41 protein-coding genes and 5 tRNA genes are annotated in these 57,671 nt (G+C 48.8%); 32 read left to right on the top strand and 14 right to left on the bottom strand.

From position 1 onward, the window contains the following. Positions 1-41: 41 nt before the first annotated feature. The 14 genes from rpoB to ACN0YR_RS02495 all read right to left on the bottom strand — a co-directional run bounded on the left by rpoB (position 42) and on the right by ACN0YR_RS02495 (position 11,090). Positions 42-3,749 (bottom strand): DNA-directed RNA polymerase subunit beta, encoded by a 3,708-nt coding sequence (gene rpoB / locus ACN0YR_RS02560; RefSeq protein WP_417847636.1) that lies wholly within the window; start codon positions 3,747-3,749, stop codon positions 42-44. Between the two features lie 1,213 nt (positions 3,750-4,962). After that, positions 4,963-5,388 carry a 50S ribosomal protein L7/L12 gene (gene rplL / locus ACN0YR_RS02555; RefSeq protein ID WP_417847635.1) on the bottom strand — a complete coding sequence of 142 codons (426 nt, stop codon included), beginning with the start codon at positions 5,386-5,388 and terminating at the stop codon, positions 4,963-4,965. A gap of 96 nt (positions 5,389-5,484) precedes the next feature. After that, the gene (rplJ, locus tag ACN0YR_RS02550; protein ID WP_417847634.1) at positions 5,485-6,021 is read right to left on the bottom strand and encodes a 50S ribosomal protein L10; all 537 of its coding nucleotides are present in this window, start codon (positions 6,019-6,021) and stop codon (positions 5,485-5,487) included. Between the two features lie 124 nt (positions 6,022-6,145). Beyond that, complete coding sequence (gene rplA / locus ACN0YR_RS02545) at positions 6,146-6,853, bottom strand: 50S ribosomal protein L1 (RefSeq protein ID WP_417847633.1); 708 nt, start codon at positions 6,851-6,853, stop codon at positions 6,146-6,148. A gap of 79 nt (positions 6,854-6,932) precedes the next feature. Beyond that, positions 6,933-7,358, bottom strand: coding sequence for a 50S ribosomal protein L11 (gene rplK, locus ACN0YR_RS02540; protein ID WP_417847632.1), 426 nt, complete (start codon positions 7,356-7,358; stop codon positions 6,933-6,935). Between the two features lie 131 nt (positions 7,359-7,489). Continuing rightward, on the bottom strand, positions 7,490-8,164 hold the full coding sequence (gene nusG / locus ACN0YR_RS02535) for a transcription termination/antitermination protein NusG (protein ID WP_417847631.1): 675 nt from the start codon (positions 8,162-8,164) through the stop codon (positions 7,490-7,492). 36 nt (positions 8,165-8,200) lie between these two features. Further along, positions 8,201-8,644 carry a preprotein translocase subunit SecE gene (gene secE, locus ACN0YR_RS02530; RefSeq protein ID WP_417847630.1) on the bottom strand — a complete coding sequence of 148 codons (444 nt, stop codon included), beginning with the start codon at positions 8,642-8,644 and terminating at the stop codon, positions 8,201-8,203. Between the two features lie 197 nt (positions 8,645-8,841). Continuing rightward, positions 8,842-8,914, bottom strand: a tRNA-Trp gene (locus tag ACN0YR_RS02525). 24 nt (positions 8,915-8,938) lie between these two features. Continuing rightward, positions 8,939-9,094: a 50S ribosomal protein L33 gene (gene rpmG / locus ACN0YR_RS02520; protein WP_145202861.1), complete on the bottom strand. Its 156-nt coding sequence runs from the start codon at positions 9,092-9,094 to the stop codon at positions 8,939-8,941. Between the two features lie 79 nt (positions 9,095-9,173). Next, positions 9,174-10,370, bottom strand: coding sequence for an elongation factor Tu (gene tuf, locus ACN0YR_RS02515; protein ID WP_417847629.1), 1,197 nt, complete (start codon positions 10,368-10,370; stop codon positions 9,174-9,176). A 125-nt stretch (positions 10,371-10,495) separates the two neighbouring features. Further along, positions 10,496-10,568: transfer RNA gene (locus ACN0YR_RS02510), tRNA-Thr, on the bottom strand. Positions 10,569-10,745: 177 nt separating this feature from the next. Next, positions 10,746-10,816, bottom strand: a tRNA-Gly gene (locus tag ACN0YR_RS02505). Between the two features lie 76 nt (positions 10,817-10,892). Then, positions 10,893-10,974: transfer RNA gene (locus ACN0YR_RS02500), tRNA-Tyr, on the bottom strand. A gap of 44 nt (positions 10,975-11,018) precedes the next feature. Beyond that, a tRNA-Thr gene (locus tag ACN0YR_RS02495) sits at positions 11,019-11,090 on the bottom strand. A gap of 910 nt (positions 11,091-12,000) precedes the next feature. Here ACN0YR_RS02495 and ACN0YR_RS02490 point away from each other — a divergent pair. From ACN0YR_RS02490 to ACN0YR_RS02335, 32 genes are all read left to right on the top strand, one after another. Further along, on the top strand, positions 12,001-12,906 hold the full coding sequence (locus tag ACN0YR_RS02490; protein WP_417847628.1) for an exosortase/archaeosortase family protein: 906 nt from the start codon (positions 12,001-12,003) through the stop codon (positions 12,904-12,906). A 247-nt stretch (positions 12,907-13,153) separates the two neighbouring features. Then, entirely contained in the window at positions 13,154-15,409 is a 2,256-nt protein-coding gene (locus tag ACN0YR_RS02485; protein WP_417847627.1) for a polysaccharide biosynthesis tyrosine autokinase, read from the top strand. 74 nt (positions 15,410-15,483) lie between these two features. Beyond that, on the top strand, positions 15,484-16,152 hold the full coding sequence (locus ACN0YR_RS02480; protein ID WP_417847626.1) for an exosortase-associated EpsI family protein: 669 nt from the start codon (positions 15,484-15,486) through the stop codon (positions 16,150-16,152). Between the two features lie 114 nt (positions 16,153-16,266). After that, positions 16,267-17,076, top strand: coding sequence for a sugar transferase (locus ACN0YR_RS02475; protein WP_417847625.1), 810 nt, complete (start codon positions 16,267-16,269; stop codon positions 17,074-17,076). 328 nt (positions 17,077-17,404) lie between these two features. Then, on the top strand, positions 17,405-18,295 hold the full coding sequence (locus ACN0YR_RS02470) for an XrtA system polysaccharide deacetylase (RefSeq protein WP_417847624.1): 891 nt from the start codon (positions 17,405-17,407) through the stop codon (positions 18,293-18,295). 120 nt (positions 18,296-18,415) lie between these two features. Continuing rightward, positions 18,416-19,615, top strand: coding sequence for a TIGR03087 family PEP-CTERM/XrtA system glycosyltransferase (locus ACN0YR_RS02465; protein ID WP_417847623.1), 1,200 nt, complete (start codon positions 18,416-18,418; stop codon positions 19,613-19,615). Between the two features lie 69 nt (positions 19,616-19,684). After that, positions 19,685-20,569: an ABC transporter permease gene (locus tag ACN0YR_RS02460; protein ID WP_417847622.1), complete on the top strand. Its 885-nt coding sequence runs from the start codon at positions 19,685-19,687 to the stop codon at positions 20,567-20,569. A 66-nt stretch (positions 20,570-20,635) separates the two neighbouring features. Further along, positions 20,636-21,940: an O-antigen ligase family protein gene (locus ACN0YR_RS02455; protein WP_417847621.1), complete on the top strand. Its 1,305-nt coding sequence runs from the start codon at positions 20,636-20,638 to the stop codon at positions 21,938-21,940. A 9-nt stretch (positions 21,941-21,949) separates the two neighbouring features. Further along, positions 21,950-23,374 carry a hypothetical protein gene (locus ACN0YR_RS02450; RefSeq protein WP_417847620.1) on the top strand — a complete coding sequence of 475 codons (1,425 nt, stop codon included), beginning with the start codon at positions 21,950-21,952 and terminating at the stop codon, positions 23,372-23,374. A 320-nt stretch (positions 23,375-23,694) separates the two neighbouring features. Further along, on the top strand, positions 23,695-24,252 hold the full coding sequence (locus tag ACN0YR_RS02445; RefSeq protein ID WP_417847619.1) for an FkbM family methyltransferase: 558 nt from the start codon (positions 23,695-23,697) through the stop codon (positions 24,250-24,252). Between the two features lie 48 nt (positions 24,253-24,300). Beyond that, entirely contained in the window at positions 24,301-25,404 is a 1,104-nt protein-coding gene (locus tag ACN0YR_RS02440) for a glycosyltransferase family 4 protein (RefSeq protein ID WP_417847618.1), read from the top strand. A gap of 49 nt (positions 25,405-25,453) precedes the next feature. After that, on the top strand, positions 25,454-26,755 hold the full coding sequence (locus tag ACN0YR_RS02435) for a polysaccharide ABC transporter ATP-binding protein (RefSeq protein ID WP_417847617.1): 1,302 nt from the start codon (positions 25,454-25,456) through the stop codon (positions 26,753-26,755). A 1,194-nt stretch (positions 26,756-27,949) separates the two neighbouring features. Then, complete coding sequence (locus tag ACN0YR_RS02430; protein ID WP_417847616.1) at positions 27,950-29,080, top strand: glycosyltransferase; 1,131 nt, start codon at positions 27,950-27,952, stop codon at positions 29,078-29,080. 41 nt (positions 29,081-29,121) lie between these two features. Continuing rightward, complete coding sequence (locus ACN0YR_RS02425; protein WP_417847615.1) at positions 29,122-30,219, top strand: glycosyltransferase family 4 protein; 1,098 nt, start codon at positions 29,122-29,124, stop codon at positions 30,217-30,219. A 34-nt stretch (positions 30,220-30,253) separates the two neighbouring features. Then, complete coding sequence (locus ACN0YR_RS02420; RefSeq protein ID WP_417847614.1) at positions 30,254-31,471, top strand: glycosyltransferase family 4 protein; 1,218 nt, start codon at positions 30,254-30,256, stop codon at positions 31,469-31,471. Positions 31,472-31,509: 38 nt separating this feature from the next. Further along, the gene (locus ACN0YR_RS02415) at positions 31,510-34,149 is read left to right on the top strand and encodes a hypothetical protein (protein ID WP_417847613.1); all 2,640 of its coding nucleotides are present in this window, start codon (positions 31,510-31,512) and stop codon (positions 34,147-34,149) included. Then, positions 34,146-34,754 carry an acyltransferase gene (locus tag ACN0YR_RS02410; RefSeq protein ID WP_417847612.1) on the top strand — a complete coding sequence of 203 codons (609 nt, stop codon included), beginning with the start codon at positions 34,146-34,148 and terminating at the stop codon, positions 34,752-34,754. The genes ACN0YR_RS02415 and ACN0YR_RS02410 overlap by 4 nt, the downstream gene beginning before the upstream one ends. 123 nt (positions 34,755-34,877) lie before the next feature. Continuing rightward, positions 34,878-36,767, top strand: coding sequence for an asparagine synthase (glutamine-hydrolyzing) (gene asnB, locus ACN0YR_RS02405; RefSeq protein WP_417847611.1), 1,890 nt, complete (start codon positions 34,878-34,880; stop codon positions 36,765-36,767). 41 nt (positions 36,768-36,808) lie between these two features. Beyond that, entirely contained in the window at positions 36,809-37,942 is a 1,134-nt protein-coding gene (pelF, locus tag ACN0YR_RS02400; RefSeq protein WP_417847610.1) for a GT4 family glycosyltransferase PelF, read from the top strand. A 14-nt stretch (positions 37,943-37,956) separates the two neighbouring features. Further along, positions 37,957-39,042 (top strand): FemAB family XrtA/PEP-CTERM system-associated protein, encoded by a 1,086-nt coding sequence (locus tag ACN0YR_RS02395; protein WP_417847609.1) that lies wholly within the window; start codon positions 37,957-37,959, stop codon positions 39,040-39,042. Between the two features lie 58 nt (positions 39,043-39,100). After that, the gene (locus tag ACN0YR_RS02390) at positions 39,101-40,318 is read left to right on the top strand and encodes a glycosyltransferase family 4 protein (RefSeq protein ID WP_417847608.1); all 1,218 of its coding nucleotides are present in this window, start codon (positions 39,101-39,103) and stop codon (positions 40,316-40,318) included. Then, on the top strand, positions 40,315-41,922 hold the full coding sequence (locus tag ACN0YR_RS02385; RefSeq protein ID WP_417847607.1) for a glycosyltransferase family 39 protein: 1,608 nt from the start codon (positions 40,315-40,317) through the stop codon (positions 41,920-41,922). The genes ACN0YR_RS02390 and ACN0YR_RS02385 overlap by 4 nt, the downstream gene beginning before the upstream one ends. Then, a complete protein-coding gene (locus tag ACN0YR_RS02380) occupies positions 41,919-43,076 on the top strand; it encodes a glycosyltransferase (protein ID WP_417847606.1) in 1,158 nt (385 codons plus the stop codon). Before ACN0YR_RS02385 ends, ACN0YR_RS02380 begins: the two co-directional genes overlap by 4 nt. Positions 43,077-43,608: 532 nt before the next feature. Continuing rightward, on the top strand, positions 43,609-44,100 hold the full coding sequence (locus ACN0YR_RS02375) for a VanZ family protein (protein ID WP_417847605.1): 492 nt from the start codon (positions 43,609-43,611) through the stop codon (positions 44,098-44,100). Between the two features lie 217 nt (positions 44,101-44,317). After that, positions 44,318-48,406 carry a VanZ family protein gene (locus tag ACN0YR_RS02370; protein WP_417847604.1) on the top strand — a complete coding sequence of 1,363 codons (4,089 nt, stop codon included), beginning with the start codon at positions 44,318-44,320 and terminating at the stop codon, positions 48,404-48,406. Positions 48,407-48,808: 402 nt separating this feature from the next. Then, on the top strand, positions 48,809-48,937 hold the full coding sequence (locus ACN0YR_RS02365; protein WP_417847603.1) for a hypothetical protein: 129 nt from the start codon (positions 48,809-48,811) through the stop codon (positions 48,935-48,937). 99 nt (positions 48,938-49,036) lie between these two features. Continuing rightward, a complete protein-coding gene (locus ACN0YR_RS02360; protein ID WP_417847602.1) occupies positions 49,037-53,827 on the top strand; it encodes a tetratricopeptide repeat protein in 4,791 nt (1,596 codons plus the stop codon). Positions 53,828-53,974: 147 nt separating this feature from the next. Next, positions 53,975-54,394, top strand: coding sequence for a hypothetical protein (locus tag ACN0YR_RS02355; protein ID WP_417847601.1), 420 nt, complete (start codon positions 53,975-53,977; stop codon positions 54,392-54,394). A 77-nt stretch (positions 54,395-54,471) separates the two neighbouring features. Continuing rightward, positions 54,472-55,146 carry a PEP-CTERM sorting domain-containing protein gene (locus ACN0YR_RS02350; protein ID WP_417847600.1) on the top strand — a complete coding sequence of 225 codons (675 nt, stop codon included), beginning with the start codon at positions 54,472-54,474 and terminating at the stop codon, positions 55,144-55,146. 456 nt (positions 55,147-55,602) lie between these two features. Further along, entirely contained in the window at positions 55,603-56,310 is a 708-nt protein-coding gene (locus tag ACN0YR_RS02345; protein ID WP_417847599.1) for a CvpA family protein, read from the top strand. Between the two features lie 159 nt (positions 56,311-56,469). Beyond that, positions 56,470-56,772: a Dabb family protein gene (locus ACN0YR_RS02340; RefSeq protein WP_417847598.1), complete on the top strand. Its 303-nt coding sequence runs from the start codon at positions 56,470-56,472 to the stop codon at positions 56,770-56,772. A gap of 445 nt (positions 56,773-57,217) precedes the next feature. Then, complete coding sequence (locus tag ACN0YR_RS02335) at positions 57,218-57,598, top strand: hypothetical protein (protein ID WP_417847597.1); 381 nt, start codon at positions 57,218-57,220, stop codon at positions 57,596-57,598. Positions 57,599-57,671 lie beyond the last annotated feature (73 nt).

The raw sequence follows: 57,671 nt of genomic DNA, 5'->3' as shown, positions 1-57,671 counted from the left end.
GAATTCAAAATCGTCTCAAGCAACAGGAATTATTCAAACGCTTACGCGTGAGCTTTTTCCAACTGCATGTTCAGACACAGGCCACGAATTTCGTTGTTCAGCACATCGAAACTTGCGGGTGTTCCGGCCTCAAGGGTGTTCTCCCCTTTGACCATCGACTCGTAAATCTTCGTACGACCTTCAACGTCGTCACTCTTCACTGTGAGCAATTCCTGAAGGATGTAAGCGGCTCCGTAGGCTTCCAATGCCCAAACTTCCATCTCTCCGAATCGCTGACCACCGAAGCGGGCTTTTCCACCCAACGGTTGTTGAGTAATGAGCGAGTAAGGTCCCGTTGCACGGGCATGTACTTTATCATCAACAAGGTGATGCAGCTTCAACATGTAGATGTAACCGACAGTTGTTTTCTGCTCCATCTGCTCGCCGGTTCGTCCATCGTAAAGACGAACTTTTCCTTCTTCCGGCAAGCCAGCTTCCTTGAGACATTCGTTGATTTCAGCTTCTGGGGCACCATCGAAAACTGGACAAATCGCACGGAAGCCAAGCTTTGAAGCAGCCCACCCAAGGTGAGTTTCCAAAATCTGACCGACGTTCATACGACTCGGAACCCCCAGCGGGTTCAAGATGATGTCGATCGGGGTTCCGTCGTCCAGATAAGGCATATCCTCAACTGGCAAGACTTTTGAAATCACACCCTTGTTACCGTGGCGACCAGCCATTTTATCCCCGACAGAAATCTGTCGTTTGGATGCCACATAAACCTTCACCATCTGCAGCACACCATTCGGGAGTTCATCTCCTCGCTTCATGCTGTTCAGGTTTTGCTCAGCCTCATCGATGACTTCCATCACGAAGGGCCATTGTTCATTCATCAGCTTGCGAAGATCCGCTTGCTTTTGTGGACTGCGGATGTCCAGCTTGTCGAAATGACTTTCGAAACTTTTCGCGTATTGAGCGACAAACTTCACATCTTCAATACTGCGAATTTCCCGTCCATCATCATCTGCCAGATGACGCCCCAAAGCGGCATCGAATTCGACGACAAACTCCTGGAACTTCTCTGCAATCTTCTCTTGACCAACTTGTTGAATCTTTGCGACTTCAGCGTCGAAAACTTTTCGATCAGCCTCAGAAAGACTCATCCGACGAGAAAACTTCTCAGTCTGGATAACGATTCCCTCAACGCCACTATTGACTTCAAGAGATTCGTTTTTCACATCTTCCCCGGCTTTACCGAAGATCGCATGCAACAGTTTTTCTTCTGGAGTCAACTCGGCCTTGGCTTTAGGCACGACTTTACCAACCAGAATATCTCCCTGTTTAACTCGAGTTCCCACGTGAACAATTCCGTCATCATCAAGATGACGCAAAGCCTTCTCACTCACGTTTGGAATATCACGCGTAAATTCTTCACGACCAAGCTTGGTCTCGCGAATCTCAACATCGAACTCGTCGATATGGATCGATGTATAGACGTCATCTTTAACGAGTCGTTCGGAAAGAATGATCGCATCTTCAAAGTTGAAGCCTTCCCACGACATGAATCCGACAAGAACATTTCGTCCTAGTGCCAAAATTCCATCTCGCGTTGCAGCACTGTCAGCAAGAATTTCGTCTTTCTTGACTTTCTGCCCAACAGAGACCAACGGTTTCTGATTCAAACAGGTTCGTTCATTCAGTCCCATGTACTTACGTAGAGGGAACTTCTTGCCTTCGACTTCAATGACGTTTGCATCGACATACGTCACTTTTCCTGATCGATCCGATCGAACAACCATTCCGGAGTAACGAGGAATCTCTTCCTCCATCCCGGTTCCTACCAGTGGTGCTTCTGCAATCAAGAGTGGAACCGCCTGTCGCTGCATGTTTGATCCCATCAACGCACGGTTCGCATCATCGTGCTCAAGGAACGGAATCAATCCAGCAGAAACACCGACCATTTGACATGGTGCGACATCGATAAATTCCACATCCATCGCGGGAATCCAGTGGACGTCGCTCCGATAACGTGACAACACACGCTCGTCAATAATCACGCCATTTTCGACACGTGTATCAGCAGGAGCAACATGAACACTTGCTTCTTCATCTGCACGCAACCACATGATTTCATCAATCACTTTTCCATTCGAAACTTTACGATATGGAGTGATCAAGAAACCGTAATCATCGACTTTAGAGAAGATACTCAAACTGGAAATCAAACCAATGTTCGTACCTTCAGGAGTCTCAATCGGACAAATACGACCATAGTGCGAAATGTGGACGTCGCGGACTTCAAAGCCTGCACGCTTACGATTCAAACCACCTGGCCCAAGAGCACTTAATCGACGCTCGTGTGTGAGCATAGAAAGTGGATTTGTCTGGTCGACCACCTGTGAAAGTTCGCTTCGCCCAAAGAAATAATCAATGGCTGCTGAAACCGATTTCGGATTGACCAAAGTTCGGGGACTCATTTCCTCGACATCTTTGAGGCTCATCCGCTCTTGAACAGTTCGTCGAAGCTTCAAAAATCCTTTACGGATTTCATCCATCCCTAATTCATCAATGGTCCGTAAACGTCGATTACCGAGGTTATCAATATCGTCCACGTAAGCGGCATCATCATCCGTACGCAGCAGGACGAGATAACGAACAGCGTTGACCATATCTTCGGAACGCAATGTCATTTCATCATCAGGAATATCCTGATTGAATTTACGATTGATACGAAAGCGTCCAACGCGACCAAGCCGATATCGATTGACATCGTAAAACTTCTCAGCGAAGAGATCCTTGGCTTTTTCAAGCGAAGGTGGGTTACCAGGCCGCAGGCGTTGATAAATCTTCAGCAATGCTTCTTCATGGCTGACCGTGTTATCTTCAATCACGCTATTGAGAATCAGCGTGTCTCGCACATCTTCCAAGGTCTGTACGACCTTGATACCCGCTTCCGCGATCTCAGCAGCTTGAGTCGCAGAAATTGTGTGGCAACACTCAACAATGATTTCACCGGCTCGTTCGCCAGTTTCGTACGCAACATCTTCAGCAGCATAAAGACCTGCGAGAGCCGTTCCGTCCTTGCCAACTTTTGTCTTGGTGACCTTGTAAAAAATTTCCAGCAAAGAGGTATCTGTGCTGTACTCTTCATTCATGGCTCGCAACAAAGTCATCGCAGAGAAGCGACCACTCTGATCGATGCGAACTCCCAAGGTTTCCTTTTTGGAAACCATGAATTCAATCCAACTGCCACGTTCAGGAATAACCCGACAGGAATACTCTTTACGTTCGCCTGGCTCAGAGGCAACAACGAAGTCAACACCGGGTGAACGATGCAACTGGCTGACGATAACCCGCTCTGATCCATTGATGATGAATTCACCACCACCAATCATGATCGGCATGTCACCCAGGTACACCTCTTCTTCGATCGGCTCTTCTTTGACAAGACGAAGAGTCACACGAAAAGGACGACCATAGGTCAAGCGAAGCTGACGACACTCTGTCGGGCTGTAACGCGGCTTCCCCAGTTCGTACTTGACGTACTCCAGGCGATACTGGCCGTCGTAACTCTCAACCGGGAAGACTTCTCTCAGAATCTCTTCGAGACCTTCATCCCGACGCTCTTCAGGTTTCCGCTCTAATTGCAGAAACTTCGCGTATGACTCAGTTTGAATTCGTGTCAAATCCGAGAGTTCATACTTAGCCTCGATCTTACCAAAGTTGCGGACTGAGTCAGTCGGAATGATTCGTTGATGTGGAATTGGCATTCGTCGGGTTCTTTACGCGGGGAGAAAACTGAGTAAGGTTCTCGATATTCGGTGACTCACTGAAACGTGACTCTCAAACAAATCCTGTTTAAGACCTGTATAAGAAATGTTACGAAGATTTCTGAAGCCGGAACGAGTCCATCGGATCGCAATCTGGCTTCTGGTTTAGTTCAAACAAATCTTTGAGTTCAGTAGGAGACACAAAAGGGTGAGAATCACGAATCAGTGGGGCTCTCACGAAATTGGCTGGACATCTGTAAGTTCTTAAATCAACACACTAAATAAAGGGGTTTTTGATAACAGGTTCCAATTTGGCCGATAGTCTTAGACTTCGGCAAGCAATGTCTGGATCGAGAATTTCTAAGTTGATTTTGACACGGACTTGCTGAACCGGGCATCAATTGATCTGGATTTTTTTGCCCTTGAGCTGAATGACTTTCCGAGCGACAGGGATCACCATAACTGCCCGAAGCATGTCGAACACTCAGCAACACAGGCCGAGCGGGTTGAATCAAAGATAAGGCCAGAGAGGAGAAGCGGCGTTGGCAGTCAACGACAATAAAACAGAAGAAACCCTGCGCAGCACTTAAGTGCGCACTCCAAGAGCAACCTAATGTTCCTAAGCTCAAACTCGCCAACCCGGCCCCCTTCCGGAATTTGTCGACCCTGAAATTGTAGGCACGCACTGCGAGTGCCTGAAATCGCTGCTGAACAAGAAAAGACTGACAAGTAATACCGGCATTCCACTTTCGTGAAATATTCGCAAGACTCATCATCGCGAGCGATTCACTAACATTCGCGATGAATAGCTCATCTCGAATAAAGGAACGCACCTGCTTTGCAGAAGTTATACCTACCTCACAAAAAGCGAGACATTGAAGTACTTGCAATCGATCAGTGACTCTCAAGAAACTCTTTTGCCGAAGCTCACACTTGCATTTTTTTGCTCTGCGAGATCGACCAAAACTGCTGCATTTCCATACCGAAGGTATAGAGAAGACATCAACTCTTGACGCCTCCAACAGAAGAAACTGATGCAAAACAACACGACCGGCAGTCAATATTACATCCTTGGGTGATCCGCCAACAACTTCTTGCTGACAAGATATCAACCGTTGGGAAAATTGCAACTGTATGGCATGATGAATGCTAGCTGACCGAAAAAAATAGGCAATATGGAGACCTGCCCCATACTGCCTATAAATTCACAAGTCTACTTCAACTCAGCAGTTCCACCAGCTTCTTCGATATCTTTGACGAGCTTCTCGGCTTCGTCTTTTTCGACACCTTCTTTAAGTGGTGAAGGAGCACTTTCGACCATGGTCTTAGCTTCTTTCAGACCAAGTCCAGTGATACTTCGAACAGCTTTAATGACATTGATCTTCGCATCACCGAATCCGGTGAGGATCACGTCAAACGAAGTCTGCTCTGCAGCAGCGCCACCTTCGTCACCGCCACCTGCAGCAGGACCGGCAGCCATCATCACACCGCCACCTGCAGGCTCGATGCCATGGACATCTTTCAGGTAGTCAGCAAGAGCTTTTGCCTGAAGCAGCGTAAGACCAACGAGCTGGTCTCCGAGGGTTTTTGTGTTGTCGTCGAATTCTTTTGCTGGTGCTTCTGGGGCTTCAGCTGACATTTCCGTTTCTCCAAGGTTAATTGCCGGCATGCGATTGGATACCGCACCGGCTCGGTAGAGTGAAAAATCTCGGCCTCACTCGGCCGAACCGGGACACTACGCAGCGTCGCCGCTTTCTTCGTTATCTTTCTCCGCAAGAGCTTTCATTTGACCAGAAAGAGTTCCTCCTGGACCAAGCAAAGCACCTGCAAGCTGTGCTCCTGGACTCAACACGAGTCCAACAAGTTGCCCAATCAGTTCCAGTCGACTTGGACCTTTACTGATGTCGGTCACACCCGCTGAGTCAACACCTTGACCATCAACGGCAGCACCTTTAATTTCAACTTCTGTAATCTTCTTAGCCCAGGTAGCCATCTCCCTAGAGAGACCAACAATATCTTCACCACCCCAAGCCAAAGTCGAAGGGCCTGACAAAGGACCATCCAACTCATCAACTCCAGCATCACGAAGAATCACTTGTAGTAAGCGATTTTTGATACCGAGCAGAGTAATCCCCTTTTGTGCCAACTCGAGCCGCATCTCGTTGTTCGCAACTGCATCCATTTTGGACAGATCGAGAACGAGAAAGTCACGCCGACCATCCAGCTTTTTGCGGAGGTCGTCGAGCATCATTTTCTTGACTGCTTTACTCATTATTTCACGCCTGGTTAATCGCGTCTGGCACAGTTACGCTGATTGTCGAATATCTTATCTGTAAACTAAAATGATCGAAAACGCTGACTCAGTCCGTGAGGTCAACTTCTCAAGAAAACCAAAACTAAGCTGCAACGATAGGAACGCCTGGTGTTTGTGTTCCTGAGACAGTCACTGAACGGACATAGACACCTTTAGCAGCCTGTGGACGCAATTGCTGAATCAACTTCAACAGCGCCTCAATATTTTCTGTAAGCTGGGTTTCGCCAAATGACATTTTCCCAACCAGACAGTGAACAATCCCGGCATCATCAACCCGGAACTCCACTTTACCCGCTTTGTACTCTGTAACGGCTGTTGTGACATCCTGAGTCACCGTCCCCGCCTTCGGTGAGGGCATCAGACCGCGAGGACCCAGAACTCGACCCAATGGACCTACAACACCCATCATGTCAGGTGTCGCAATTGCGACATCGAATTCGAGCCAGCCATCCTTAACTTTATCAGCGAGCTCCTTACCTCCGGCAAAGTCTGCTCCCGCTTCAAGAGCCTTGTCAACGTTCTGCTCTTTACAGAAGACAAGAACTCTTTGAGACTTTCCAATTCCGTGTGGCAAGACGATTGAACCACGAACAATCTGATCGGCATGCTTCGGATCGACACCAAGCCGAACAGCGATCTCAACTGACTGATCCCCTTTCGGAGGCTCAATCCCCTTAGGGAGTTTTTCATCCAAGCCTTTCAGAATCGAAACAGCCTCTGTCACCGAACCCGGCTCCAGATCTGCAACGACTTTACGATAGGCTTGTTGTCGCTTGGATGGCTTACCCATTACTACTGCCTGACTCTCAATAACTACGATGTTTCAATAAACAGATACACTTAAGTTGCACCGAAATCAGCTTGCAACTTTAGTCAACCACTTGAATCCCCATACTGCGGGCCGTCCCAGCGACAGTTTTCGCAGCCTGTTCAATACTCCCAGCATTCAGGTCAGCCATCTTTGTTTTTGCGATATCTCTCAATTGCTGAGACGTCACAGTTCCAACCTTCTCTTTCAAAGGATTGCCAGACCCCTTGGCCACCTTAGCAGCCTGCTTAAGCAGAACTGCAGCTGGAGGACTCTTGATAATAAAATCGAAGGAGCGATCGTTATAGACGGAGATCACAACAGGAAGTGTCGTCCCCATCATTTCGCGAGTCTGATCATTAAACTGTTGTACAAACTGACCAATATTCACACCGTGTGGACCCAACGCTGTCCCCACAGGAGGAGCTGGTGTCGCCTGTCCCCCAGTCACTTGCACTTTAATTTGTGTCACTAACTGCTTGGCCATTTGCCTGCCTCATCCAATTTCAACGACCGCCAGGGGAAACCCGAGCGCAGTCAACTTGATTTATCAATCACCTTCGCAGCCGACGAAGGACTTCAACCGGACCACCTAAACCTGCCCGGAATACATAGCAGTTAAACTTTCTCGACCTGCCAATGCTCCAACTCCACTTCAGTACCGCGACCGAAAATCTCGATCATCACTTTGAGCTTGCCAGTCACTTCATCCATTGAGTCAATGACGCCTTCAAAATTCTCAAAAGCACCTTCTTTGACTTTCACGTGCTCGCCAACTGCAACCACAAACTTAACAACAGGACGAGCTTCTTTTTCGTCTTCTTGCTTCTTGTCTTCGTCAGCAGAGTCAAGTCCGAGCCAACGCCGAACCTCTTCCTCTTCCATTGGAATCGGCTTGCCAGCAGCACCGGTGAAATCACCGACACCACCTGTCGACCGCACGAGATGCCATGTCTCATCATTCAAGGCCATCTCGATCATCATGTAACCGGGGAGCAATTTCTGCTCCCGAACACGACGACCTCCCCCTTTTGTTTCAACAACCTTCTCTGTGGGGATAAAGACCTGCCCAAAATAATCTTCCATTCCCTCCATCTTAATCCGACGGATAATGGAATCACGAATGGAACGCTCGCGATTACTCTGAACTTTCAGAACATACCACAACTTTTCCTGCCCAGAAGCACCTCCTGCTTCTGAGTTGTCGATGTCTGAAGTAATTTCATCACTATTCATGGCAAGCCACGCATCATTATGAATCGCCCGAATAATTTCAAGCGATTGCATTGACATTTCTGGAACGTTCGCAGCACTCTGCGAACTCGCTGTCTATTCTACGGTGTCAAGATCGAGAAAACCGATTGCACCAAACAACTGTTGCCAGAAAATATCCGCAACATACAAGTACGCCCCCATCGCGAACATAACGATAAGGACAACAACAGTAGCTCGCTTCAAATACGCCCAGTCCGCCCAGGAAACTTTATCAAGCTCCGCTTCCACAGAAATCAGGAAGTTGGCGAACGTTGGCCAGTTAATCAATCGATACGCAAACCAAAGTCCCGCAGCAGAGATCAACAGAGGAACCCCAATGGAAATGGCAGCAGTCTTTTCAATAAGCAGAGTCGCCCGCAAGCGCCACGCTGCAGTAACCATAACAATTGCAACCGTACCGGCAGTCACTTGCCTGACTACACGTCCCTGATTCGGCTTGAACAACCCCGGAACGAGGAAATTACCCCAGAACGAAGTTTCTGTTTTTGCTTTTGCCATCCTGGGCGTTCCCTTTTACAATTGATCCGAAAACCTGAACCTTGATGCTCAAATCCCAAGAGAACTTACAATGACAAGATCTCTTAAAAAACCACAACCGCCAGCTTCAAACAGAGAGACAAGACTTTCCACTCAAACTGCTATCCAGCCAGCAAAAAATCGACAAGGTTACTCCGAACATTTCACTGCTCTGGAAACACGGGCGGAGAGACTTGAACTCCCAACCTGCGGATTTGGAATCCGCTGCTCTGCCAATTGAGCTACGCCCGTAACTTACACACGAGGCGAAACTCACTACTTCTTTCGCGATTCCTTATGCGTTGTGTGCCGCCGCAATCGCGGACAATACTTCTTAATTTCGAGGCGCTCTGTACCGCGCATCTCCTTGGTGACACGGTAGTTCCGATCACCGCACTCAGTACACTCGAGCCAAACATATTCACGAGCCATCACTCACCTCTTATAATGGCAGCAATCCGGTGCTTTCCGAGAAAACACCGGACGCTGACCGCAAAACCAATTTGGCGTACTACTCAAGAACTTTTGTAATCACACCAGATCCAACTGTTCGTCCACCTTCACGAATCGCAAAACGGCTTCCATCAACCAAAGCGACAGGCTTGATAAGCTCAACTTCCAGCTTAACGTTATCGCCAGGCATACACATCTCTGCATCACCCAGCAATTTAACTGCTCCAGTCACATCCGTTGTTCGGAAGTAGAACTGAGGGCGATATCCGCTGAAGAATGGAGTCTTTCGACCACCTTCCTCTTTGCTCAAGACGTAAATCTCAGCCTCAAACTTTGTGTGAGGGTTGATTGAGCCCGGCTTAGCCAAAACTTGACCACGCTCAACATCTTCCTTGCGAGTACCACGCAAAAGAATTCCGACATTGTCGCCCGCTTCACCCTGATCGAGCATCTTGCGGAACATTTCGACGCCAGTCACAGTCGTTTCCTGAGTATCTCGCAACCCAAGAATCTGCACTTTTTCGCCGACTTTAACAACACCCTGCTCAATACGACCGGTCACAACAGTACCGCGACCTTCGATTGAGAAGACATCCTCGATAGCCATCAAGAACGGCTTGTCAGTCACACGAGCTGGCTCAGGAATGTCAGCATCGAGCGCATCCATCAATGCGCCAATACAAGCATTCTTCTCTTCATTACCTGGATCATCCAGTGCTGGCTTCGCCGATCCACGAACAATCGTAATGTCATCGCCAGGGAAATCGTACATACTCAGAAGATCACGAGCTTCCATTTCGACAAGCTCAAGCAATTCTTCATCGTCGACGAGATCGCACTTATTCAAGAAAACAACAAGAGCAGGCACACCAACCTGGCGAGCCAAAAGAATGTGCTCTCGAGTCTGCGGCATCGGCCCATCAGCTGCCGAAACCACAAGAATCGCACCATCCATCTGAGCTGCACCGGTAATCATGTTTTTCACATAATCGGCGTGCCCTGGACAGTCAATATGAGCATAGTGACGACTATTTGACTCATATTCGACGTGACTGACAGCAATAGTCACAGTTTTCGTTTCATCACGAACCGTACCACCTTTTGCGACGTCAGAGTAATCGATCGCTTGGGCCAGCCCCTTCGTTGCCTGAACCGCCAGAATTGATGCAGTAAGAGTAGTTTTACCATGATCGATGTGACCAATAGTACCGACGTTCACGTGCGGCTTTGTCCGTTGAAATGTTTCCTTCGCCATGACTAGCGCTCCAAAACTCCTTGAATCTTAATTGTACCAAGCGACCAACACAGCCGCAAAAGTTAGCTTCGACGCCGTAGTACGCCTACGGGCGCCGACACGGCAAAACCGGACAAAAGCCGGTAAGCTGCTGGCGGGACTTGAACCCGCGACCTCGTCCTTACCAAGGACGCGCTCTACCAACTGAGCCACAGCAGCATCTTTAAACACTCAACAAAACGCTCCACCACGCTGGCCATCCTATGACCAAACGGGAGTCACCGCCAATGAGCAACAGAACGACTACTGGACTGCAAACCCCGCCGCAGCGAGAAACAATCCACCCCGTCCCGCAAACGGCCTTTTCCCCTCAACGCCACTACCTAGCGAAGAGAGAGCGGGTGAAGGGAATCGAACCCTCACCACCAGCTTGGAAGGCTGGAGCTCTACCATTGAGCTACACCCGCTAAAGGAGAACAAGAAAAACCTTGTCCAACACAAATCCGCCAAACGCGACGAACAAAAATAATCAAACACCACAAATGGGGGTGGTAGGATTCGAACCTACGAAGGCTGAGCCATCAGATTTACAGTCTGACCCCTTTGGCCACTCGGGTACACCCCCTCATCAATGCTACCCATGAGGTTTTCACCACAATGGCCAACAAGAGCTAGTGGAGGGATTCGAACCCACAACCGCCGGTTTACAAAACCGGTGCTCTGCCGTTGAGCTACACTAGCCAAGTTCCGGAAACTGAGCCGCGAAGTATAGCGGTGTCCATTCTCCATGCAAGCACAAACCGGTAGTGTGATTACGGAGTTCCGTCAATCCGCGTCTTATACCGAGACACAGAAACTGCATCAAGTGGTTTCAATCCAATTTTGAAATTTCTTCCCGATAGGACAAAAACAAACCGGTCACAACCCCACCGCCACCAGACAACTCTCTCACCACCCAAGCTCACTTCACATCCATAAAAAACAGCCAATCAACACCTTACACCCTACTTAAACAACCCTTCGAATCCACCCCACTGTTCAACACACACCTCTCAAATCAAAAAAAATCCAAACTCACCATCCACCCAACGCAAGAGCCAAGCAGCGCCCCGAAACTAGCATTCCCATTACACCGATCGCAAAGATTACCCCGCCGGAACCCCCGCATGTATCAGCTTATTTCCGCCGAAGACAAACATTGATTGTTGACATTCGTCAACTTTCCATGATATAGAGAATGCTCTCATTAGGTTGAGTGCAAACTTCACGGAATGAAGTGTTCCAAACGATTTGGAAATTGCGGGTCGGGACGGAGTCCAAAATGAAGAGTCAACACGTAGCTGAAGGAATGGCAGCGTTTTCCCCAATGAAAAAACGCGCCAGACTATTGAGATCGTAATCGGTGTGTAGTCACCGAGGGGGACGGAGTCCAGACTCTCAGCAACAAAAAAACTGTCACTAGAAGTGGCCTTCTGCGGGCAATACCTGGCACGTCAATTCAAATTCCGTGCTGCGTTCTCTACTTATTCTCTCCATCCACGTCTTCAAGATGATGAGATAAACAGCTCGATGTCATCGAGCTGGGGACTGCCTGCCGACAGCCGAGGCTCCCAGAGTGACCTGCGAATCCACCTTCCTGTCTGATCAATAAATGACCGCATTCATAGAATTTTTCGCGCCCCCTGCAATGAAAAGCCTGCTAATCCGACTGCTCGTCCTCGGCTTCGCAGGATTATGGGCCTTCTGGTCCACGATTGAGGTCATCGCAACAAAGTGGAACACGAACCCTGAGTACTCCCACGGCTATCTCGTCCCGCTCTTTTCCATCGCACTGCTCTGGATGAGACGAGACAAGCTCGAAATCGACAAAATTCAACCAAATTCCTGGGGCTTGGTGATTCTCGCAGGGGCGATCCTGCTTAGACTGGCTTCAGCCCGCTATTACATGGAATGGTTTGACTTTGTAGCGATTATCCCATTTGTTCTGGGGGTCTTCGTACTCGCTGGCGGATGGCAGGCAGTAAAGTGGGCCTGGCCAGCAATCCTGTTTCTCGCATTCATGCTCCCACTTCCGTACAGCCTTGAGGTTGCCCTCAGAGACCCACTACGCCGAATCGGTACCATTTCGAGCACTTACGTCATGCAGACAGTTGGCCTCCCGGCGATTGCTGAGGGGAACGTCATCGTCGTCAACGATGCTCGAATCGGCGTGACGGAAGCTTGCAGCGGAATGAGCATGTTGATGGTCTTTTTCGCGTTCTCGACAGCTGCGGCCCTATTTATTCACGATCGCCCCATGTGGGAGAGACTGCTCGTTGTCGCCAGCGCGATTCCAATTGCAATCATCGCGAATGTAACTCGCATCACCACGACGGGACTCCTTTACGCGACTGGACATGCAAAACTTGCAGACATGCTGTTTCACGATTTTGCGGGATGGATGATGATTCCAATGGCTTTGGGGATATTGTGGCTTGAACTTCTTGTCGCTTCTCGTATCGTAATTATTGAAGATGACGCTCCCATGTCAGTCGGATTGGCGCCTGGAAAATCATAAACAAAGCCGACGACCTACCAGTACTATTTCGACCTGATGAAACAGTTTTCAGTGGCCGATTGCTAACACAATCCACTTTCAAATTCTTACGAAACCGAACTGGGCCAACATTTCGATTTCGTGTCGTTATTGCTCCAACGAAGTCCTGACCACAGTGATGGCATCGCTGCCAGACATTCGACTCCCAACCTGCACTCAGGTTACGCTCGAGCAAACAAGCGTTTGAATCACCTACGGAATAAATCGCATGGAAACGCAACTCACTCCTGACTCCTCGTCGAGCTTGACTCCAGTCAACCCCGTACATGAGGTTGCCCACCACCGTGCCACACCGGTCGGTCCCCAGCAGAATCAGGGAACCGAGACCATCGACACCAGAGCGTTACTGAACTCAGTGCGTCGAAACTGGTTCATAGCAACTCTGCTCGGCCTGATTTTCGGAGCAGCTGCTGCTGTCGCAACCTGGGTATATGTCCCGGCTCCGTACCAAGCCTTCTTCGAGTTCCACATCAACTCCGTGGAATCCAAAATCCTATTCAACACCTCTGAAGAGCGATCCAACTTCAACACATACAAACAGACTCAAATGAGAAAGGTGACCGGAGAGTACGTCCTCAACGCTGCCCTCCGCGACCCAGAAATCTCCAGCCTGCCAACACTTAAAGAGCAGGAGCACCCAACAGACTGGCTTGAAGAAAACTTAAAAGTCTCGAGTCCTGCTTCAGAATTCTTTCGACTTGAGCTTGAAGGAGACCGCCCTCAAGATCTCGCCATGATCGTCAACGCAGTAGCGGACGCCTTCCTCACCGAAGTTGTCAACAAAGAACGCACCAGCCGACAGGACAGGCTGAGACAATTGCAAGGCTTTTATCGTGATATCAATGAAGAGCTCGGCTTGAAGCGAACCCAACTCGAGGGCATCGCACAATCACTGAAAACGACCGACCCCGAAATTCTTTCATCGAAACGACAGCTTGAGTACGAATACTACGGGCAACTTCGTGAAGAGTTCACCCGACTGAGATTTGAACTCATGCAAGCCAACATCCAACTCGCAGCCCGCCAGCCAAGCCCCGCGCCTGATGGAGACCTTACTAGCGTTAGCCTGCCGGCTGAACCACTACCAGTTCCGCAGGACCTTCTCAACGAACGAATCAACAGCAGCCCTGAATACCAACGAATCAGCAATAGCATCCGTGAGCTCGAATGGTCAATGACCGACAAGTCCCAAGACCTGGGAGAGAAGCACCCCGACCGCCTCCGACTGAACAAGCATATTGAACGCCAAAGACTGCTTGCCGAAGAACTCAAAAAACAGATCGAGAAACGAATTCTTGCGGAAATTTCAGCCAACGAAGACAAATCCATCGTTGAATTGCAAAGCCGGGTCAAGATCCTTGAAGCAGAGAAAAACCACCTCGAGCAGGAACTCTCCGCCCTGAAAATCAAAGAAGCAGGCGAAGGAACAGCCGCCTTCAACCTCGAAGAGCTGAAACGCGAAATCACCCACATGGAAACGACCGAAAGTCGCTTTCGGACAGAGATCGAAGCACTTCTCATCGAAATTCAAGCAAAGCAACGAATCACGGAAAACCGCCGTGCCTCAACGCCTCACACTCCTCAAATGAGCAAGAAATACAAGATGGCTGGAATGGCGGGTTTGGCTGCACTTGGACTCATTGCAGGGGGAATCATCTTCCTCGACTACAGGCGTCGCCGAGTCAGCACAGCCGAAGAAATCACTGAAAACCTAAGAATTAGAATCTTAGGTATCATCCCAATTCTACCTCGAGCAATCATCAAAGCTGTTGACGACGGAAAGCGAAAACTGAGTTCGCAGCAAGTCGCACTCAGGAGCGTATTAAAAGAAGCCATCGACTCCACCCGAGCAGTCCTGCTTCGCGACCCTCGGCTGAAGGTCATGAATACAATTCTGATCACCAGCGCCAGCGATGGTGAAGGAAAAACAAGTAACGCATGCCACCTGGCTGCAAGCCTCGCCCGATCAGGAAGAAAGGTTGTCCTCGTTGACTGTGACATGCGGCGGCCAACCGTTCACCGAGTCTTCAGAATGAGCTCAGCGCACGGCTTCTGTGAAATCCTTCGCGGAGACCAACCACTAGAAGGTGCAGCTCAGCCGACTCCTACCCCAGGTCTCTCAGTAATTCCCGCTGGCCGTGTTGACTCCGCAGCCTTGCAGGCATTAGCTGAAGGTGGAGCAGGCCAGATCTTCAAGCACCTCATCGAGGATTACGATTTTGTCATCGTCGACTCTGCCCCAATCCTCCCTGTTGCAGACACTCTCCTCCTGGCCCAAGATGTCGACGGTGTCATCTTGACCATCCGGCGTGACATAAGTCGACTTGGAAACGTTGCCGCTGCACAGCAGCGACTTGAAATGATTGGAGTCCCACCGATGGGTTCAATCCTGATTGGGCTCGACGAGTTCGCTGACAAGTATGGCTACTACTCACGGCACTACAACACTCTCGATGTGAGTTAAGCCCAACACCCCACTGAAGTCCCGATCTATTAAACTGCTCACAAGTTCACACCCTGTAAAAAACTGCTGAACTGATGCCAACTCAAGCTCAACGAATCCTTCCAATTGGAATCGGACTACTGCTCATCGTAGCGACTGGAGTCATCCATGGAATCCAAACAGATCGCTGGGGCGAGTCCACAAAAGTCTTAGAAGCAGCTCGTCGACTCGATCAACTTCCCACAGAGTTTGGAGACTGGTCGGGGACAGCAAGCGAGATCCCGGAGAAGCAGCTAAAGGTCGCTGAAGCTGTTGGCCACTACTCACAGAAATTCACTAACACAAAAGATGGCCGCGAGTTGAGCGTCATGATTTTATGCGGACGACCGGGGCCAATTTCCGTCCACCCTCCGACAGTCTGTTTTGTCGGAGCAGGTTGGGGACTTCAGACAACACCTGCACCAGTTGAGTTCGAGTCTCCAGACGCCGGCTCAATGTGGAAGGGGCGATTTGCACGCGTTGCCGATGGCGTTCCAATTGCAATCGAAACCCACTGGGGATGGAGCGCTGATGGAAAGTGGATGGCCTTAGACCGTCCCCGACTGGAAACTGCTCAATACCCTTATTTATATAAAATGTATGTCACCGTCCCCTTCTCAAACGCATCCGAGGGCGACGTCAAAACAACAACGGATGAGTTTATGGAAAGCTTCCTCCCACTTTTAAACGAGGCATTGTTTCAAAATTCCCCACCTGATTCCTGAAAATCCAGTTACATCCCCCATAATTGATGGTATCCTCTCCAACATTGAAGTTCCCTGAACTTCAGCATCTTTAGAACTCACACCACAAAAGAGTTAACGGGCAAAGGAAAACACATGAAAGTGGTCGACGAGTGTCTGGACCTAGAACAGTCCAAACTTATTCAACATGTGGCACCCCATGTCATGGAAGACGACACAGCAGATCTCGACAAACTCTTCGTCGAGCCATGCCAGAAATGGTACATGACAGTCAAGACTTGTTGCGACTTTATCCTGGCTGCACTTTTCTTGACTCTGCTATTTCCAGTGATTCTTCTAGCGGCACTGCTGGTTAAAATCACGTCTCCGGGACCAGCCTTCTACTTCCAGGAGAGGCTCGGCTTGAATGGCTCTTCCTTCATACTGATCAAGCTTCGAACAATGAAGCAAGATGCAGAATCGAAAACAGGTGCGGTCTGGGCGAAGGCCGAAGATGATCGCATCACCCCTTTTGGCCACTTCTTGCGATGCACACAAATTGATGAATTTCCTCAACTAATTAACGTGCTGCTGGGACAGATGAGCCTTATTGGCCCACGCCCAGAACGTCCAGAACTCGCCAACAAACTTGAACTTGATATTCCAAACTACAAACAACGATTGCATGTCAAGCCAGGCATTACCGGATTAGCACAACTCCGTTTACCTGCCGACACGGATGTTGAAAGCGTCCGAAGAAAATTGATCCCGGATCTTTACTACGTGATTAACATGAGCCCTTGGCTTGATCTCAGGATCCTCGTGTTTACGGCGACTTACTTTTGCACCTCTTTAGCGAAAGTTGCATGGTCTTTCGTAGCACTACCAACCGTTCCAGTTGCCCAGCAAGCGCTGCTCTCAGAAGCCACTCCTGAACAACCAGCAACCGTTTCCAAAGCATCGTGACCTGAACGAAACGACCACTGCAAGTCAGGCTTCTTTAACTCGAGACCTGCGAACGGTCCCTTTCAGCTGAATTGATAACCAGCGACACTGAGCACGCAGGCCAACGAGCTTGAGAAAGCTTCGAGGCAGTTGTCAATCCAGAACTCACAGGACACATACCGTCCGCCTCTCACAACGTGCCTGTTGAGGCATTGATTTCAACGCGACGAGACATCTTACAGTGTCACACTGACAACGCGTTTGAGCATGGGCCAGCTATCACCTCTCTGGCCTTAGTCTCGATCCGCCAACTCATCTCGATTCTTCCCCTAACCCATCGGCTAAATTCGTGAGCCAAAAAGTTGTGAACGCTTTCACAGTTGATGTTGAAGACTATTACCATGTCTCAGCGTTTTCAAAGCACGTTCGCACCAGCGATTGGGAAAACATGGAATCCCGTGTCAGCGGGAACACATATCGAATTCTCGACCTGTTAAATCACTATCAGGTCCGGGCAACATTTTACATTTTGGGCTGGGTCGCTGAACGTCGACCACATCTGGTACGTGACATTCAACGAGCTGGCCATGAAATCGGAAGCCATAGCTACCGCCACGATCTTGTCTATAACATGACACCGGAAGATTTTCATGACGACCTCGTCCTCAGCTGCAAAATCTTGGAAGACATCACTGGCGAGCCAATCAAGACATACCGTGCCCCCAGTTTTTCTATTACTGAACAGTCGCTGTGGGCCTTAGATATTTTAATCGAGGAAGGGATCGAACTCGACTCCAGCATCTATCCAATTCGACACGACATCTACGGAATCCCCGGCTCACCAACTCAGCCACATCAGATTGAACGACCAGCTGGAAGCCTGTGGGAATGTCCCGGTACAGTATGCAATGTTTTGGGACGCAATTTTCCAGTCGGAGGTGGCGGATATTTTCGCATCTTCCCTGCACGTTGGACATTTTCTCAGCTTGAGAAGCTCAACTCTCGCCACGATCGCCCGTTTGTCTTCTACATTCATCCGTGGGAAGTTGACCCTGACCAACCGAGGATCGCCTCTTCCTGGAAATCCAAATTGAGGCACTACACAAACTTAAGCCGAACGGAATCGAGAATGCGAACTCTACTAGAGCGATTTCAATTCGATGCGATTTCATCCATCGTCCCTTCAGGAACACCAATGGAACCCAGCGGCTTCGCAACTTCTGATAAAGTCACAATTTGAGAAACATCCAGAATCCAGCAGAAATTTCTATTCCTCACCGGGATAGCAATGAAAAACTCAGCGTCAGTGATCTTCAGTCATTTTAGTCCACAAACGAATGACAGTGATAACTCCCTTCTCATGAAGAAAGACTCAAAGCCAAACCTGCTGTTCGTCGTACATCGAGTCCCCTTCCCTCCGGATCGAGGAGATCGGATTCGTTCCTACCACGTTTTAAAATTTCTGGCATCTCGCGCAAACGTTTGGCTCGCCTGCCTGGCAGATGAACCACTTCACCCCGATTGCAAGACAGAGCTTCAATCGCACTGCCAAGGCGTACAAATCGAGCACCTGAACACGTCGCGATACATCCATGGTGCGTGGTCTCTCGCTTCCGGGCGGACAGCCACAGAAGGACTTTTTTACTCACATCGGTTGATGTCAGGCATCTCGAAATGGTGCCGTGAAGTCAAGTTTGACGCTGCCATTGGTTTTTGCTCAAGCGTTGCTCCGTACCTCAAAATTCCACAATTACAAAACGTTCCCAAACTCATTGATCTCGTCGATGTCGATAGCGAAAAATTCGCCGATTACTCTACGAATTCAAGCGGAATCAAAAGCGTTCTTTACAACCTCGAAGCGAAACGCTTGCGGTCTTTGGAAATATCCCTCGGTGAACAATGCCAAGGCGTCACTCTGGTCACAGAACCGGAAGCCGATATCTATCGGTCATTCGCGCCGGGTGCTCAGGTTCGCGCAGCGACAAACGGAATCGACTTAGACTTTTTTGACGTCGAAGGTTCTTACGCGGAAAGCAAAGACCCATCGACATGCCTGTTCGTCGGAGCCCTCAACTACCCCCCCAACATTGATGGGATTAAATGGTTCTGCAATCAGGTCTGGCCGACCGTCATCAAAGAACACTCAGCCAGTCAACTGCTGATCGTAGGCAGAAATCCGACTCCAGACGTCCAGGCACTCGGAAAACTTCCGGGCGTGAAAGTTTTTGCCAATGTCCCTGACGTCCGACCTTACTACCATCAAGCGAGCGTTTCTATCGCTCCACTGCATCTTGCACGTGGCTTACAGAACAAAGTTCTGGAAGCACTCGCGATGAAAACGGCAGTCTTGTCGACCCCCCATGCTGTCGAGGGGATCGGACTTGAGACTCACCAAGTGATGATTGCGTCAGATCCTTCAGATTGGAGCCGCGCCTTGATCAACTTTTTCCGCAACCACGAACAACGTAACTCATTTGCGGAAGCCGGTTATCAATTCGTCAGAGACCGCCACTGCTGGTCGAGCTGTCTGGAGCCTGTCGCTGAATTATTAGGCATCTAAACCAGGACAAGCCTGCCCTTCCCGATACTTTTCTCAATCCTACTTGAAGATAACACACCGGACAAACTTGTGACGTCGACTTTGGACACCATTGAACCTGCAAACGTTTCTCCAACAGAAACCGAAGAAGTTCACCTCTACGAAACGATCATTGAAGCTCGCTCGAACTGGCGGTTGCTCGACTGGAAAGAACTCTACAACTATCGAGACTTACTCCGGTTCCTGGTCTGGAGAGAGGTCAAAGTTCGCTACGCACAAAGCGCCATCGGTATTGGATGGGCAATCATCCAGCCGGTCTTCTCAATGATCGTCTTTACGGTCATCTTCGGAAAACTGGCAAAGGTCGGATCAGATGGTTCCCCATACGCACTGTTCAGCTTGAGCGCCCTTGTCCCCTGGACCTACTTTTCAAACTCACTCGTTGATGGGACAAACAGCCTCGTCACAGAGGCAAACATGCTGAAGAAAGTTTACTTTCCCCGCATCCTGATGCCCCTTTCAGCAGTCTTCGCGAAACTGGTTGACTTCTCAATTGCGATGACCCTTCTCCTGGTCTTAATGATCTTCTTCCAAACTCCCCCGACATGGGGAGTTCTGATGATCCCAATTTTAATACTCCTGATGATGTTTACAGCATTCGGGCTCGCATGCTGGCTGACAGCCTTTGCAATTCAATATCGCGACGTCAAACACGCGATGAACTTCGTCGTTCAACTACTGATGTACGCTGCACCGGTTGTCTACCCAGCCAGCCTGATCCCAGCGAAGTACCAAATGTATTACGCGCTCAATCCAATGGTCGCAGTCATCGAAGGCTTCCGCTCCGCACTGCTAGGAACACGCCCCATGCCATGGCAATTCATCGCCATCGGCATCCTCTCCTCAACCTGCATCACCCTCACCGGAATCCTCTACTTCAACCGCAAAGAAAGAATCTTCGCCGACGTCGCGTAAGAAGATTGCCTCTTAATCGCCACCTTACTTTTGCCGCTAGGCACATAACACTTCAGGATTGCTGCCTTGAAAGGACTCATCTTTGTATACGGCTCACTGGCCTTCATTTGCCTGGGAGCAATCGTCCGACCATGGATCGGAGTCGTCGGATACTTCGGATTTGCAATTCTGAATCCGGTCTACCTATGGGGGCACAGCCTGCCACCCAACTCGAACTTCCAGAAATATATCGTCGGAGCAACTTTCATCGGGCTCCTGCTCTCCGGCTTCAAAGGAAACAAAATCCAAGGCGCCCCAGCCTGGGCAATCATCAGCTTAGTCCTCTACCTGGTATGGGCTTGGGTGACAGCTCAGTCCACCATTCACGAGGGTGACACAGTCGCCTATATGACGAACATCTGGAAGATTGTCTTCATGTCCTGCATTGGTGCACTCCTTATAGACGCCCCCAAAAAAGTACTCACACTGATGTGGGTCTTGGTCATTGCCCAAGGCTGGAACGCTTGGGAAATCAACCTCCAATATTTCCAAAATGGTTGGTCATATGCAGCTAGAAGTGGATGGGGAGGCTTTGACAACAACGGCTACTCGATCGCGACTGCACCAGCCATGGGAATTAGCCTTAGCTTGGCATTCTATTCAGTCAAGCTCTGGGCACGATTATTAGCCGGGTTCATTTTCGTGCTTCAAATGCATGAAATCATGCTACTAGAATCCCGAGGAACGATGATTGGTGCACTCGTCCTGGCTGCTGTAGGCGTTCTATATGTCCACAAAAACTCCTGGACTACATCAACAATCATCACAGCAACCGTTCTCGGAATCGCCCTTGCTGGCCCTTCAGTCGTCGATGAATTCAAATCTTCTTTCAAAGAAGGAGAAGAACTCGACTCCTCAGCTGACAGTCGCTTCAAACTCTGGAAAGCAGGCGTTGACATTATGAAAGACTACCCGATCTTAGGGGTCGGTCCAAATGCAAGTCGGCGACTCGTCCCTCAATACTATGAAGGGGGACTTAGGTCAAATAACAAAGCGCTACACAATCTTTTTTTTGACATTTCATGCGGTTCAGGCATCCCGGGATTATTATTGTACGCTGGATACTTTTCGGTGATTTGGCTAGCTGTCAGGAAATATTGGAAGTTCAACAAATCGTCCATGGAGCCATGGGCGAAAGCATCGATCTTCTCTGTTCTCTGCGGACTGCCTGGATACATGGTCGCTTCGATGTTTTCAAGTGCTGCCCTAATTGAAGGCTCGTATATCCTGGTGATCGTGGGCGCTTCTGCTCTGCTCATCAATAAAAACAAAATGCCCATCGACCACCTTGCGACACAGAGACCTCTCCTGCATGCACAAGCACCCAGCTAAGTAAATCGAATGGGACTAACCAACCTTAAGCTTATTTTGAACAAACACACGAAACACCGCCGAATCCTGATCGGAATAGCTTTCGCACTTGCTGTAACGCCGGTGTTGATTTTCCTTTTCAAGGACCATCCAGTTATACGATGGGGAATCGCCCGGTCACTTGACTCTTTCTATTCAAATTTCGATGCCTTCACAGACAAACACCCTGTCAACTTCGGCCCCGTGTCACATCACCGGAAAGACATTTACAGCCCAGATTCGCTCCAGGTTGAAACCAACAACACACTAACTTCAACGCAAATGGGAATCGAGTTTGGACACGAATGGTCGCAAAGCCCAAAGGTGCAAGAGTTCAAAGATTTATTGCCGTTTCAAGTTGACCACACAACGACAGTGTTCGAAATTTCGGAACAAGTCCGACGACTTACGGAACACGGCAGAGAACCGCTTCCAGATGATAACTCATCCCCAATCCAATACCTGAGATTCGCAAAAGCGAATCGAAAACTCTCCTGTCGACACTTCTCCATCATCTACGGCGCAGCTGCCAGAACAGCTGGCTACACCACAAGATTACTGGCTCTTAGCAATAACGGTACTGGTAGAGATCACGCAGTATGTGAAGTTTACGTCCCTGAATTCCACAAGTGGATTTTAATTGATCCAGACTTCAACATTGCATACAAAAAAAATGGAACATGGCTCAACGCCCAAGAACTGAACCACGAATGGCTAAAAATTCGCTCTTTAACCAAAGCAGCGAAGCCAAGACTGAACCGAGAGCAGCTCATCAACAAAGTCAAAGAACTCACCGAAATTGAAGTCGTCGAACTCGGAGAAGCAAGCACCGAACTCCGAAAGACCAACATGTACGGCGGTAGCCTCACTGGTATGAACATTGAGTTTTTTGAGTACGTACTGTACTCCAATCGAAACGACTACCTGTCCGCCGAATACCCTATAGGACACCCAATTCGCACACGCGAATACCTACTACAATCTACCCCAGAACTGCCTATTCCTAAAATTTGCCCAGAGGCGATTTCCGTAGACGACTTCACCCAACTCTACTGGCCTGTTGGGCGAACGCGGATTGACCTCGTCGAGTTCAAAGAAGGCATAAGTCCAACCGCGAAATTGCAATTTTCAACATGGACTCCCAATTTCAATTTCTTTGAATACCGGACCAACTCCCATGAATGGGTTCGCGTAAAAGACCATCAACTCGAATGGAAGCCGTCACCCGGACAAAGCCAGATCGAAGTGAGATCAACAAACACTGCAGGCCTTCCAGGAGAAGCCACCACAATGAAAATCAGAATTAAAGACAACAAGCTTCGGCAGACTCAAAAAAACAAGCCTGTAAAGGTTCTTCAACACTCAAATCGCGTAACAACGCCCACTTCCTCAGAACGCCACCTCCAAGCCAACTAATCTCGATTCAAATGTCTAAACCTGTGATCTCTGTAGAAAATTTTTCCAATGCGTACCGGATTAGCGTCAAGAATGTAATGCCGGAGACCTCCTTGGGCGTGTTGTGCGCGCCGCATGATGAATTTCAACCAATAACGAAACGGCGCGAGGCTACCTTTTTGTTCAATTAACTGAATTGAGCATCAGGCACTAACGCAGCAAAGGAGACCACAGTGAAACTTCCTTATTGGAAATTAAGAACCCTACGGAGGAAATTTTGCGAAAAGCTAGGAATCGAAACATATTCAAAGCCAAATTCCAAACAGATTCACGACTTCCTAATGTCTCGCTTTAAATCCCCCGGTTTCTTTATTGAGGCTGGTGCTCTTGACGGATTTTTCGAGAGCAATACCTACAACCTTGAACGCTTTCACGGATGGAATGGAATCCTCATAGAGCCAATCCCAGATTTCTTTAAACGCATCAAGACCAATCGACCACACACAACTGCGTTTCACTGCGCCCTTGTGTCAGCCAACAATTCCAATGACTCAGTCTTCATTCAGGAAAATCATGCATTCTCTTCAGTTGTGGACGGAACTGAACCCGACGAGAACGACAAACTAAATCCGGCCATCGCAGTTGAACCAAGAACACTGACATCCATTCTCGATGAAATACAGCCAAATCAAATCGACCTATTGAGCTTGGACGTCGAGGGGTACGAAGCGGAAGTTCTTCGTGGGCTCAATTTAAATCGATACCAACCAAGAGTACTTATTATTGAATGCCTGGATAATCTAAAGAAAGAAGAAGTTGAAGACTGCCTGAAGGGCCGGTACAAGCTGGTCAAACAAATTACCTATCGTGATTTTGCCTATGAGCTCACGAGCTCGTAGCCACTAGCGTTAAATTTTTCACCATGTCAGGATTACTTGGAATTCAGAATGATTCGAGTAGGACTCACAGAACGACACGGGATGGCGGACGAGCAGGCGAGTTCCCCGCCTGACGGAGTAGAGTTCTCATTCCCCAAAGCAGTGCCAAAAAAATTCCCAATCGTGCAGAGCACGATCAAGAACTTCTTGATGCGATTCGACTCAAATGACCACGATTTGATCGAAGCAATCCTGAGTCCGATCCAAACGCGAAATCGCTGGATTTACTCTGCGGATTGTTTTCAAGCCACACTCAATTTCAATATTCTCGGAACGCCTTTACCAAAGCCGATCCGCTTGGCATACATGAAGCACCTGTTTGCCCAGGAGAATTTCAAGAAGCTCATCTTTTGGAGCAATGCAGCGAAGAAATCAATGACTGACTATGGGCATGTCCGAGAAAAATGGCTTCTGGAAAAAACATCAGTCGTTTACCCCGCTATCAGAAAAATACCAGACGAACTCATCTACTCTGGAAACTCTAATCAACTAAATTTCCTGTTTAGCGGTGACTTCTTCAGAAAGGGTGGAGCGAATGTCATCGACTCATTTGAAAAAGCGCACAAACAATACCCAGAAATACGTATCAGGATTTGCTGCGATGAAAAGACCGATTTCAACACATCAAATCAAAAGTTAAAAAGAGAATACCTGAAAAAAATCCACAACTGCCCTGCGATAACTCTCGGTCGCGTTTCTCGATCAGAGATGCTCAACGAAGTCCTTCCTTCAACCGACGTCTACCTCTTGCCGACTTACACAGAGGCTTTCGGATTTGCAATCTTAGAAGCGATGGCGTTTGGAATCACTGTGATTGCAACAAATGTGTTCGCAATTCCTGAAATTGTGGAAGAGAATAAAACGGGGTTTCTTATCGACATCTCTCAATATAACACCGATAAAATTTTCCGAGCATATATCGTGAATGAGATTCCTGCGAATTTCCACGAGGATGTTAACGACCAACTTTACAAATACATGATCCGTTCAATCGAGTCGCCGTTGCTTCGCAAGCAAATGGGGCAGGCAGGACTGGAAGTCGCACGTTCGAAATTTTCATTTAAAAATCGTAATTCTAAAATATTAAAGATTTATCAAGACGCTATTGCTTAACGTCCAATCAAGTTCAATTGATTCAGAATTATGATGCAAAGCTACCACCATGCCTAAACCCGTCATCTCAGTTGAAAATCTTTCCAAAGCGTACCGGATTGGCGTTAAAGATGAAATTCCGGACACCCTTGTTGGAGCAATGACTTCAGTCATTCGTTCTCCTTTCAAAAACTTACAGCGACTCCGCCGTCTTGACACGTTCACCGGAGGACCAAACGGTAACGAGTCGGACGACACTCTATGGGCTCTCAAGGATGTCTCTTTTGATGTGCAAGAAGGAGAGGTCGTCGGGATTATTGGTCGCAACGGAGCAGGAAAAAGCACGCTGCTCAAAGTCCTCAGCCGAATTACCGATCCGACCTCCGGACGAGTTGTCATCCGCGGACGTGTCTCCAGCTTACTGGAAGTCGGAACCGGGTTTCATCCGGAACTGACCGGGCGAGACAACATCTACTTGAACGGTACAATCCTCGGGATGACCAAACGAGAAATCGACCGAAAATTTGACGAAATCGTCGACTTCAGCGGAGTCGAGAAATTCCTCGACACTCCCGTAAAACGCTACTCATCCGGCATGCAAGTCCGCTTAGCATTTGCAGTCGCTGCCCACCTGGAACCTGAGATCCTGATTATCGACGAGGTCTTAGCTGTCGGGGATGTTGGCTTTCAAACGAAATGCCTTGGGAAGATGCAGGATGTCGCGAGAGATGGCCGTACAGTCTTGTTCGTAAGTCATAACATGGCCGCTGTCGAATCGCTCTGCATGCGTGCGGTGCTGGTGGCATCCGGAAAAATAGAAGATGACAACGATTCAAAAGGTGTTATAAATTCGTACAACAACAGCTTTCAGCATCAATCTTTCGACTCACACACTGGAGACCACATTGCTGGAGACCCAGGAAGAGGAGATGACTACTTCCTTCGATTTTCGGAAACCCCTCGAATCTTCAAAATCGCGTGCGGCGAACCTCTCGAAGTAAAATTCAACGTAGAGGCCCCCAAACAGTTAAAAGAACTATTTGTAGGAGTAACATTCTCCGCGCCTTCGGGAGAGCCAATCCTAAGCACAAGCAGTAAAGTCCAAAACGTGAAGTCTGAAGTTGGATTCAACAACAACTGGACAGTCTCCATTGATTTCGGATGCCTTCCTCTTAACGCTGCATCCTATCACGCAAAAGTGTACATCTCGGATGGGGTAATGGACGTAGCTCTTTTCTCCGATGCATTCCAACTTGAAATCCTCCCTAGAGATGTTTACGGATGGGGAAATGCACTCCCACCTGTCAAGTCGTGGGGGTACTGTTTCTGGGCGTCAGATTGGTCAATTTCCCCCCAGCCTCGAGGAAAATAATTTCCATTGTGCGACTGACTTCCCCGTGCTTTGAGGAACTTCAGAGCCACAACTGCTCAGATAATAAATCTAATCAAAGCTTACGACTTCAGTTTTTCAAGACCTTCAAAGACATGGAACTTTCCATAAATGCCCTCCACGAACTCACCCTTAACCACACAACCTTCTCACGGACGAGGTGAGCGACTTTTCCCCAGTCGAACAAACCGTCTTCATTGGCACCTAACATGCCTGCGAACGCAGATAGAACAATTTGTAGAAAAACACGTACAGGAAAGCGGAATTGAAAGGATCGTAGACTTTGGTTGCGGGAATATGCCATACCGCAAACTTATTGAACACCACGTGAAAGAATACATTGGGTGCGACTTAAGTGGAAACGAACTTGCAGACCTGACAATGGTCTCTCCAAATCGTATTCCACTCGAAGATTCCTTCGCCGATGCTCTACTTTCTAGAACCAGTCCGAAAACCTCTGGAATAGCCACTTTCCTCAACGTTTGAGAGAGCAATTTCAAGTTTCAGGATCAGTTCTAGCTAGGTCTTGGAGCATGTTTCCTCCCCTCAAGAATATTTGCAAGAGGCTCATCGTGTTCTTTCAGACAAGGGAATATTAGCACTCTCAACGCATGGTGTTTGGAAATACCATCCCGACCCGTGCGATTTCTGGAGATGGACCTGCGATGGTTTACAAAGTGAAATTAAAAAAGCAGGTTTCGAAACAATAAGCTTTTCCGGAATCATGGGACCTGAGGCAACAGCTCTTCAACTCTACCAAGACTCCGTACTAGCACGCATTTCACGCTGGAGGCGAAAGCTATTTATTTTTCACATGCAAAATAGAATTCAAAAAGCTGACTTACGATGCCCTGCTGAAGTTCGCGATAGAGATGCTTGCGTTTACTTCGTCGTCGCCCGGAAAAACAAGAAACCATTGCTTTGAGAATCGGTGCTGTTCAAACCAACCTACAATGCTCTTTCAGAATCCTTCATTGCTCCGAACTCTGCACACTTGCCTGGGAAAATTTCAGTCGTTCACCAACTTGGCGCCCCGTTTGGACTGACCAAGGAAACTTCAGTAACCCTAAAGCTGTTGAGATTCTAAACAGCAAAATTTATCGCCGCCCCATGGTTGTACAAAACCAAAGAGTTCTGTCCTCCATATAAAAAGATAAATTAGACAACCACCTTTCTATGCGAATTTTCATCGTCCAGCCAGCATTGCACGCAGTGTCAGAAACATTCTTAGCTGCTCATGCGACTCACTTGCCTGGCCAAATTTCAGTCTTGCATCATTCTGAAAATTTACTCCCAGTTCACAATGAAAGATACATTCTACCTCAAGGGCTAGGTGCGCGGGCGATACGCAAGATGACTCGAAGCCTGACCGGAAAACCGTGGGAATGGGAGCGGACGAAAGCTTACATTTCCGCCTTCCGCAAATTTCAGCCTGATGTCGTTTTGGCTGAATATGGGCCAACTGGCGTTTGGGTTTCAGACGCTTGCAAGAGACTCAACCTCCCGCTTGTCGTTCACTTTCATGGATGCGATGCAAGCCAGAAGGACATTTTAAGCCAGCATGTTGAAAGCTACAAAGACATGTTCCAACAGGCCGCGGGAGTTGTAGCGGTTTCACATGCAATGAGAGATCGTCTACTAACTCTGGGGGCGGTTGAAAATCGCTTGCATTTGAATCACTACGGTGTAGATGTCAGTAAATTTAATGAAAGCACTGTTCCCACCGAAAACCCAACGTTTCTCGCTGTTGGCCGGTTTGTAGAGAAAAAAGCTCCTTACTTAACAATTTTGGCATTCTCTAATGTCGTCAAAAAAATCCCAAACGCTCAGTTAAAATTCATTGGCGACGGGCCACTACTCGGTGTTTGCCAAGATTTGACGAAAGTTTTTGCGATCGAAAGATCAGTCAACTTTCTTGGGTCTCAACCGCACGATGTCGTGGCTCGTGAAATGAAGAGTTCACTTGCCTTTGTCCAACATTCAATTGAGGCTTCGAACGGCGATTGTGAGGGAACCCCCAACTGCATCCTTGAGGCCGGAGCATGCGGACTTCCCGTAGTGTCCACCTGGCACGCTGGAATCCCAGACGTAGTCATTGACTCAGAGACTGGATTTCTTGTTAAAGAAAAGGATGTCGAGCAGATGTCAGAGCGAATGGTTCAACTCGCATCCGATCCAAGACTTGCTCGCCGCTTTGGGATGGCGGCTAGAAAAAGAGTTTTAGAAAAGTTCTCAATGCAAAATAGCATCCACACATTAGCAAACATCTTATCGGCAGCTAGCAATAAAGAATCCAGACTCAAATAGCTCGCATCCCCCTCTCCTCTCTCAAGCAGATCTTTAATTTTGTGAATATACTACACGTCTCTAATTCTTCTGAAATCGGTGGAGCGGAGCGGAGCCAGCTATTAATTGCACGTGGATTGGCAGTTCAAGGAATTCAATCTTTGATTGCAATCCCCGGCCAAGGTCGCATGACGCGCGTTTGCGAATCGGAGCAAATGAAATATGAAGTTTTCAACTTTGAGCAACCGTCATTCAGTCGTCCGAGTCGATCTCTAGTCCATTTATACAACACAACCAAACTGCTCCGTCGCTCTCAAGCAAACCTTATTCATGTGAATGACATCTTCTCAGTTCGATCAGTCTCCCTGGCTGCCAAGATAGCTAATATTCCGGTCGTGTGTCATATACGCTTCCCTCCTTCACTTGAATCCATCGACTGGGCCTTCAAGCGATTTCCAAAGCCGGCAGCATTTATTTTCAATAGCCAGGCAATAAAAAATGATATCGGCAATACGTTTTCTCAGCTGTGTCCCAGAGCACAACAGTTCATTGTCTACAATGCTGTAGACACGCATGAATTCAAGCCTTTAAGAACAATCAATAAAAGGCATCGTATCGGCGTTCTCGCAAATTTCACTCGAGTTAAGGGACACATAGATTTCCTGAACGCAGCACGCATCATCCTAAATCACGGTGAAAATTGTGAGTTCTGGCTTATTGGCGAAGATATTGACAATACTGGATGTGAGTCTGAAATGAGGCAACTTTGCGAAGACTTAAAAATACAAGAGGAAGTTCACTTCTTAGGATTCCGCAGCGATGTTCCGGAGTTGCTTAACCAACTTGACGTTTTAGTTTGTCCATCGCACATGGAAACTTTCGGAAGGTGCCTGATTGAAGCGATGGCGTGCGAGAAGCCCGTTGTCGCTACTCGAGTCGGGGGAATTCCGGAAGTTGTTAATGAGGGAGTGACCGGTTTTCTAGTTCCTCCACGATCACCGGAAAGCCTAGCCAAAGAGATTATCAAACTCTTACACAACCCAGAGCTTGCGGAGTCCATGGGCAAAGCTGGCAGAGAAAGAGTAGAAAAACTATTTACTCCAAAGGCACATACTGATGCGATTCTGAGTGTCTACGCAAGCGTACTGGGTAATCAGTAACACTAATTCCGGGCAAAAGTAATTCTCTGAATCCATGAAAAAAATCTTACTACTCTCTGAAGTTTTTCCGCCTCAGAATGGGGGGTCGGGGCGGTGGTTTTGGGAGATTTATTCTCGGCTGAATCGGGAGCAGGTCTGTATTGCTGCCGGGGAGCATGAGGGGGCTGAGGAATTTGATCGTCAACATGATTTGAACATCGAGCGATTACCACTGACGCTTTCGACTTGGGGAGTTGCTAGCTGGTCGGGATTTAATGGGTATTGGAGGATCTTCAAACGAGTGCTGAAAATCGTGCGTCGCGAGAAGATCACGATGATTCATGCTGGTCGGTGTTTGCCGGAAGCGGTTGTGGCAATGGCTGTCAAAAAACTCAAGGGGACGCCATACGTCTTTTATGTTCATGGCGAAGACGTCAATACTGCCTGGTCGAGTCGCGAGTTAACGTTTCTTGTTCGCCGCGCTTTAAACAGTGCTACCTACTGCATTGCGAACAGCCAAAATACTGCACGGCTTCTCAAAGAAGATTGGGGATTGCCTGCAGAGAAGATTAAGGTGCTCCACCCCGGAGTCGACACTCAGCGTTTCATGCCGGAGGAGCGATCTCTGAGCATTCGGGAACCTCTTGGATGGGGAGACCGGACAGTGATTTTAACGGTCGGTCGGCTACAAAAACGGAAGGGGCAAGACATGCTCATCCGCGCATTGCCTGCGATTCGTGAACAGTTTCCGGACGTACTCTATTCGATTGTTGGTGATGGAGCGCAGCGTGAATCTCTCGAACAACTTGCCGAAGAACTGGGCGTCAAAAAGTCGCTTCAATTTCAGGGTGAGACGACCGACGAGGAACTTGCAGCCTGTTACCGACAATGCGACCTCTTCGCGTTGCCGAATCGAGAAATCGACGGTGACATCGAGGGCTTTGGAATGGTCTTGCTTGAAGCTCAAGCCAGTGGCCGTCCTGTGCTTGCAGGCGATTCAGGTGGAACGGCAGAGACGATGGATATCAACAAGACCGGCGTTATTGCAGACTGCACTTCTCCGGAACCATTGGCTAAAGCCATTCTCGAATTACTGAATGATGAGACTCGGCGGGATCAAATGGGACGCGAGGCAAGAGACTGGGTTGTCAGCCAGTTCGACTGGTCAGCGCTGGCTCGGCAAGCGGGGGAGTTGTTTGGGGTTGAGGTTGTTGCGGGGTTGGAGGGCTGTTCTGTGGCGGAGGTGTCGGAAGTGGCGTCGGAAGCGAACTGAATCTCATCGATACACAATTCTCACCAATGGCCTCCTTCGTGAACGATCAGTCTTTTGAGGAAGAAGAGATTCAAATTCCAGTGAATGTTGATTTCGGCGAGGGTCCCGAGGTACGAACTCAGCCGGTCTGTTTTGGTGTCCCTTTACCGCAAGGTACGCGGCTCTCGGCAGGACGTTTGCGTGACGGAAATGGTGGCTGCGCCTCTGTTCAACTGGAGCCGCTGAGCCGCTGGCCTGACAAATCTGTGCAGTGGATGTTAGTGGATGCGATTTTACCGGTTGGTTATTCGCCGGGGCCTTCGACTTTAGAACTGGGTGATGCTGAGACGCACTTCTCAAACGAGCCAACGCCTTCACCGAAGCAGGCGATATTGGTTCATGAGAGCGAGAATCAGATTGCCATCGAAACCGGGACTGCCCTGTTTCAGATTGACCGAAAAACTTTGCGACCGCTCGAACAGGTCTCTCTCAATGGCATTGAGATACTTGGGGCTTCAGGAATGCGACTCGTCGTTACTGATTCTTCGGGGGAGAAATTTGAAGCGGAGTGCGATGGCTGGAGAGTGGAAACAGCGGGGTCAATACGAGCCACGATTACCGGCAGCGCAAGCTTTCCTCAACTGAAAAGTTTGCGTGCGACAATCAGACTGAATTTCTATGCAGGCAGCGGACTGCTCCTTCTGGATGTCGCAGTTCACAACCCAAATCGGGCTCAACATCCCGGTGGTTTATGGGACCTGGGAGACAGCGGTTCGTTGTTGTTTCAAGATTTGTCAATCGAAGTCGAATTTGCCAAGGGAGCCAGTAAGAATGAGGTTCGTTGCAAAGTCGAGCCAGGTTTCCCTGCATCAGCAATACAGGATCAGAGCTGGAATCTTTACCAAGATTCAAGCGGAGGAGAAAACTGGAACTGCGTCAATCACGTCAATCGTGAAGCGAAGGTCACGACCAATTTCCAAGGCTACCGCAGCAAGTCAGGGACTGAAACTACGACGGGACTACGAGCAGAGCCTGTTTTTGACCTCTCGACGTCACAAGGTCGAACCGCGTTCGGGACTCCAAACTTTTGGCAGCAATTCCCCAAAGCGATCTCGGTGACTCAGGACAAAGTTCGAATCGGATTGTTTCCGCATGAATATGGTGACCTCCATGAACTTCAGGGAGGGGAACGTAAAACTCACACTGTCTGGGTCGATTTCAAAACTGGTGAATCAAACTTGGATGAGCTGGACTGGATTCACCACCCCGCAAAGGTTCAACCGACGGCGAAGTGGTGCGACTCAACTGGGTGCATTCCGCAGCTTGAAATCGACGAATGCCAGCGACTTAGCGACTTCGATTCATTACTCTCCGAAGCAGTAGGAAGCGACAAGGGAATTCTTGCTCAGCGGGAGAGGGTTGACGAATATGGTTGGCGAAACTTTGGAGAGATTTTCGCTGATCATGAGGAGGCCTACTATGAGGGCTCGCAACCGCTGATTTCGCACTACAACAATCAGTACGACATGATCCACGGGTTCCTGTTGCAATCATTGCGTACAGGAAAGAGCTCTTGGTTCAAGCTTGGCGACGATCTCGCGAAGCATGTGGTTGACATTGATCTCTACCACACGACGCAGGATAAAGCGGCGTACAACGGTGGTCTTTTTTGGCTCACTGACCATTATGTTCACGCGCACACCGCGACGCATCGGACCTACTCGAAGCACAATTGTCCTGCAAATGGAATGTATGGAGGCGGTCCCGGAGCGGAACACAATTTCACCAGTGGCTTGCTGCTACATTATTTTCTCACTGGCAATTCCAATTCAAAAGCGGCGGTTCAGCAACTCGCAAACTGGGTTGTTGCGATGGACGACGGGTGCAGAACAGTCTTCGGAATTGTCGACGATTCGTTTACTGGACTGGCGACTGGGGGCGATACCTACCATGGACCAAACCGCGGAGGAGGGTTTTCGATCAACTCCCTTCTCGACGCCTGGGTGCTGACTCATCAGGACGAGTACCTTCTAACAGCCGAGCGGTTGATACGCCGTTGTATTCATCCTCATGATGACATCAACAAAAACGACTTACTGAATGTCGAGGCACGCTGGTCCTACACCGTGTTCTTGTCATCCGTTCTGAAGTATCTGAACCTGAAAGCGCGTGCTGGTGACCTGGATCGCATGTATGCCTATGCTCAAGCTTCGGTGATTCACTATGCGAAGTGGATGCTCGAGAATGAACTTCCTTACTTCGACCAGATCGAGAAGCTGGAGTACCCGACAGAGGCTTGGGCCGTCCAAGAGTTTCGGAAAGCGAATGTGCTGAGGCTCGCTGCCGCACATACCGAAGGCGACTTACGACACTCTCTGCTTCAGCGAGGCAAGGAGTTTTCAGATCGTGCGTGGCAGGACTTGCTCCGGTTTGAAACTCGAACCAATGCCCGCTCTCTGGCTGTCATGATGATCGAGGGGATGACCGATTGTCGGCTGCGCGAGAATGCTGTTCCTCCAGCTCCTCAAGCTGATGCCTCTCTATACGGAGATTTCGGAACACCAGAACAATTTGTCTCACAAAAACAGAGAGTGAAAAGTCAATTACGTCAACCGGTTGGGATCGCCAAAGCTGTGGCCTCGACATTGAATCCGTTACGCTGGCAACGATATTGGCGTATTAAAAACAAAGCCACATGAAAGAGACGGTAAAAAATCTGGCAAATTTCGTGGCGAGCCTTTTGGCCTTACCATTTGTGGGGTGCTACCAACTGAGCAAAGCACTGATCGGAGAGACGCAGGCCTTCCCCGGTTACTCTCAAGCAGTGAGTGTTTTGCCCGGATTTTGTGGTATTTACTTCCGCAGATCGTTCTACCGATTCGTGTTGCCGTATGTCGGTAGAGATGTCTGCATTTGCTTCGGAACTGTTTTTTCGCACCCGGGGGTGTCGGTCGGAAATACAGCTTATCTCGGCGTCGGGTGCATGATTGGAGATGCCGAGATTGGTGACGATGTCTTGATCGGCTCGCATGTTTCTATCATCAACGGAAACCGGCAACACGGAATCGACAGGCTGGATCTTCCAGTTCGGGAACAAGCTGGCGTTTACCCGCGAATCACGATTGGTCAGGACAGCTGGATTGGAGACCGGGCAATTGTGATGTCAAACGTTGGCAGACATTGCGTCATTGGTGCGGGATCGGTCGTCACAAAACCTGTCAACGATTTTGAAATCGTTGTCGGAAACCCAGCTAAAGTCATCGGTCGCAGAGACGAACTTCAACCAGCAAAAGATTCTGCTTGAGCCTTGTCAGTTTACAATTTCAACCAACATTAAGAATCACTAACAATACCACTGAAATCGAGATCAACCACCAGGATCTCCAGATCTGAGACAAGGTTTGTTAGAGCTATAAAGTTCTCTTTTATGTGCGGGATTGCGGGTGTTCTCTTTACTGACGGTGCTCAGCCTGTTGAAGAAAAACGGCTGCGCGAGATGGCGGATTCCATCGCACATCGTGGGCCGGATGCGGAAGGGATTTGGAGAGCACCGGGAATCGGCTTGGCTCATCGTCGACTCTCGATTATCGATCTGTCCGATGGGAATCAACCGATTGCCAACGAAGACGGATCAGTTCAAGTCGTCTTCAATGGTGAAATCTACAACTACCAGGATTTGCAATCCGAACTCATCTCAAAAGGGCATCGCTTCCGAACCAACAGCGACACTGAAGTTCTTGTCCACCTGTACGAGGAAATGGGAGCTGAGTTCGTAAAGCGGTTGCGAGGCATGTTTGCAATTGCTCTATGGGATGTGAAGCGCCAACGACTCGTACTCGCACGCGATCGCGTAGGCCAGAAACCACTTTATTATTTCCAAGATGAGAAACGCGTTCTCTTCGGTTCTGAAATCAAGGCAATATTGAGTTGGAGAGACATTCCAAGAGAAATCAACCTGGAGGCCTTGGAGAGCTACTTGACCTTCGGAGTCGTTCCTGGGGAACTCTCCATTTTCCGGAACATTCACAAGCTGCCTGCAGCGACAACGCTCGTAATCGATCGAAACAACTGGAAGGCCACTCCTCATAAATACTGGCAGTTGAACTTCGAACCGGATGAATCAAAGAGTCTGGACCAGTGGATTGAAGAGCTCTCAAATAAATTTGATGAAACGACCGATGCGCATCGCATTGCAGACGTCCCAGTCGGGGCGTTTCTCAGCGGGGGAGTCGATTCAAGTGCTGTCGTTGGTTCACTCATGCAAACTGGGGCCGAAACGATCAAAACGTTTTCGATCGGCTTTGAGGAAGAAGCCTTCAGCGAACTCCCTTACGCCAAAATCATCGCAGAGAAATTTCAAACCGAACACATCGAAGAGACCGTCACTTCCGATGCCGTTGCCGGACTTGCAGATCTCGTCCACTACTACGATGAACCCTTTGCTGATTCATCCGCGATCCCGACGATGGCGGTCTGCAAGGTTGCTCGCGAACACGTCAAGGTCGTGCTTTCGGGAGATGGAGGGGACGAAGCATTCGGCGGGTATTCTCGATACGCACATGACCTCAAAGAAGCCAAACTGCGAGCCCTGCTCCCGGAGTGGTTTCGAAAATCAATTCTGCATCAAGCTGCAAATTTTTGGCCAAAGGCCGATTGGTTACCCCGTCCGATGCGGCTGAAGACAGCGCTTACAAATTTGTCCCTCAAAGACGACGCTGCATACGCGAACACGATTTCAATCTGCCGCCCCGACATGCGGCGCCAACTTTTTCGCCAAGATATCATTGAACAACTCAACGGGTACCACCCAGAAGACCGCATCATCCGTGGCTTCCAGCACGGAAACACGACACCACTCAATGGCATGCTCTCCGCCGACACCTCAATGCTACTCCCTGACGACTTTTTAACGAAAGTTGACCGAGCCAGCATGGCAGTCGGTCTCGAAGTACGTCCACCGATGGTTGACCACGAATTCCTCGAACTTGCAGCCAAGGTCCCTTCGTCACTTAAAGTGAAAGATGGCGAAACAAAATGGATTTTCAAAAAAGCTTGTGAGAAACGTCTTCCATTAGACATTATCTGGCGACGGAAACAGGGCTTTGAAATCCCCGCCGATGACTGGTTGCGAGGCCCCCTCCGAGAGATCTTCGAAACCCAAGTCCTCTCGCCGAACAGTCAACTTGCGAATTTCATTGAGATTAAAACCGCAAAAAAACTCTACAACGCTCACCTTAACAAAACCGGCCGCTACGGCAGCATCCTCTGGTCCTTACTGGTCCTTGGCTGCTGGATGAACCACTGGTGTCCGGAGTGAAGCCATGCGGATCGGCACCATGACTTTTCGGTTTGAAAAACATGTCACCTAAAATCACAATTGTTCAACTGCTGCATAGCATGACTGTCGGCGGCGCCGAGGTTCTTGCTGCGGGGTTGGCTCGGAGATTGGGGGACCGGTATCGGTTTGTGTTTGTCTGCCTGGATTCTGTTGGAGAGCTAGGAGAACAACTCCGCGATGAAGGTTTTCCTCTCGTCGTTCTCCATCGTGGAACAGGAATTGACTGGACCTGTTCGCGAGCATTGAAAGAAGAACTAAAATCGCAAGAGGCAACAATTGTTCACGCCCATCAGTACACTCCATTTTTCTATGCACTGACCACCGGAATTCTCGGACGTCGTCCTCCTATTCTCTTTACCGAACATGGTCGCTTTTTCCCCGATCTTCCTAATCGAAAGCATGCCATCTTCAACCGACTCTTAATGCGGAAAAATGACCGCATTGTTGGCGTTGGCGAGGCAGTTCGCAAAGCTCTTGTGGACAACGAAGGAATCCCTGAAAATCGAACTCAGGTGATCTACAACGGAATTGACCTCACGAAATTTGAGTCAACAGACGCTTCAGCACGCAGTACGATTCGCAACGAACTTGCCATCGGCGAAAATGATTTTGTCGTCTCACTTGTTGGTCGCCTGAACGATTTAAAAGACCACTCGACAGCGATCCGGACCGCCAGACGCGTCGCTGAACAACTCCCAAATTTCCGAATGCTTTTCGTTGGCGAAGGAGAAGAGCGTACGAAAATTGAATCAGAAATTCGTGATGCGCAACTTGAAAAGACAATCACACTGCTTGGGACACGCCACGATATTCCGGAAATTCTGCAAGCCTCCGATGTCTGCTTCTTGTCGAGCCTGAGTGAAGGAATCCCGTTGACGCTGATTGAAGGGATGGCTGCCGGACTGCCGGTTGTGGCGACAGACGTCGGCGGAAATTCTGAAGTCGTCATTCAAAACGAAACAGGTTATCTCGCCCCATCTGGAGATGACGAAACTCTTGCGGGTTACTTAATCACGCTTGGAAACGACCCGGCACTGCGGCGTCAACTCGGAGCAACTGGCCGTCAGCGGGCACATCAACACTTTTCAGAAATCGAAAACCACCGAAGATATCAGGAACTTTACGATGCGATGTCGGGCATCGCGTCCACGTAAGCTGCCACCCTGCAATGCAAAAAGAAGTCGAAACAATCCCTGAGATGACATCGAGCCAACCGCTCACACTTGAGGTTCTCCAAAATCAAGATGTGCTGAATTCAGCGTCCGGAGTCTGGAAAGACCTAACATCACCAAATCACCCAGCTGACGACCTGAGGTGGTTGCGGGTGCTTGCAAAAGGTTTCGATCATCGCCCGATTCTTTTGCGAGCCAAGCGTGGCGAAAGCGTGATCGGACAGCTCCCACTGGCCAAAGTTCAAGGCCCGATCTTTGGGAAATTTCTTGTTGGCTTACCTTATCTGAACTCTGGAGGAGTCAAAACAGACGACGAATCAGCTGCCGCGATGCTCATCGAAAAGGCCATCCACCTCACTGATGAACACAACTGTCGCTACCTCGAACTTCGACATGAAGAACCGAGGGTGAACCCTGGCTTCAATGCGGAACTCACCACAAAAATTCACATGCGACTGCCCCTCCAAGAAAACCAAGAAGCTCAACGAGCTGCCCTCAAGGCGAGTGTTCGCAATCAAGTCAAAAAAGGTGAGAAGCAAGGTTTCACAATCCATTGGGGTGGCCCCGAACTCCTGAATGACTTCTACAAGGTTTTCAGCCGGCGGATGCGAGACTTGGGGACGCCAGTTTATGGCCGAAAGTTCTTCGCTGCGATCCTTGATGAATTCCAAGACTCTGCTGAGATATGTTCTGTTCGCGATGGCAAAAAGCCTGTTGCTGTTGCCTTGCTGATTCATGGCAGTAATGTCACGGAAGTTCCGAGCGCGAGCTCTCTTCCCGAATACAATCGAACGAACGCCAACATGCTGATGTACTGGAACTTACTCGCACGCAGCGTCGAACGGGGCCAAACGATTTTCGACTTCGGCCGCTCCACAATGGATGGGCCAACATTCAAGTTCAAAAAACAATGGGGCTGCCAACAAGAACCCGCCACCTGGCAATACTATCTCCGCGAAGGAAGCGTTGAAGATATGCGGCCCGACAGCGGAAAGAAAAAAATGTTGATCGAACTCTGGAAACGCCTTCCCGTCTGGCTCGCCAACATCATCGGACCATGGATTGTCAAAGGAATTCCTTAAGTACTCCGATTTTTCGCGATTCTTGATATCGAATTCATCTGTAAATTGTATTCCTGAGATGCCCACCAACTCACTGAAAATCCTCGCTGTAACTAGCGAGATTCCATGGCCGTTAAATTCTGGTGGCCATCTTCGATCATTCTACTTATTACGTGAATTATCGAAGTCCGCTTCTCTGCGTCTGGTTGTTCCTACAGGTCCTTCTCAAGATACAAACGTGAGAGCACTTACCGAGCAAGAAATCAATGTGATCCCAGTTCCTGGATGCGTGAGAAAACGACACTCTGAAGTATGGAAAGTATTCAAATCAATCGTCCAACGGGAAGCTTACGTTTTCTATCGACGACACTACTGGAAACAAGTAGCTGCGGAAATCAGAAAGCAAATTGAACTCGATCGACCGGACCTGGTTTATTTTGATCATCTCGACTCATTTACCTATCGCAAGGAAATCGGTGACCTTCCGTTCGTCGTCGACATGCACAACGTTTACTCAGCGATATCTCACAGGCTCGCGAACGAAACATCGAATCCGCTGAAGCAAGCATACCTTCGCCACGAGACTCAACTGATCCAGAAGGCCGAAGAACAGGTGGCGAAGTCTGCTCGCTCAGTTTTTGCAGTCTCTGACATTGAACGTGAACACTTTCGATGTCTCGGTGCAACGTACGCATCTACAATTCCGAACGGAGTCAATTGCGAGCAATACAAAAACGACAACGAGAAACAAAACACAAACAACCGGGAGATTCTATTTGTCGGAGACTTGTCATGGGCACCGAACATCAGTGCTGCACTCTTTCTGGCAAAGGAAGTGATTCCAAAAGTTCGACGACACGCAAACGACGCGACCTTAACGATCGTTGGGCGAAACCCAGTCTCCGAAATTCAGGCACTCAACAACTTAGAGGGTGTGACCGTCATTCCGAACGCACCTGAAATCCTCTCTCACTACCATCGTGCCTCGGTCCTGGCAGTACCATTACAATCCGGAGGCGGAACCCGTCTCAAAATCCTGGAGGCCTTTGCAGCCAGCCTACCGGTCGTCAGCACCCCCGTCGGCTGCGAAGGTTTAGAAGTCGTCGATGGCGAACACCTTACGATAGCAGACCACGACGAATTCGCTGATTCACTTTCTAAATTCGTATCCGAGAATCGTCTCAATAGATTACAGACTTTCAACGCTCTAAACTTGGTTGAGAAGACTTACGACTGGAGTTCTGTTGGAGAAAAATTGGTCAGCGTCCTTTGCAAATCCTCGAAAAATGCCCCATGAACAAAACCACAAACAATATTGAATCCTCACCAACATCGCTATTAACTACGGATGAGGCTTGGAAATGCACAGTTTGGGATCTAACTGTCATTTGCATAATCATAATTGCTGGACTTGCAGTCCGAATATCATTCTTCACCGGCATCGCGATGGGGGACGATATCATCTATACGGCTCAGGTTCTATCTCTGGCACATGGTAGTACCCCAACACTAGAACAGACGCACTGGACCACAAGAACAGGCATGACTTTATTGCCCTCTGCAATTCTGAAAACAACTGGCAACATACAGCTTAGCCTAGTTTCCATCCCACTATTCTTCAGTACACTGAAAATAATCGTAGCAATAATTGGCGGCAACATTCTATTAGGTCGCAGATACGGGATACTTTCGGGAATAATCATGGCGACATTCCCGCTCGAAGTAATATATGCCACACACTTCTTTCCAGACATACCAGTCAGTTGTCTAAGCTCCCTCAGTCTTCTGTTCTGGATCCACGCACTAAAAACCGACTCTCGAATTTCCTACCTACTCACTGGTCTTTGCTTTGGACTCGGATACCTCTTCCGTGAGACGATACTACTAGATGGACCTGTCTACATTACATTACTGTTAACGAGCGGTCGAATAGTTCGTCCCAAAATACTAATCGCAACAATCGCTCCACTTACAACCCTTGCGGCAGAATCACTGTTGTTCAAATTCTACTATGGAGACCCCTTCTACAGAATCGATAGCATTCTTCGCACGCAAGAAGACCCTTCCAACCTGACTCTCATTAGCACATCCACTGCCGGTGGAGGGTTCATCACCGATCCTCTCCTAATGATTCTTCTCAGTCATGAATTCAGCATCTTCATAGCAGCGAGCATTGGACTAGCATTCTTTTCAATCCGGATTCGAAAAACCTCCCCTTTCGCAATTTGGCTAATATTTGGATTCATTTGGCAATATTACGGAACTACAGTCCCAACAGATTGGGTCCCATTGCAACGCGACCCCAGATACTCAGCTGGACTAGCCATTCCTGCCGCATTCATTCTAAGTTATCACATCAGCAATATTCGCATCCCATTTTTACGCTATTCTATCATTACTGCACTTTGCACAAGTGGCCTCGTATGTGCATCATTCGACAATGGAGGGAGTGCACTAGCAGCTCATCGCGAATTCTTGAGTAAAGAGCCGCCCGGTCCTGTCGCTTCAGAACCATATGAATTCGTAGCGCTGCTCTGGATTAACAATTCAGTTAACCCACCTCCAGGAGTTTCCCCGGGCACAGCGTTAGGTAGGAGCTCAATACTTCGCTCGGTCACCGAAATTCCATCTGTAACAGCAACGGCACCCTCGTCGGGAGATTTCATCTTAATTTCACCCTCGCGCCGGCCCAGATTATACAAGGACCTTCAGGGCAAGGGATGGATTGAAACGGAATCGTACCAAGAACATGTCCCGGCAGGACGACTACTGGCTGGAAAGCTCCTCTGTCTATTACCAGGGCAGCAACAACGTGCTATCGACGCAATGACTCCCAAGCGACTAGTCTTGCTTAGAAGGCGAGCAACTATGACTAAAAAATCACAATCGAGCGGGCAATGAGCATTAAACCTCGCACCCCTTCAATCCTACACACACGAGTTGTTACAAAAACCGGGGGAGGACCAGACAAGACCATCTTGAACTCGCCACGATTCCTTAAAGAACTCGGCTACTCAAGTGCTTGCGTTTACCTGCACCCTCCTGAAGACGAGGGAATCGAAACTTTAAAAACGATAGCAACTCAGTCGGAATGCCCGTTCATCACGATTCCAGACAGAGGTGCGCTGGACTTTTCGATTGTTCGCAAACTCCTCAAGGTCTGCAAGGAAAACAACGTCTCAATCTGGCATGGACATGACTACAAGACGAATGCGATTGGTTTACTTCTTAGACGATTCCATCGCATGCACCTTGTGACAACAGTCCATGGATGGGGGCACCAAACCCCCAAAGTCTTACTCTACTACTGGATCGATCGCCAAGCGATCCGTCGCCACGATCATGTCATTTGTGTTTCAGAAGACCTATACGAAACTTGCACGGAGATGGGAGTTCCTCACCAGCGTTGCAGCTTGATCCAAAACGCAATTGACTCTGAGCAGTTCAAACGGAGCACTTCAACCGACGAAGCCAAAACAACGCTCGGCTTCGAACAAGGTCAGTTTCTGATCGGGGCCGTCGGACGTTTGTCGGATGAAAAGGGGTTTGACCTACTAATCGAAGCTGTGACTCGATTGATCGAGGCTGGTCTAAACGTTGGGCTTGCGATTATCGGAGAAGGAGTCGAGAGAGAAAGACTGGAAAAGCAAATCGCGGAATCGGGTCATTCAAACCGAATCCAGTTGCTCGGCTACCGCTCTGACACAAAGTCTCTCTATGAAGCAATGGACCTATACGTCCTGAGCAGTCATCGAGAAGGGCTTCCCAATGTGGTTCTGGAAGCGATGGCAATGGAAGTTCCTGTCGTAGCGACCCGTATTGCCGGTGTTCCGAAATTAGTTCAAGACCGAGAGAATGGACTTCTTGTTGAGGCGGGAGAAGTCTCGCAAATTGAATCAGCAATTCGAGAGATCATGCTGAATCCCGATCTCCGAGACAAGCTCACGAAGAATGCCCGAAAGACCATTGAAAACGAATTCAGTTTTTCGGTCCGTATGGAAAAAGTCCGAGCAATCTATGACAAGCTGTTGAGCAACTCGACGAATCCCAGGTGAAAATATGCAACCCGAGGAATCAGCGACTGGGGGCAAAGAAAATCTGAAAGAACCTGCTAAGCCTCTTTCGACCTTCCTGATTTTCCTCCCAGTCCAACCAGTCCTCGCATTCCCCCAAAGACCCCGAAAACCTCACTTCATCTGACTGATCAAAAACAACCCAGCTACAATTTTGGGACTCATGAATTCGATACTCAGGCTGCAAGGATGTGCTCTTTGGCTTCTTTTCACATGCTGATTCAACAACCGAAGTCGCTTCAACTTGATATTCAATAATGCTTGCGGATGCAACGTTCATATCACGCCCCACTGATGAATCTCTGTTTGTTAAGCATACGCCAGTAGCGCGATTAGACAAATAGGAGTTTTTTCATACCCAAAGGCCTTCTCCGGGAAAACTCTTTTTGCATTTGACAAAGCGACTCCAATGGCGCCTCTTCTTGAATTTCTTCACTAAGTCTGCAAAATAGTATCCTCTGGAAGAAAGAGTTCAGTGAAGTTCAGGACTTGACTGTGTTGAAATCAGTGAATAATGGCGGAATCACCACAAATCACTGGATCTCATTTTTGCGACGGGGAAAGTCCACCATTGACCAGCAATAAAAGAACAGGTGATGGAGATTGGCTTAGAAAATCGTTTTCCCGATTAATTCTTCCGTATTGGATCTTACTCACTTATTTACTACTAGCCCCACATCCGCTCTGGTTCCTGACAGGCATTGGTCAAGAGGATGAATTTTCCATCTTCACAATGTCCGATCTGATTCAACATTTGCTTGCCTTCGCAGTGTTGGGTTTTCTTCTGAGCACTCAGTTCCCACCTTTAGGTCGAACCAGCAAGTTGCTTTACGCATCCGGATTCTACGCGGTGTTCACCGAACTGTTGCAGTGGTTCATCCCCAACCGATTTGCTGCAATATCGGACATGCTCGCAAATGCGTCGGGGCTAATCATCGGATGGGGCTGCTACCTGCTTCTGCGATCACTCTTCTCCCCCCGAACCGTCTCTTTCCAGACTCGATGAAATGCCGTTTGAGCAACCAAACAATCTACCGTGGCGAACTATCGCTTCGAGCTAAATACACACCCCAAAAAAATCACATTTCAGACTATGCACATAACGAGAGCCTAAACTTTCTGTGAAAACAAGAACATCAAAATTTGTAGCAAAAAAGGACATCAAAATCGCTAAACTTGCGAGGCTGTTAATCTTTGGATTGTCCTGTGCTGCATCGCTTCTTGTGCCAACCGAAGCTAAAGCAGAAGCCAAGTTTATTAAGAAAATCCCTTGGGCGGAACAAGGCCAGTGGATCAAAGCAGATACACATATTCACACGAAGTTATCCGATGGCTCTCATACAATTGCTGAAATCGCATCGAAAGCAGTCGAACATGGGTGCGATGTTATCGCAATTACCGACCGTAGTGACCGAGAACTTAAAGGAGCCTCGATTGAGTATGAGCGAGAGATCCTTGCTGCACGTCGAATATTTCCGAATTTAATCATCCTCTCAGGAATCGAATGGAACATTCCCCCGTGGAAAGGGGAGCAACACGTCTCATTATTACTTTCTCCAGGACCTGATGAGTTTCTCATCCTTCGAGAGTTTAAGCATAAATTTGATGATTATGAGCGTGAAGAACGTGTCCCCGATCTAGCTCACCAAGCTCTCAAATGGCTGGAGAGCACTACATCCCAGTCTGATTCTGAACCAGTACTATTCCTGAACCACCCCAGTCGAAAGTTAAACCAAACAGACGACATCCAGGAAATATTCAAAACATGGAGGTCAACTAATAACCTCATTGTGGGAATCGAAGGAGGACCGGGGCATCAAAAAGGGGAGCCGATTGGGTCTTACAAAGGCATTCTCAAACCCATTGACCGCTGGGACCCTTCGGTCGCGATGAACGGAAATGCATGGGACCAGCTTCTCAGCCAGGGACATGATGTATGGGGAGCAATAGCAACATCTGACTTCCACTCACCTAGCTACGACTACTGGCCTGGGGAGTTTGCAGAGACATGGCTGTACGTTCCAGAGCGCAGTGCTTTAGGAGCCATTGCTGCACTTCGCCAAGGGTCGTTCTTCGCAACACATGGCCACATCGTGCGAAAGGCATCACTTTCGGCATGGGCAACTGGTCTTGATCGACCAGCCTACCCCGGAGAAACAATCTCCGTCCCCGAAGGTGAAACCATTTTACTGAAACTCGAGTGCGAAATCCCTAACAACGATTGGTCTGGAGCGAGGAATTACCTCGATCAGCTGACTATCGTCAAGATTCAAAATAATGAAGTTGATGCGCTGGTTGAAGAAAGAATTTCTATCGAAAACGCGATTCTGGAAAATGGAATTTCAGTCCCTCCAGGTGGGTTAGTTCTCCGTGCCTTCGGACGTAGCTCAAAGCTTGACGGAGACAACTTATTCTTTTACTCGAATCCCATCCGAGTCGAAACCACTTCTCCATGGTTTGAAGGAAAGCAAACAGAATTTCCAATTCAAGCCGCGTATTGGATAGTGGGAACTATCATCTTCATTGCACTTTTTATTGCTTTGATTCGACGGCCTCCAATAGACAACTTCAAAAGCCCCTCACAAAAACGCAGCCCGCCTCAATCGCCAACAACGCGACATCACTCTCGAAACTCGGGGGGCGTCGAGCCTCTCTGTGAGGTCGATTGGACACCACCCGAGCAAGAGTCCAAAAATTGGTCGCCACTGACAAGTGGCATAAAGAAACAGAACTCTCAAACGAGAAATCCATTCGGTTTTCGTGTATTAATTTCACTTTTCACATCATCACTTGCATTTGCCACCTATGGATCATTTGTCCCATTAGACTACACACCGATTCCACTCAACCTCGCAATCGAGAAATACACACATGTGCTGAACACAAACTTGGATTTCAGCAGCCGGACTGACTGGATCACGAACATTTTACTGTTTGTCCCTATCGGCTTTTTTGGGCTTGGCGCGCTGACCGTGGACAAAGGAAGACGGTTTGCAGCGATCCTCGCTCCATTCGTCACTCTAAGCTGCGTCATTTCCAGTCTAATTATTGAATTCTGCCAACTTTGGTTTCCGTCACGCGTCCCGTCCCTAAACGACATTGTGGGCGAGTCTATCGGAGGAGGAATAGGTGTCCTACTTTGGGTGAGCGTTGGGCCTACCTTTGTGGCCTACTTCAGGACGTTATCTAAAGCGAAGACAAAAGATGATCGGGTTGCCCGGCTGTTGACCGGGTATTTTATCATTCTTATCACCTACTCTCTATTCCCATTCGACTTATCCCTTAGGCCAGCGGAGATTTTCAAGAAGTATGCAGACGGTCGTATTGAGCTGGTCCCCTTTAGTGCCTCACCTGTTCCAATTGAATCGAGACTTTATTCACTATTTGTTGACTCAGTAATCTTCACACCACTCGGAATACTCTTTGCAGGAACCTGGAAAAGAAACAATCTATACCGCACCTCACTCATGCGAATGGGAACTTACTCAATCTGCCTTTGCATGGCAATTGAAATCACGCAGCTACTCGTCATCAGCAGATCGACAAGTATCACCGACGTTTTCACAGGAGCATTTGGAATGCTGGTAGGTTCGTTTATCTACCAGCACCGACAGAAGAGCACTCTAACAAACAATCATGCTACTCAGAAAAAACTAGCGGTCTATTTCCTTGCGTGTATTGGCTATTCGACAGCACTCTGCCTCATTTTTTGGCACCCGTTCAACTTCACTCATGACTCAATCGTGATTCAGACACGGAGAGATCATTTCATTTCCGTCCCTTTGTCACGCCTACTCGTCGGGGACTATATTCATTCTTCCTTAAACATAATGCGAAAGTTTTTGTGGTTCACTCCACTCGGGTACATCACATACAGATTCACGGTCGCGCACCGAATTGAAAATCGCCATCACCAAAACATTGCCCCGCTAGCTCTCCTATTCCTTGTCACTTTTTCCTCCATTGTCGAGTTTGCACAAATTCTTCTCCCTAACCACTCAGCCGATGCGTTTGACATCCTGATCTATTTGTCTGGTGGGTTGAGTGGTTGGGCGATTGCTTCGTATGTCACAGGCATTGCCCTCCCTCGGCATCACTCCTTGCATTCAACGAAACATAAACAGGTTAAAATTGAACACTCACCTTCCATCCGTAAAAAATATGGTCGAGTCCCAGGCGCAGATGGACTTCGGGCAATGGCATGCCTAGCAGTCTTTGGCGTCCATTTTCAACAAATCACCTTACTAGAAGGGAACCTTGGCCCGATCAACATTTCACGCTTGCTACTCAATGGGAACACTGGCGTCTGCATCCTGTTCATGCTGAGTGGATTCTTTCTAAGCCTTCCACTGTGGAGGTCGCCCGCTGACGACTTAGTTCACGAGACACTGGAGTCTTTTTTCACCAAAAGGGTACTCCGCATCATCCCGGCATACTACCTGTGCTTAGTCGCCCTTGGACTCGGAAGGAATCTAGTTGTCGGTCAGGTCGACTACTCGAGTATTCTCTACCACGCATTATTTCTTCACAACTTCATAGACAATGAATTCTATAACATTTCCCCTCCATTCTGGACCATAGGAATACAAGTCCAACTCTACCTGTGCTTCTTCGTAGTCGTCGCCGGCTTCGGAGCTCTGCGAGCTTGGAGCCATAGAAGTTGGGCAATTCTGCTCCTGTCAATTACAATATCGTCCAGTGTTCTAAATCGCTCCTTGCTTACATTCGTTGCAGAAAAAAAAAGCACTGCTATAGACAATCTCAGCCCAGTCCTCACGCACTCAATATTAGCTCATGCTCCTATTTTTCTCTTGGGATGCTTAACTTCACACCTATACACTAAAATAATCAAACAAAAAGATAGGCGCAATTCGAACTACAGATCTATTTGGCCCGACACTATCGCGATAACAATAACAATACTTCTAATTACAATACTAGGAACAGATCTTGACGACCATCTTCGCACCGTAGGCGGTCGGTACAACTGGCCATACATTCCAGTTTTAGTGAGCATTCTAATCATCGCATCTCTAACTGGAAGTAAAGCTACTGGGTTCCTTGAGGCAAAGCCCATCCGAAGACTTGGAGAAATTTCCTACGGCTTTTACCTGTTCCATCTCCCATGCTTAAATCTAATAAACATGATGCTCCAGGAATTGCCACTCCCAGAGTCCCTTCACCGGTTAACCTTGCTTTTCGGCGGGGTGACCCTCACAGTTTTTGCATCAGAATTCAGCTACCGTGCGATCGAAAGTCCTTCCCTGAACTTCATCCGGACGACTCGACAACCTCACCCCAACGTTACCTAACCTTAACACGCCCCGAGACAATTGAACTTCAAAACTGGCCGAAAAAACCGACTCAAAAACATTTCACACCTCTTTACCACATTAAATTCGGCAGTCAAAATCTTGACCATCACTCTTTCCATCACCGCAACCTCCTGTCAGTCAGTCGCCAATCAAATTCTTAACCCGAAAGAAAATCTGCAAGTACTATCTCTTGTCTTTGGGGCTTTTCGGGTTAATAATTTGACATGGGTCGGTGGAAGTGTCGTACAATCCAGGTTACGTGTTGAACTGGTTGCTGACTGGTTGAGGGGCCGAATTGACATTGCTTGGAGACATTGCGGGGAATTCTGAATAGCGGGCACTCTTTATTACGGCATCGATTTTGAGTGATCCGAATTCGAAGGCGGTGCTCTCTGAAATATGGACGAAGCGACCATTTATCGTGAATCATCCATCGCAAACTCGCAAGCGGGACCAATTCATCGCTACTTTACTCCGCCGGAAGGAATTGAAAACCACCCCATGGTCGAGCAGCAACAATTGTCATAAACTTCCCAGAGAAACGTCTTATGCATCCCGCTGAGTGAAGAGTAACGCTGTCCGTCTAAATTATTTCATTTTTTCATTTGAGTATTCGAGAGGGCCGTTGTGGCTGACGAAGAGAAAAAAAACGCTGATTCCTCTGAGACCTCCAAGCCCGCAGGGCAGGAGGCATCTCCGAATGAATTCAAGGCGCATCGGAAGCGAACGACGTTCAACCTGAAACTTGCTCTGAGCTTGATTGCAGGAACGCTGGTTTTGGGAGTTGGTGTTCATTTCCTGCACGCCTATCAAGTTGACCGGAATGCCGATTCGCTTCTCAACGAAGCCAAGGAGGCACAGGCCCAGAGCGAATTTCAAAAAGCTGCTCAGTACTATCGAACGTATATCAGTTTTCGCCCGGAAGATTCCAAAGCGATTGGCGATTATGCAGAATTACTGGATGGCCTCGCCCAAAATGGAAACGATCTTCAGCGTGCTTACTTCACGTACGAACAAGCACTTCGCCTCGACGGTGCCAGAGACGATCTGCGTATGCGAATTGCTGAAATCGCCATGGCGCTTCGTCGCTTCACCGATGCTCTCGACCACATCAAGGTTCTCGAGAAAAAGTCTCAGCACGACTCGAAACTGTCGCTATTAGCGGCTCGCTGCTATCTGGCAAATGGCGAAGTTCCGGAGAGTGCAAAACGATACCTCAATGTGCTTAATGTCGATCAGACGAATGTTGAATCCTACTCAGCATTGGCAGACCTTTTTCTGACTTACCCTGAAGAGATTCCCAAACGACCAGAGCTCAAAGATGTCCAAGCTCCGAAGCAAATCGTGGACATTTTCCCTACACGGGCCGCAAAAAACGAACAGGGGGAGCTTGTCTACGATGGTCGAACTCCCGCAGAGCGAGCAAATGAATTTCTCGAAGCCATGGTCACCAATGGTGAGCCGAAATTCCAGGCCTACCTGCAACGCTCGCACTTCCGAACTCGAAACAATCAGCTTGAGCAAGCGAGTGCAGACATCCAAAAAGCACTGGAACTCGCTAAGGATGACCCAGAAGTTTTGCTTGCGGCAGCCACCCTGGAAATCACTCAGGCCAAAGCTGCACAACAAGCAGATGGGGATGATCTAGTTAATTCTCACCTCACAAAAGCAACAGAATTCGCTAAAGAAGGGCTGAACCTCCCAAACCCGAACCCGAATTTCTTCATGTCGCTCTACGAGGTGGAGATGCTACGAAAGGATCTGGTCGCTGCACAAAAAGAGATTCAAAATGGGCTTGATGCGATTGAGGCGGAACAAGAAGGTGCTGACTTAGAGAAACGTCAGGAACTGACTCAGACCTCCTTAATTTTTCAGATGACCTTCATCGACCTTTTGATCACTCAAGGGGGACAGTCGGCCCCAGACGTTGCAACAGAGAAGTGGTCTAAAGCTGAAGAATCCCTGAACGATTTCAGAACAAAGGCTGGGGAGTCCTGGGTTACGATCTACCTTGAATCACGACTTCATGTTGCGAGAAGAGAGTGGAAACAGGCGATCCCGAAGCTGGAGCGAGTTCGCAATCTACTTGCATCGACAACAGATTCCGGGCAGAAACTTGGACACCGCCGACTCATCGACCTGAATCTGGGACTTTGTTACCAGCGACTCAACAACCCGGACCGGCGTATTGTCGTCTTTAGACGTGCACTGACCCAGGACCCGCTCTGGCACATCGCGCGACTAGAATTAGCTCGCGCACTCAGAACGGCCAATCGTCATGATGAAGCAATCCAGACTTTCCGGTTACTTCAGGGAATCCCGGGAGTCCCACTGGAATTGGCTCAGCTACTATTATTTCGCGAGTCCCAAAAACCTGTCGACCAACAACGCTGGGATGTCGTCAATCAGGCGATTACCGCTGAGTTGGCACTCCGAAAGGAAAAAGGACTTCCATCAACCGCAGGCATTGAAGCTTTTCGTGCAGAGTTGAGTAATCTTCAAGGACGTCGCGAGGAGGCCGAAGAGCTTCTTGCTGAAGCACGCCTCGCCTACCCTGAAGACCCCGGACTGGTGACTGTCCAGGTCAGCATTATCCTCTCGAACCTCGAAGTCGAAAGCTCAGAACGGATCGAGGAAGCAAGACGGATCATCGAAGTAGCTGAAGAAAAACTGGGTGATTCGTTTGAGTTGCGAGCTGCAAAAAGCCAAATCGCCAGACTCATGGCCCCTCTTGAAGCGGACGGTCTGCTGACCTCGCTGCAAACGGGACTCGAGTCTTGGGACCCTGCGGAGATTGAACAATTACTGCAACGAATTGCGGGTGTTTACACAACTCTGGGTGACATCGAAGGGGAGAAGCAGACATGGCTGAAACTCGTCGAACTCGACCCGGAAAATCTTCTAGCTCGCGTCCACCTGCTTCAGATCGCGAACAACAACGATGACGGTTCCCTTAAGAAAAACCACCTTCCCAAGTTGATCGAAATTGAAGGACCAGGCGGACCGATCGGAAATGTTCTTCTCGCACAGGATCTTGTCGCTTCCGTAAAAACGCAAGAAGGGGAATTGACTTCGGCGCAACGAGATAAATTAATCCAAGCACGAGGATTGCTTGAACAGGCTCAGCTGCAACGTGCGTTCTGGCCGCTGATTCCACGAATCTTGGGACGTGTTGAAACACTTCTGGGTGATGAAGAAGTCGCTCTCGAACAGTTCCGCAAGGCATTTGAGCTTGGAGACCATTCACTGGAGGTCGTTTGGACCATTGTTCAAGACTTGTACAAGAAGGAGCGATATGACGAAGCGGGCAGGCTCCTGAAAGAAGCTTCTCAGAAAACGCCACAGTTATTGACGACCGGTCCTTTAGCACGCCTGGCTGCAAACGTCGCATGGCAGCGTCAGCAATATGGCCAGTCTCTGGAATTGTCCGAAGCGGCAGCTGAGAGTTCCAACGACTTCCGGGATCTTGTCTTGCTCAGCCGAAAACGAGCCGCAATGGAAGAATCCGATGAACGCGTCACGGAACCCCTTCGCACTGCAATCGAACGCTTCGAAAAAGAGCCCCAAGCATGGTTGGCCATGGTTGACCACCTCAGACGCAGGGATCAAATTGAGGAAGCAGAAGCAACGCTGAAACAAGCTGAGGGGAAACTCCCAACTGTCCCCCAACACTTAACTCCGCTGACATTGGCCAGAGGATATGAGCTGATTGGCAACGTCGAAAAATCGACTCAGTATTACCAGGCAGCTTTCGACACCGATCCGGAAAACACTTTTTTGCAATATGTACTCGCCGACTTCTATAGTCGTCAGGGAAACCACGACAAAGCGACCCCGTTCCTCAGATCTCTCAGCTCAACTGAAAGCAAAGCCACTCCCGAGCTAAAAGAATGGGCACGAAGCCGCTCCGCTCGAAGTCTTGCTTCTTCAGGAAACTACGCAGACATCAAGAAGGCTCTCAAACTCATTGACGATGCCGCGAGTCCGCAAGAGACATCATTATTCAATCTCCGCACAAAAGCAGAGATGCTTGCATCGCGTACCACCAAGGCGCATCACCGAGAACGAATCAAGATCTTGGAAACCATTTCTGACCGGGGTGAAATCAACAACGACGAGCGACTCACCCTGGCACGACTGTACGATGCGACAGACAACTGGGACAAATCACGTCAAACATTTGAAGGGCTGGCCCAAAGCCTCCCCAACGCCGACTTACTGATGATCGAATTTTCGCATGCTCTTGTTCGTCACGACGAACTTGACGAAGCAAAGAAGTGGTTGGAACGAGCGAGACTGAAATCCTCACAAACGTTTGCAATTTTGCGACTCGATGCAACGATCCAAAACAAAACCAATGGAATCGATGCTGCCGAGAAGAGCATCAAGGAATTCCTGGAAAATGTCGACTCGATCACAACATCGCCTCAAACAGTGCAGGACCTCCTCACAAATCGCGATGGACAGACAGTGCTACGTGATTTTTCAAAAACTCTTGAAACAGAGTCACCGGCTGAACACGCCAAATTTGTAGAAGGAACCCGACTTCTCAGCGATGGCCAAGTCGCATCTGCAATTCAAAAGTTTCTGCCATTTCTGAAACGTGATGACCTGAAAAAAGAAGTTCAAGCATACTTTCACCGCAAGGCTTCCAGACTCTTCACCGAATTAGAAGCGTACGACAAAGCAGAAACCTACTTCCGAAAAGCGATGGCGATCTCGGAACGAAGCTCGGACAACCTGGAACTCATCTCGATCCTCTCACGCCAAAACCACCTGAATGACGCCCTCGACCTTTGTGACCAACTCTGGGAGCAAGGTCCCGACACCCTGGCAGCCAAGACCTCAGTCGCAGTTTTAAGAACGGGTCAACCGACGAGCAATGAAATCAAACGAGTCGAAGCAAAAATCACATCAGCCGTGAAGGAATCAGCAACTCCTGATCAGATCCTCATGCATCTGGCAGACCTAAAAGATTTAGCTGGTGAACACGACCAATCGGTCGCTCTGTACGAACAAATCCTACAGAAAAACCCTCAAAACCTTGTTGCCCTCAACAATTTCGCTTACCTGAGTACTCTGGCGGGTAAAGACAAAAAACGGGCACTTGATGCGATCAACAGTGCAATTGAAGTCGTCGGCCCGATCGCTGCGATGCTCGACACCCGTGGTGTCGTGTACCTGAAGAGTGGAAATTTGGACAAGGCAATCGAAGACCTTACACAGGCTGTTGACGAAAACCCAACCGTTTCATCGCAATTCCGATTGGCGCAAGCTTATATGGAAAAAGGGGATAAGAAAAAAGCAACCAGTCTGTTCGAGGCCGCCGAAGAGGATGGACTCTCCCTCAAGGAGCTTCATCCACTAGAACGAAAAGACTTCGAAGAAGTCGAAAAATCCCTCAAGACCGGATCCTGATCAGTTCGTCAATTCCAGAGAGCGCTGCTCAATATCGAAAGTCAAAATAAATCAATATTTTTCCCGGAATGACCATCAAAGATTGACTATTTCCACTTCAACGTGGTACCTTATAGAGTTGTCTCGATTATTTTTTGAGTAAAGAAAATGTTTCGCAGTCGTCACATACTGTCTTTCCTGCTCGGGCTTTGTCTTGCATTTGCTGCGACACAAAGTGCGGATGCTGGACTGATCACAGGCGACATTTCTCTCACAGCAACACTACAAACTTATCCATCGAGCTCTCTCGCAACCGCAGATCACTCGCCTGAAGAAGACCAGCAAGAGAAACGCTTTCAAGAATTTGAAGAGTTCCTGACTCAACTTATTGGTTTGGCACAAAATCACAGCGGAGCTTCTTCAACCGGACATGGCCCATCAGGGTCAAGCTCTGTAATGAGCCCTGCCGCTCTTGATGAAATCCCAACGCTCTCAGAAGGCCGCCTCGTCAGCTATCTTGCTGAAGAGGACCACTTAAGTCTGTCTCCACCGTTTCTCGACGGAATCTTCCGTCCCCCCATGGGCTGAACGAATTTGCTACGTGTGCGATTGCAACGCAATCGCAGCTTAAACATTTCGTTCTATTACTATTCATAGGTACTCAAGTGAAAAACTTATTGAAACTTTCTCTACTCGGGCTTGTTCTTGCGGCGTTCAGCTCAACTTCGGTTGAAGCATCATTAATGATCGATGACTTTACTGATGACCAAAGCTTTGGCGCTACCACTGAATCAGTTAGCCTTGGCGATTTTGGTGTCACAGCGACAAGATCGTTGACTAAATCTCCTGCTGTACCATCCTATGACTCAAACACCACCACAGCATCACAATTAACTGGTTCAGGCCCTGGGACTTACAATGTTGACTGGTCAGCATTCACCAGTATGGGTGGCGAATTGGATTTTACTGATGGTGGTAGCTCTAACGGGTTTATTCTCAGCGGTTTAAGCATCCTCTCAGGCGGTACGCCGTCATTGAGCTTGACAGTATCAATCGGCATGGACGTTTTCTTCACTTTTGTTCCCGTCTCTGGTTCTGGATCTGCCGCCGATGTGTACGTCCCATTCGACGCATTTGGAGGAGTTGCCGACTTCTCAAAAGTGACCGGCCTCACACTAAGTACAACAATCCCTGCTGGTGGCCCTCCGGGATTCAGCTTACAATCAATCTCAGTCGGAACACCGGAGCCTTCTAGCCTTATCCTTTGTGGGTTTGGTTTGGTTGCTGCTGGAGCTTACAGCTATCGACGCCGTCGTCAGGGTGTGAAAGCGAATGCTTAATCTCTCTTCGGAAGACTTTTGTCTTTCGGCGTGATTTCAAAACTCGAAGGAAGCACAACTCACAAGGTTGTGCTTCCTTTTTTTCACCCCCCAGACACATGCGAAGTGGCCAAGAATTCAGGTCAAGACCAGTGATGGCGATTGTCTTCAAAAGTAGCTTCGATAGAGGTGTAGAAGTCCTGTCTCGTGGCGCACAGCCTACCACCTGACAAGCGACTCTATTCGCGGACACAAGAAACACGAACGTGTTCCGGACCACAGAATTCTCTTGATCATGCCTTCGATTGTTGACCGCTTCTCTCAAATCAGGTCCAATGTCTAGAGCAGTTTGCTCTACCGTGTGCCCGTGAAGAACGCACTTCTTTAGTAAATCGCTGTTCACCACGAGGCAGATCCTGCAAACCAATTCGAAAGATGCTCAAAACAGAACCCAACTCATGAAAAGACATTGAGTCGATGATCAATTTTCTATTGCTCGCAATTTTGATTGGCGTGACCTACTTCGTCGCCAACGAGGGTCCGCAAGGGGCAGCGATCTCCCTCTTCGCCGTGATCCTTGCTGGGCTGATCGCGATGAACTTCTTTGAGCCCCTGGCAGAGTTTATAGCGAGTAGTCTTGGCAACTCTTTTGAATGGCAAAATCGCAGCGACATCATCGCGATGCTCCTACTCTTCGCCGGTGGGGTGACACTCATCCGGCTGATGGGCGACCATCTCTTCCCCACGTATGCAGAAGTGACTCCCATGTTCTACGAGGTTTCTCGCTGGGGCTTGGGGCTCTTCACGGGGTACATCACGATGGCAATTCTTTTGACGTCGCTGCACGTTGCTCCACTTCCGCGAGAATTCATCGGATTCACTCCAGAAGGCAACAACTTCCTGTCAATCACTGCTCCTGATCGGGAATGGCTGGCCTTCACACAGTACGTCTCAGAGAAGTCCATGAAGCGTAGCGGAAATCGAATCTTCGACGGTGCCGAGTTCCCATCGAATCCGACCGAAGTCAGCACCCAAAGAATTTGGGCCTCTTTCCCGATTCGCTACGCAGCTCGACGCGAACTCTACACGACCGGTGGTCGTGCTCCAGTACAATCAGGGCCACCACCGATCAGCCAGCCACAGCAAGGTGGAGGAGCCCCGTCGGGTGGCGCCGTCGGTTTTTAGTGTATTGCCAATGCTTGCCATGCCCGTGAAGGTCATCACCATGACTTCATTGACTGCTCGACACGAGGCACAACGGAAAGACCGATATTAGATTTGCCCTGGAATCAGCTAGTTTTCATTCACTTCACAGTTTCACAGCACGACGGAAAGTTTCAGCACATGCTTGCTCACAATGTTTTCTTCACGCTCTTCGATTCCTCCCCGGAAGCCATCCAGGCGATGGTTGATCAATGCCACAAATACTTGAAGGATCACCCGGGAGTCGTCTTCTTCGCAGCTGGGGACTTGGCAGAAGACCTCGCTCGCCCCGTCAATGACCGCATGTTCCATGTGGCCCTGCATGTTATTTTTGACACCCGTGAAAACCATGACGCTTACCAAACCGTCCCCGCACACTTGGAGTTCATTGAAAACAACAAAGCCAAGTGGAAACAGGTGCGAGTGTTTGACTCCAACTGCTAGAACACTTTCGGAATGAGTGTTTGCTCCGTGAAAAGCTTTCGACACCGATGTGAAAGCGATCATCACCGAGATGAGTAGCATTGCAAATGCATAATGAAATTCGCCAAATGCTGTGGCACGCTTGATGCAGGCTGCCACACGTTTTGACAGACTAAGAGACCAAATGCCATGGCACGTTGGCCGGACAACACTCGTTCGAACCTCATCGCTCTCCTGCTGATGCTCGTGATCTTTCCGGCCCTCTGCTGGTTGGCTTGGTGGTACGTCAAACACTAGAGCAGTTTGCCCTACCGCGTGTCCGTGAAGAACGCATTCCTCTAATAAAAATACTGTTCGCCACGAGGCACAACGGAAAGACAAATTTTGGATTTGCTATAACGTATAACGAGTGCGAATATTGACCTGAGAAAACAATTCCGTCCACACAAACCGGGAAACTGAACTGATGCTCCGAACTCTCATAGCGTTTTCCTTTCTCCTGAAACTCTCAGTTGTCTCCTTCGCAGCATCTCCGGTTGATCAGTCGTCGGCACTGGAGGAAATCTCCACTGATTTCGAATTGTGTGATGGGCCAGCCTGGGACGGAAATGGCACGCTCTTCATTCCGGATGTCAAAGGAGAGTCGCTTTACAGATTTTTCTCACGGCAGAATAAACTGCTTCCTCTTCTCAAAAACACGGGGCGATTCAGCGCGTCGTTCTACAACAACGGTCAGCTATTTCTGTCAGACAACGGCAATGCCCGGATTGTCACATTGAACGGGAAGGACTTAGCCCGGATTTCTCACAGAAAGAATAAACGAAACGGTCGTTTTTTGCGTAAGTGATTTTGTTCACAACACTTTCGCACATCTAAACAGACCGTTTCGTCATGACACATTGTAACGACCAACTCTCGCT

Origin of the sequence: Thalassoglobus sp. (assembly GCF_048270125.1) — a bacterium.
In the GTDB taxonomy this organism is placed as follows: Bacteria; Planctomycetota; Planctomycetia; order Planctomycetales; family Planctomycetaceae; genus Thalassoglobus.
Note: the sequence above shows the minus strand (reverse complement) of the source record. Positions and strands in the feature narration are given on the sequence as shown.

What these genes read in the sequence shown, in the direction of transcription:
- ACN0YR_RS02475 (WP_417847625.1), top strand. Translation starts at nt 16,267, where the DNA reads ATGAAAGTGGTCGACGAGTGTCTGGACCTAGAACAGTCCAAACTTATT.
- pelF (WP_417847610.1), top strand. Translation starts at nt 36,809, where the DNA reads ATGTCACCTAAAATCACAATTGTTCAACTGCTGCATAGCATGACTGTC.
- ACN0YR_RS02375 (WP_417847605.1), top strand. Translation starts at nt 43,609, where the DNA reads ATGGCGGAATCACCACAAATCACTGGATCTCATTTTTGCGACGGGGAA.
- rplJ (WP_417847634.1), bottom strand. Translation starts at nt 6,021, where the DNA reads ATGAGTAAAGCAGTCAAGAAAATGATGCTCGACGACCTCCGCAAAAAG.
- rpmG (WP_145202861.1), bottom strand. Translation starts at nt 9,094, where the DNA reads ATGGCTCGTGAATATGTTTGGCTCGAGTGTACTGAGTGCGGTGATCGG.
- ACN0YR_RS02480 (WP_417847626.1), top strand. Translation starts at nt 15,484, where the DNA reads ATGCCAACTCAAGCTCAACGAATCCTTCCAATTGGAATCGGACTACTG.
- ACN0YR_RS02345 (WP_417847599.1), top strand. Translation starts at nt 55,603, where the DNA reads ATGATCAATTTTCTATTGCTCGCAATTTTGATTGGCGTGACCTACTTC.
- ACN0YR_RS02450 (WP_417847620.1), top strand. Translation starts at nt 21,950, where the DNA reads ATGGGACTAACCAACCTTAAGCTTATTTTGAACAAACACACGAAACAC.
- ACN0YR_RS02490 (WP_417847628.1), top strand. Translation starts at nt 12,001, where the DNA reads ATGACCGCATTCATAGAATTTTTCGCGCCCCCTGCAATGAAAAGCCTG.
- ACN0YR_RS02340 (WP_417847598.1), top strand. Translation starts at nt 56,470, where the DNA reads ATGCTTGCTCACAATGTTTTCTTCACGCTCTTCGATTCCTCCCCGGAA.
- ACN0YR_RS02410 (WP_417847612.1), top strand. Translation starts at nt 34,146, where the DNA reads ATGAAAGAGACGGTAAAAAATCTGGCAAATTTCGTGGCGAGCCTTTTG.
- ACN0YR_RS02390 (WP_417847608.1), top strand. Translation starts at nt 39,101, where the DNA reads ATGCCCACCAACTCACTGAAAATCCTCGCTGTAACTAGCGAGATTCCA.
- rplL (WP_417847635.1), bottom strand. Translation starts at nt 5,388, where the DNA reads ATGTCAGCTGAAGCCCCAGAAGCACCAGCAAAAGAATTCGACGACAAC.
- rplA (WP_417847633.1), bottom strand. Translation starts at nt 6,853, where the DNA reads ATGGGTAAGCCATCCAAGCGACAACAAGCCTATCGTAAAGTCGTTGCA.
- rplK (WP_417847632.1), bottom strand. Translation starts at nt 7,358, where the DNA reads ATGGCCAAGCAGTTAGTGACACAAATTAAAGTGCAAGTGACTGGGGGA.
- rpoB (WP_417847636.1), bottom strand. Translation starts at nt 3,749, where the DNA reads ATGCCAATTCCACATCAACGAATCATTCCGACTGACTCAGTCCGCAAC.
- ACN0YR_RS02430 (WP_417847616.1), top strand. Translation starts at nt 27,950, where the DNA reads ATGCGAATTTTCATCGTCCAGCCAGCATTGCACGCAGTGTCAGAAACA.
- ACN0YR_RS02435 (WP_417847617.1), top strand. Translation starts at nt 25,454, where the DNA reads ATGCCTAAACCCGTCATCTCAGTTGAAAATCTTTCCAAAGCGTACCGG.
- ACN0YR_RS02380 (WP_417847606.1), top strand. Translation starts at nt 41,919, where the DNA reads ATGAGCATTAAACCTCGCACCCCTTCAATCCTACACACACGAGTTGTT.
- ACN0YR_RS02445 (WP_417847619.1), top strand. Translation starts at nt 23,695, where the DNA reads ATGTCTCGCTTTAAATCCCCCGGTTTCTTTATTGAGGCTGGTGCTCTT.
- secE (WP_417847630.1), bottom strand. Translation starts at nt 8,644, where the DNA reads ATGGCAAAAGCAAAAACAGAAACTTCGTTCTGGGGTAATTTCCTCGTT.
- ACN0YR_RS02385 (WP_417847607.1), top strand. Translation starts at nt 40,315, where the DNA reads ATGAACAAAACCACAAACAATATTGAATCCTCACCAACATCGCTATTA.
- ACN0YR_RS02485 (WP_417847627.1), top strand. Translation starts at nt 13,154, where the DNA reads ATGGAAACGCAACTCACTCCTGACTCCTCGTCGAGCTTGACTCCAGTC.
- asnB (WP_417847611.1), top strand. Translation starts at nt 34,878, where the DNA reads ATGTGCGGGATTGCGGGTGTTCTCTTTACTGACGGTGCTCAGCCTGTT.
- ACN0YR_RS02365 (WP_417847603.1), top strand. Translation starts at nt 48,809, where the DNA reads ATGGACGAAGCGACCATTTATCGTGAATCATCCATCGCAAACTCGCAA.
- ACN0YR_RS02335 (WP_417847597.1), top strand. Translation starts at nt 57,218, where the DNA reads ATGCTCCGAACTCTCATAGCGTTTTCCTTTCTCCTGAAACTCTCAGTT.
- nusG (WP_417847631.1), bottom strand. Translation starts at nt 8,164, where the DNA reads ATGTCAATGCAATCGCTTGAAATTATTCGGGCGATTCATAATGATGCG.
- ACN0YR_RS02355 (WP_417847601.1), top strand. Translation starts at nt 53,975, where the DNA reads ATGTTTCGCAGTCGTCACATACTGTCTTTCCTGCTCGGGCTTTGTCTT.
- ACN0YR_RS02395 (WP_417847609.1), top strand. Translation starts at nt 37,957, where the DNA reads ATGCAAAAAGAAGTCGAAACAATCCCTGAGATGACATCGAGCCAACCG.
- ACN0YR_RS02420 (WP_417847614.1), top strand. Translation starts at nt 30,254, where the DNA reads ATGAAAAAAATCTTACTACTCTCTGAAGTTTTTCCGCCTCAGAATGGG.
- tuf (WP_417847629.1), bottom strand. Translation starts at nt 10,370, where the DNA reads ATGGCGAAGGAAACATTTCAACGGACAAAGCCGCACGTGAACGTCGGT.
- ACN0YR_RS02440 (WP_417847618.1), top strand. Translation starts at nt 24,301, where the DNA reads ATGATTCGAGTAGGACTCACAGAACGACACGGGATGGCGGACGAGCAG.
- ACN0YR_RS02465 (WP_417847623.1), top strand. Translation starts at nt 18,416, where the DNA reads ATGAAGAAAGACTCAAAGCCAAACCTGCTGTTCGTCGTACATCGAGTC.